Origin of the sequence: Streptomyces resistomycificus (assembly GCF_001514265.1) — a bacterium.
In the GTDB taxonomy this organism is placed as follows: Bacteria; Actinomycetota; Actinomycetes; order Streptomycetales; family Streptomycetaceae; genus Streptomyces; species Streptomyces resistomycificus.
Map to the genome: position 1 here is coordinate 244782 of NZ_KQ948990.1, position 51073 is coordinate 295854.

At 69.7% G+C, this 51073-nt stretch carries 76 protein-coding genes and 1 tRNA gene (2 of these 77 only partly in view); 10 read left to right on the forward strand and 67 right to left on the reverse strand.

The window, feature by feature from the left end:
• From AQJ84_RS11140 to AQJ84_RS11240, 24 genes are all read right to left on the reverse strand, one after another.
• A protein-coding gene (locus AQJ84_RS11140; protein WP_128092255.1) for a phage portal protein crosses the window boundary here: on the reverse strand, positions 1 to 1327 show its 5' portion. 86 nt of this gene lie to the left of the window's left edge; 1327 of the gene's 1413 nt are visible here — the first part of the coding sequence; the start codon lies at positions 1325 to 1327; its stop codon lies off the left edge, out of view.
• Positions 1328 to 1343: 16 nt separating this feature from the next.
• Positions 1344 to 2915 (reverse strand): hypothetical protein, encoded by a 1572-nt coding sequence (locus AQJ84_RS11145; RefSeq protein WP_053192023.1) that lies wholly within the window; start codon positions 2913 to 2915, stop codon positions 1344 to 1346.
• Positions 2896 to 3372 (reverse strand): phage terminase small subunit, encoded by a 477-nt coding sequence (locus tag AQJ84_RS11150; RefSeq protein WP_374935415.1) that lies wholly within the window; start codon positions 3370 to 3372, stop codon positions 2896 to 2898. Before AQJ84_RS11150 ends, AQJ84_RS11145 begins: the two co-directional genes overlap by 20 nt.
• Before the next feature lie 836 nt (positions 3373 to 4208).
• Positions 4209 to 4535: a hypothetical protein gene (locus AQJ84_RS11155; RefSeq protein WP_030040199.1), complete on the reverse strand. Its 327-nt coding sequence runs from the start codon at positions 4533 to 4535 to the stop codon at positions 4209 to 4211.
• 9 nt (positions 4536 to 4544) lie between these two features.
• The gene (locus AQJ84_RS42985; RefSeq protein WP_157874977.1) at positions 4545 to 4709 is read right to left on the reverse strand and encodes a hypothetical protein; all 165 of its coding nucleotides are present in this window, start codon (positions 4707 to 4709) and stop codon (positions 4545 to 4547) included.
• 25 nt (positions 4710 to 4734) lie between these two features.
• Positions 4735 to 5934, reverse strand: a complete 1200-nt coding sequence (locus tag AQJ84_RS11160; protein ID WP_053192025.1) for a hypothetical protein — start codon at positions 5932 to 5934, stop codon at positions 4735 to 4737.
• Positions 5931 to 7046, reverse strand: coding sequence for a hypothetical protein (locus tag AQJ84_RS11165; RefSeq protein ID WP_030040197.1), 1116 nt, complete (start codon positions 7044 to 7046; stop codon positions 5931 to 5933). The genes AQJ84_RS11160 and AQJ84_RS11165 overlap by 4 nt, the downstream gene beginning before the upstream one ends.
• A gap of 10 nt (positions 7047 to 7056) precedes the next feature.
• A complete protein-coding gene (locus AQJ84_RS11170) occupies positions 7057 to 7443 on the reverse strand; it encodes a phage tail fiber protein (protein WP_053192026.1) in 387 nt (128 codons plus the stop codon).
• Positions 7444 to 7453: 10 nt separating this feature from the next.
• Complete coding sequence (locus tag AQJ84_RS44720) at positions 7454 to 9313, reverse strand: polysaccharide deacetylase family protein (protein ID WP_051869842.1); 1860 nt, start codon at positions 9311 to 9313, stop codon at positions 7454 to 7456.
• A gap of 94 nt (positions 9314 to 9407) precedes the next feature.
• Positions 9408 to 9653 (reverse strand): hypothetical protein, encoded by a 246-nt coding sequence (locus tag AQJ84_RS11180; protein WP_030040194.1) that lies wholly within the window; start codon positions 9651 to 9653, stop codon positions 9408 to 9410.
• A gap of 133 nt (positions 9654 to 9786) precedes the next feature.
• Positions 9787 to 10425 (reverse strand): hypothetical protein, encoded by a 639-nt coding sequence (locus AQJ84_RS11185; protein WP_030040193.1) that lies wholly within the window; start codon positions 10423 to 10425, stop codon positions 9787 to 9789.
• A gap of 154 nt (positions 10426 to 10579) precedes the next feature.
• Positions 10580 to 11041, reverse strand: a complete 462-nt coding sequence (locus tag AQJ84_RS11190; RefSeq protein WP_051869840.1) for a hypothetical protein — start codon at positions 11039 to 11041, stop codon at positions 10580 to 10582.
• Between the two features lie 222 nt (positions 11042 to 11263).
• Positions 11264 to 13339 carry an FtsK/SpoIIIE domain-containing protein gene (locus tag AQJ84_RS11195; RefSeq protein WP_030040191.1) on the reverse strand — a complete coding sequence of 692 codons (2076 nt, stop codon included), beginning with the start codon at positions 13337 to 13339 and terminating at the stop codon, positions 11264 to 11266.
• Positions 13339 to 14022: a hypothetical protein gene (locus tag AQJ84_RS11200; protein WP_030040190.1), complete on the reverse strand. Its 684-nt coding sequence runs from the start codon at positions 14020 to 14022 to the stop codon at positions 13339 to 13341. The genes AQJ84_RS11195 and AQJ84_RS11200 overlap by 1 nt, the downstream gene beginning before the upstream one ends.
• Positions 14019 to 14303, reverse strand: coding sequence for a hypothetical protein (locus tag AQJ84_RS11205; RefSeq protein WP_030040189.1), 285 nt, complete (start codon positions 14301 to 14303; stop codon positions 14019 to 14021). The genes AQJ84_RS11200 and AQJ84_RS11205 overlap by 4 nt, the downstream gene beginning before the upstream one ends.
• The gene (locus AQJ84_RS11210; protein ID WP_053192027.1) at positions 14303 to 15667 is read right to left on the reverse strand and encodes a hypothetical protein; all 1365 of its coding nucleotides are present in this window, start codon (positions 15665 to 15667) and stop codon (positions 14303 to 14305) included. Before AQJ84_RS11210 ends, AQJ84_RS11205 begins: the two co-directional genes overlap by 1 nt.
• A gap of 91 nt (positions 15668 to 15758) precedes the next feature.
• Complete coding sequence (locus tag AQJ84_RS11215) at positions 15759 to 16139, reverse strand: RapZ C-terminal domain-containing protein (protein WP_053192029.1); 381 nt, start codon at positions 16137 to 16139, stop codon at positions 15759 to 15761.
• On the reverse strand, positions 16139 to 16336 hold the full coding sequence (locus AQJ84_RS11220) for a hypothetical protein (RefSeq protein ID WP_030040185.1): 198 nt from the start codon (positions 16334 to 16336) through the stop codon (positions 16139 to 16141). The genes AQJ84_RS11215 and AQJ84_RS11220 overlap by 1 nt, the downstream gene beginning before the upstream one ends.
• A gap of 171 nt (positions 16337 to 16507) precedes the next feature.
• Complete coding sequence (locus AQJ84_RS42990; protein WP_157874978.1) at positions 16508 to 16684, reverse strand: hypothetical protein; 177 nt, start codon at positions 16682 to 16684, stop codon at positions 16508 to 16510.
• Positions 16681 to 17019 carry a hypothetical protein gene (locus AQJ84_RS11225; protein ID WP_030040184.1) on the reverse strand — a complete coding sequence of 113 codons (339 nt, stop codon included), beginning with the start codon at positions 17017 to 17019 and terminating at the stop codon, positions 16681 to 16683. The genes AQJ84_RS42990 and AQJ84_RS11225 overlap by 4 nt, the downstream gene beginning before the upstream one ends.
• Complete coding sequence (locus tag AQJ84_RS42995) at positions 17019 to 17192, reverse strand: hypothetical protein (RefSeq protein ID WP_157874979.1); 174 nt, start codon at positions 17190 to 17192, stop codon at positions 17019 to 17021. Before AQJ84_RS42995 ends, AQJ84_RS11225 begins: the two co-directional genes overlap by 1 nt.
• A complete protein-coding gene (locus tag AQJ84_RS11230; protein WP_053192031.1) occupies positions 17189 to 17878 on the reverse strand; it encodes an HNH endonuclease signature motif containing protein in 690 nt (229 codons plus the stop codon). Before AQJ84_RS11230 ends, AQJ84_RS42995 begins: the two co-directional genes overlap by 4 nt.
• On the reverse strand, positions 17879 to 18100 hold the full coding sequence (locus tag AQJ84_RS11235; protein ID WP_030040182.1) for a helix-turn-helix domain-containing protein: 222 nt from the start codon (positions 18098 to 18100) through the stop codon (positions 17879 to 17881). It lies immediately after the preceding gene.
• Positions 18101 to 18245: 145 nt separating this feature from the next.
• Complete coding sequence (locus AQJ84_RS11240) at positions 18246 to 19001, reverse strand: GntR family transcriptional regulator (protein WP_030040181.1); 756 nt, start codon at positions 18999 to 19001, stop codon at positions 18246 to 18248.
• 276 nt (positions 19002 to 19277) lie between these two features.
• Between AQJ84_RS11240 and AQJ84_RS11245 the strand changes: the two genes are divergently transcribed.
• Positions 19278 to 19553, forward strand: a complete 276-nt coding sequence (locus AQJ84_RS11245; RefSeq protein ID WP_051869839.1) for a hypothetical protein — start codon at positions 19278 to 19280, stop codon at positions 19551 to 19553.
• Between the two features lie 65 nt (positions 19554 to 19618).
• Here the strand turns inward: AQJ84_RS11245 and AQJ84_RS43435 are convergent, their stop codons facing one another.
• The 14 genes from AQJ84_RS43435 to AQJ84_RS11310 form a co-directional block, all read right to left on the reverse strand.
• Positions 19619 to 19789 (reverse strand): hypothetical protein, encoded by a 171-nt coding sequence (locus AQJ84_RS43435; RefSeq protein ID WP_164873062.1) that lies wholly within the window; start codon positions 19787 to 19789, stop codon positions 19619 to 19621.
• Between the two features lie 289 nt (positions 19790 to 20078).
• Complete coding sequence (locus tag AQJ84_RS11255; RefSeq protein WP_030040178.1) at positions 20079 to 20321, reverse strand: hypothetical protein; 243 nt, start codon at positions 20319 to 20321, stop codon at positions 20079 to 20081.
• Position 20322: 1 nt separating this feature from the next.
• A complete protein-coding gene (locus tag AQJ84_RS11260) occupies positions 20323 to 21600 on the reverse strand; it encodes a hypothetical protein (protein ID WP_030040177.1) in 1278 nt (425 codons plus the stop codon).
• Positions 21601 to 21676: 76 nt separating this feature from the next.
• Positions 21677 to 21964: a hypothetical protein gene (locus AQJ84_RS43000; protein WP_157874980.1), complete on the reverse strand. Its 288-nt coding sequence runs from the start codon at positions 21962 to 21964 to the stop codon at positions 21677 to 21679.
• A 59-nt stretch (positions 21965 to 22023) separates the two neighbouring features.
• A complete protein-coding gene (locus AQJ84_RS11265; RefSeq protein ID WP_030040176.1) occupies positions 22024 to 22806 on the reverse strand; it encodes a DNA-methyltransferase in 783 nt (260 codons plus the stop codon).
• A gap of 30 nt (positions 22807 to 22836) precedes the next feature.
• Positions 22837 to 23169: a hypothetical protein gene (locus AQJ84_RS43005; protein WP_053192033.1), complete on the reverse strand. Its 333-nt coding sequence runs from the start codon at positions 23167 to 23169 to the stop codon at positions 22837 to 22839.
• Positions 23166 to 23621 (reverse strand): hypothetical protein, encoded by a 456-nt coding sequence (locus AQJ84_RS11275; RefSeq protein WP_053192034.1) that lies wholly within the window; start codon positions 23619 to 23621, stop codon positions 23166 to 23168. Before AQJ84_RS11275 ends, AQJ84_RS43005 begins: the two co-directional genes overlap by 4 nt.
• Positions 23622 to 23706: 85 nt before the next feature.
• Positions 23707 to 23919: a hypothetical protein gene (locus AQJ84_RS11280; protein WP_030040173.1), complete on the reverse strand. Its 213-nt coding sequence runs from the start codon at positions 23917 to 23919 to the stop codon at positions 23707 to 23709.
• Complete coding sequence (locus tag AQJ84_RS11285) at positions 23916 to 24212, reverse strand: hypothetical protein (RefSeq protein WP_051869838.1); 297 nt, start codon at positions 24210 to 24212, stop codon at positions 23916 to 23918. Before AQJ84_RS11285 ends, AQJ84_RS11280 begins: the two co-directional genes overlap by 4 nt.
• Positions 24209 to 24514, reverse strand: a complete 306-nt coding sequence (locus AQJ84_RS11290) for a zinc finger domain-containing protein (protein ID WP_030040172.1) — start codon at positions 24512 to 24514, stop codon at positions 24209 to 24211. The genes AQJ84_RS11285 and AQJ84_RS11290 overlap by 4 nt, the downstream gene beginning before the upstream one ends.
• On the reverse strand, positions 24511 to 24834 hold the full coding sequence (locus AQJ84_RS11295) for a hypothetical protein (RefSeq protein ID WP_037802779.1): 324 nt from the start codon (positions 24832 to 24834) through the stop codon (positions 24511 to 24513). The genes AQJ84_RS11290 and AQJ84_RS11295 overlap by 4 nt, the downstream gene beginning before the upstream one ends.
• Positions 24831 to 25589: a zinc finger domain-containing protein gene (locus AQJ84_RS11300; RefSeq protein ID WP_051869837.1), complete on the reverse strand. Its 759-nt coding sequence runs from the start codon at positions 25587 to 25589 to the stop codon at positions 24831 to 24833. Before AQJ84_RS11300 ends, AQJ84_RS11295 begins: the two co-directional genes overlap by 4 nt.
• Positions 25586 to 26437 (reverse strand): hypothetical protein, encoded by an 852-nt coding sequence (locus tag AQJ84_RS11305; protein WP_030040170.1) that lies wholly within the window; start codon positions 26435 to 26437, stop codon positions 25586 to 25588. Before AQJ84_RS11305 ends, AQJ84_RS11300 begins: the two co-directional genes overlap by 4 nt.
• Positions 26437 to 27705, reverse strand: a complete 1269-nt coding sequence (locus tag AQJ84_RS11310; protein ID WP_030040169.1) for an HNH endonuclease — start codon at positions 27703 to 27705, stop codon at positions 26437 to 26439. The genes AQJ84_RS11305 and AQJ84_RS11310 overlap by 1 nt, the downstream gene beginning before the upstream one ends.
• 168 nt (positions 27706 to 27873) lie before the next feature.
• Between AQJ84_RS11310 and AQJ84_RS11315 the strand changes: the two genes are divergently transcribed.
• Entirely contained in the window at positions 27874 to 28116 is a 243-nt protein-coding gene (locus tag AQJ84_RS11315) for a hypothetical protein (RefSeq protein WP_030040168.1), read from the forward strand.
• 55 nt (positions 28117 to 28171) lie between these two features.
• Here the strand turns inward: AQJ84_RS11315 and AQJ84_RS11320 are convergent, their stop codons facing one another.
• The 21 genes from AQJ84_RS11320 to AQJ84_RS40780 form a co-directional block, all read right to left on the reverse strand.
• Positions 28172 to 28516, reverse strand: a complete 345-nt coding sequence (locus tag AQJ84_RS11320; protein WP_030040167.1) for a helix-turn-helix domain-containing protein — start codon at positions 28514 to 28516, stop codon at positions 28172 to 28174.
• Entirely contained in the window at positions 28513 to 28767 is a 255-nt protein-coding gene (locus AQJ84_RS11325) for a WhiB family transcriptional regulator (RefSeq protein ID WP_037802778.1), read from the reverse strand. Before AQJ84_RS11325 ends, AQJ84_RS11320 begins: the two co-directional genes overlap by 4 nt.
• Positions 28764 to 29180, reverse strand: coding sequence for a hypothetical protein (locus AQJ84_RS11330; RefSeq protein WP_030040165.1), 417 nt, complete (start codon positions 29178 to 29180; stop codon positions 28764 to 28766). Before AQJ84_RS11330 ends, AQJ84_RS11325 begins: the two co-directional genes overlap by 4 nt.
• Positions 29177 to 29368: a hypothetical protein gene (locus AQJ84_RS11335; RefSeq protein WP_030040164.1), complete on the reverse strand. Its 192-nt coding sequence runs from the start codon at positions 29366 to 29368 to the stop codon at positions 29177 to 29179. The genes AQJ84_RS11330 and AQJ84_RS11335 overlap by 4 nt, the downstream gene beginning before the upstream one ends.
• Positions 29365 to 29712: a hypothetical protein gene (locus AQJ84_RS11340; protein ID WP_053192036.1), complete on the reverse strand. Its 348-nt coding sequence runs from the start codon at positions 29710 to 29712 to the stop codon at positions 29365 to 29367. Before AQJ84_RS11340 ends, AQJ84_RS11335 begins: the two co-directional genes overlap by 4 nt.
• The gene (locus AQJ84_RS11345; RefSeq protein ID WP_051869835.1) at positions 29709 to 30560 is read right to left on the reverse strand and encodes a phage antirepressor KilAC domain-containing protein; all 852 of its coding nucleotides are present in this window, start codon (positions 30558 to 30560) and stop codon (positions 29709 to 29711) included. Before AQJ84_RS11345 ends, AQJ84_RS11340 begins: the two co-directional genes overlap by 4 nt.
• Before the next feature lie 74 nt (positions 30561 to 30634).
• Entirely contained in the window at positions 30635 to 31417 is a 783-nt protein-coding gene (locus tag AQJ84_RS11350) for an ATP-binding protein (RefSeq protein ID WP_051869834.1), read from the reverse strand.
• Positions 31414 to 32247, reverse strand: coding sequence for a PD-(D/E)XK nuclease-like domain-containing protein (locus tag AQJ84_RS11355; RefSeq protein WP_030040160.1), 834 nt, complete (start codon positions 32245 to 32247; stop codon positions 31414 to 31416). Before AQJ84_RS11355 ends, AQJ84_RS11350 begins: the two co-directional genes overlap by 4 nt.
• Entirely contained in the window at positions 32244 to 32579 is a 336-nt protein-coding gene (locus tag AQJ84_RS11360) for a hypothetical protein (RefSeq protein WP_051869832.1), read from the reverse strand. Before AQJ84_RS11360 ends, AQJ84_RS11355 begins: the two co-directional genes overlap by 4 nt.
• 131 nt (positions 32580 to 32710) lie before the next feature.
• Entirely contained in the window at positions 32711 to 33253 is a 543-nt protein-coding gene (locus tag AQJ84_RS11365) for a hypothetical protein (RefSeq protein WP_030040158.1), read from the reverse strand.
• 70 nt (positions 33254 to 33323) lie between these two features.
• The gene (locus AQJ84_RS11370; protein ID WP_030040157.1) at positions 33324 to 33509 is read right to left on the reverse strand and encodes a hypothetical protein; all 186 of its coding nucleotides are present in this window, start codon (positions 33507 to 33509) and stop codon (positions 33324 to 33326) included.
• Complete coding sequence (locus AQJ84_RS43010) at positions 33502 to 33639, reverse strand: hypothetical protein (RefSeq protein ID WP_157874981.1); 138 nt, start codon at positions 33637 to 33639, stop codon at positions 33502 to 33504. Before AQJ84_RS43010 ends, AQJ84_RS11370 begins: the two co-directional genes overlap by 8 nt.
• Positions 33640 to 33660: 21 nt before the next feature.
• Positions 33661 to 34113 carry a hypothetical protein gene (locus AQJ84_RS11375; RefSeq protein ID WP_030040156.1) on the reverse strand — a complete coding sequence of 151 codons (453 nt, stop codon included), beginning with the start codon at positions 34111 to 34113 and terminating at the stop codon, positions 33661 to 33663.
• On the reverse strand, positions 34110 to 34298 hold the full coding sequence (locus AQJ84_RS11380; protein ID WP_053192038.1) for a hypothetical protein: 189 nt from the start codon (positions 34296 to 34298) through the stop codon (positions 34110 to 34112). Before AQJ84_RS11380 ends, AQJ84_RS11375 begins: the two co-directional genes overlap by 4 nt.
• On the reverse strand, positions 34295 to 34492 hold the full coding sequence (locus AQJ84_RS11385) for a hypothetical protein (protein WP_053192040.1): 198 nt from the start codon (positions 34490 to 34492) through the stop codon (positions 34295 to 34297). The genes AQJ84_RS11380 and AQJ84_RS11385 overlap by 4 nt, the downstream gene beginning before the upstream one ends.
• Positions 34489 to 34692, reverse strand: a complete 204-nt coding sequence (locus AQJ84_RS11390; RefSeq protein ID WP_030040154.1) for a hypothetical protein — start codon at positions 34690 to 34692, stop codon at positions 34489 to 34491. The genes AQJ84_RS11385 and AQJ84_RS11390 overlap by 4 nt, the downstream gene beginning before the upstream one ends.
• A 1-nt stretch (position 34693) precedes the next feature.
• Complete coding sequence (locus AQJ84_RS11395) at positions 34694 to 35311, reverse strand: hypothetical protein (protein WP_051869831.1); 618 nt, start codon at positions 35309 to 35311, stop codon at positions 34694 to 34696.
• Positions 35308 to 35541, reverse strand: a complete 234-nt coding sequence (locus tag AQJ84_RS11400; protein ID WP_030040152.1) for a hypothetical protein — start codon at positions 35539 to 35541, stop codon at positions 35308 to 35310. Before AQJ84_RS11400 ends, AQJ84_RS11395 begins: the two co-directional genes overlap by 4 nt.
• Positions 35538 to 35843, reverse strand: a complete 306-nt coding sequence (locus AQJ84_RS11405; RefSeq protein WP_030040151.1) for a hypothetical protein — start codon at positions 35841 to 35843, stop codon at positions 35538 to 35540. Before AQJ84_RS11405 ends, AQJ84_RS11400 begins: the two co-directional genes overlap by 4 nt.
• Positions 35844 to 35946: 103 nt before the next feature.
• Positions 35947 to 36246, reverse strand: a complete 300-nt coding sequence (locus tag AQJ84_RS11410; RefSeq protein ID WP_030040150.1) for a hypothetical protein — start codon at positions 36244 to 36246, stop codon at positions 35947 to 35949.
• Positions 36243 to 36449, reverse strand: a complete 207-nt coding sequence (locus AQJ84_RS40780; RefSeq protein WP_225877219.1) for a helix-turn-helix domain-containing protein — start codon at positions 36447 to 36449, stop codon at positions 36243 to 36245. Before AQJ84_RS40780 ends, AQJ84_RS11410 begins: the two co-directional genes overlap by 4 nt.
• Positions 36450 to 36664: 215 nt before the next feature.
• Between AQJ84_RS40780 and AQJ84_RS11415 the strand changes: the two genes are divergently transcribed.
• The 3 genes from AQJ84_RS11415 (at position 36665) to AQJ84_RS11425 (ending at position 39075) form a co-directional block, all read left to right on the forward strand.
• Entirely contained in the window at positions 36665 to 37183 is a 519-nt protein-coding gene (locus tag AQJ84_RS11415) for a helix-turn-helix domain-containing protein (RefSeq protein WP_051869829.1), read from the forward strand.
• Positions 37184 to 37292: 109 nt separating this feature from the next.
• Entirely contained in the window at positions 37293 to 37694 is a 402-nt protein-coding gene (locus tag AQJ84_RS11420; protein ID WP_128092250.1) for a hypothetical protein, read from the forward strand.
• Between the two features lie 19 nt (positions 37695 to 37713).
• Complete coding sequence (locus AQJ84_RS11425; RefSeq protein WP_051869826.1) at positions 37714 to 39075, forward strand: hypothetical protein; 1362 nt, start codon at positions 37714 to 37716, stop codon at positions 39073 to 39075.
• Positions 39076 to 39146: 71 nt separating this feature from the next.
• Here AQJ84_RS11425 and AQJ84_RS11430 read toward each other — a convergent pair.
• A tRNA-Val gene (locus AQJ84_RS11430) sits at positions 39147 to 39218 on the reverse strand.
• Positions 39219 to 39412: 194 nt separating this feature from the next.
• On the opposite strand from AQJ84_RS11430, the gene AQJ84_RS11435 reads away from it, so the two are divergent.
• The 4 genes from AQJ84_RS11435 (at position 39413) to AQJ84_RS11450 (ending at position 42625) form a co-directional block, all read left to right on the forward strand.
• Positions 39413 to 40183 (forward strand): DUF4097 family beta strand repeat-containing protein, encoded by a 771-nt coding sequence (locus AQJ84_RS11435; RefSeq protein WP_030040146.1) that lies wholly within the window; start codon positions 39413 to 39415, stop codon positions 40181 to 40183.
• Between the two features lie 74 nt (positions 40184 to 40257).
• Positions 40258 to 41646, forward strand: coding sequence for a coiled-coil domain-containing protein (locus AQJ84_RS11440; RefSeq protein ID WP_053192041.1), 1389 nt, complete (start codon positions 40258 to 40260; stop codon positions 41644 to 41646).
• 43 nt (positions 41647 to 41689) lie between these two features.
• Positions 41690 to 41914, forward strand: coding sequence for an FmdB family zinc ribbon protein (locus AQJ84_RS11445; protein ID WP_053192081.1), 225 nt, complete (start codon positions 41690 to 41692; stop codon positions 41912 to 41914).
• A 63-nt stretch (positions 41915 to 41977) separates the two neighbouring features.
• A complete protein-coding gene (locus AQJ84_RS11450; protein ID WP_053192043.1) occupies positions 41978 to 42625 on the forward strand; it encodes a DedA family protein in 648 nt (215 codons plus the stop codon).
• 3 nt (positions 42626 to 42628) lie between these two features.
• Here AQJ84_RS11450 and AQJ84_RS11455 read toward each other — a convergent pair whose 3' ends face one another.
• Genes AQJ84_RS11455 through AQJ84_RS11465 form a run of 3 tightly spaced genes read right to left on the reverse strand, consistent with a single transcriptional unit; the run spans position 42629 to position 47060 of the window.
• A complete protein-coding gene (locus AQJ84_RS11455) occupies positions 42629 to 43438 on the reverse strand; it encodes an HAD family hydrolase (RefSeq protein WP_030040141.1) in 810 nt (269 codons plus the stop codon).
• The gene (locus tag AQJ84_RS11460; RefSeq protein WP_030040140.1) at positions 43438 to 45870 is read right to left on the reverse strand and encodes a phosphoribosyltransferase; all 2433 of its coding nucleotides are present in this window, start codon (positions 45868 to 45870) and stop codon (positions 43438 to 43440) included. The genes AQJ84_RS11455 and AQJ84_RS11460 overlap by 1 nt, the downstream gene beginning before the upstream one ends.
• 23 nt (positions 45871 to 45893) lie before the next feature.
• Complete coding sequence (locus tag AQJ84_RS11465) at positions 45894 to 47060, reverse strand: HpcH/HpaI aldolase/citrate lyase family protein (protein WP_030040139.1); 1167 nt, start codon at positions 47058 to 47060, stop codon at positions 45894 to 45896.
• A 186-nt stretch (positions 47061 to 47246) separates the two neighbouring features.
• On the opposite strand from AQJ84_RS11465, the gene AQJ84_RS11470 reads away from it, so the two are divergent.
• The gene (locus AQJ84_RS11470) at positions 47247 to 48080 is read left to right on the forward strand and encodes a TerD family protein (protein WP_053192045.1); all 834 of its coding nucleotides are present in this window, start codon (positions 47247 to 47249) and stop codon (positions 48078 to 48080) included.
• Position 48081: 1 nt separating this feature from the next.
• Here AQJ84_RS11470 and AQJ84_RS11475 read toward each other — a convergent pair whose 3' ends face one another.
• The 4 genes from AQJ84_RS11475 to AQJ84_RS11490 form a co-directional block, all read right to left on the reverse strand.
• Complete coding sequence (locus tag AQJ84_RS11475; RefSeq protein ID WP_053192047.1) at positions 48082 to 48819, reverse strand: TerD family protein; 738 nt, start codon at positions 48817 to 48819, stop codon at positions 48082 to 48084.
• A 95-nt stretch (positions 48820 to 48914) separates the two neighbouring features.
• Positions 48915 to 50060 carry a DUF475 domain-containing protein gene (locus tag AQJ84_RS11480; RefSeq protein WP_030040136.1) on the reverse strand — a complete coding sequence of 382 codons (1146 nt, stop codon included), beginning with the start codon at positions 50058 to 50060 and terminating at the stop codon, positions 48915 to 48917.
• A 49-nt stretch (positions 50061 to 50109) separates the two neighbouring features.
• Positions 50110 to 50685, reverse strand: coding sequence for a TerD family protein (locus AQJ84_RS11485; protein WP_030040135.1), 576 nt, complete (start codon positions 50683 to 50685; stop codon positions 50110 to 50112).
• A 102-nt stretch (positions 50686 to 50787) separates the two neighbouring features.
• A protein-coding gene (locus AQJ84_RS11490; protein ID WP_030040134.1) for a TerD family protein crosses the window boundary here: on the reverse strand, positions 50788 to 51073 show its 3' portion. The gene runs 290 nt beyond the window's last position; the window shows 286 of its 576 coding nt (coding positions 291-576); the start codon falls outside the window, past its right edge; it ends in the stop codon at positions 50788 to 50790.

Sequence of the window (51073 nt, forward strand, 5' to 3'; positions counted from 1 at the left end):
TCCGCTCCGCCGCCTGGTCACGCAGCTGCGACCACTGGGCGATCTCCGTCTGGGACGCACCCCAGCGCTCCCACAAAGCCTCGTGCGGCACGCCCAGAGTCGACATTTTCACCAGGGCGTCGACGAGTTCGCCCTCAGTGCGGAACTCCGGGTTGTGCCAGATCGTCTCAATCCTCGCCAGATCCCTGCCGTCGCCTGCAGCCTTCAGGGTGAGGCGGACAACCTCCTCCATACCCTCGCCCAGTGGCCGCTGGCGCTGGCGGACCTTGCTGACCAGGCCGGACTCGGTCGCCTTGAGAGTCTCGCCGTTCACGTTGCTGAGCTGCCCCAGCAGATACTGCGCGGGCGTCCTCGTGCGAGCCGCCATGTGCTGGACATCAGCATCCACCGCCTTCAGGTACGGCGTCAGGTCCGTCGCCGAGAACTCCCCGAACTTCACGTTCGGATCCTCAGCCACCCACAGGCGGTCGACCGCCGCCTTGAACGGCTCGATCGGCTGCCCGTTCTCGTCCTCCGGCAGTTCGTAGCCGGTGGCCCACCGCTGACGGAACGCGCTGAACTCCTGCGCCATCAGCCGGTCGATGAGCGTCTTGTTGATGCGGTCCTGAGTGTCGAGGACGTCCTCGATCTCGCTGTGGGCCTCGCCGAGCAGGTCCGGCCTGTTCGGCACTTCGACGAGCGGTACCGCGCCCAGCGGGTTCTTCGCCGGCCAGGGCTCGCCCTGGACCTCGCGCGCCACCCACTTGGGCTGGCCGATCACGCCATGCTTCGGCTTCGGGGCCCGGAATTTGTGGATCGCATCCGGCAGATAGACGGTGGCCATCAGCTCACCCGTCCAGTCGTCCTCCCAGCACTTGAGGCCCGCCGCGCGTTCGCGGCGGCTGCCGGGGCGGTACGCGACGATCGCCTGCGTAGCGTCCTCCGCCGTCACCATCGGGGTCGTGGCGTCGTCCGGGTTGGGTGCCACAAGCATGAACGCCCGGCCGACCTTCACCGCTTCAGTGATCACAAGATCAGAGTCGGCGTCCAGGTTGTTCGCCTGCCAGATCCTCCACGCCTCCGGATCTCCGGCCTCCGCATCCCCCAGCCGGAACCCGTCGATCTGCATGCGCTCCGCCGTCGCATCGACGACCAGGCCCACATAGTTCGACCGGGCCTGCCGCAGGAGCCGCTGGAATGCGACGCGGGCCTTGTCCTGGATCATCGGCAGCGGATGGTCGCCGCAGCAGTACTGGCGCATCAGCTCCACGTACTTGCGGCGCTCCTGCAGTTCGTCCCACAGTCGCTCCAGCCACCACAACGCAGACTCGACGGGATGCTGCGCCACCAGGCACCCCCTCACGTCAGAAACCGACTACACGTCGCTTCCGTTTCCTGGTCAGTCCCGCCGCGACCGCGTCCATCGCCGCCTCATGGGCGAGGACGCTGCACACCGCGAGGTCGATCTTCTGGTGGACGGATGCCTTACGCAGCACGTACCGGCCCGCCGGGCGGGCTGCTTTCCGGGCGTTCGCCACATGCTGGGCTGCGAGATCGCAGCCGTCGTGCCGCCACGTCGAATCCTTCTTCGTGACGTCCGTGACGAGCCGCTGGCACGCCTCATGCATCTGCTTGATCCGGTTCGTGTACCAGTCGACAACCCGCTTGTCTCCGTACCGGCTCGCCCAGGTGTCGACCTCGGAGTCCCAGTACGGCGGGTCGCAGTACATGCGCACCACGTCGAAGCGGTCCATCAGCTCATCAACCGCGGCGTCGACCTCCAGGCGCGGCGCCTGGCCGCCCCACTCCGCCGGATTCCACACCGTCGGCAGCCCATCCGGCCCATACACCGGGGTGAACTGGAACCCGTCCAGGGTCTCCGCCCGGATGCCCGTCCAGTCGTCCACGTCGGAGCCGTCGAAGCCGAGCACAATCCGTGTCCCGTCCGGGACTTCCTCCAGCCCCAGCCGGGCCATCCAGCGGTCCCGGTCGATGAACGCGGCCGTGCCGGCCACGATCCGGTTCATGTAGAACCGCTCCGCCTGCGCCGGATCCTTCTCCGCGATCTCCACCAGCTCGCCGTCGATGCGGTCCAGATCAACCCACCCGCCGGCGAGGACGGAGGAATCGCCGTAGGCGTGCCGCAGCGCCTTGTGCCGCTCCCGCTTGTTCGCCAGCGACGCCGGCGCCGGGACCCGGTGGTCGCGGTACACGTCCTTCACCGCGGCCTCGGCGGTGCGCTGCGCCACGCTCTGCTCGGATGGATCCCACGCGTTCGTCGTCTCCACCGCGCGGCCACCGGTCCCGGACAGGTTCCGGCGCTGGGTCTCGGCGAGCTTCCAACCGCCGTTCGCCTCCAGCCAGGAATGCGTCTCGTCCTGCACCGCGAACGTGATCCGCTGGCCGAGACGGGCCCGGCCCGAGCTGGTGACCGGCTCGATACGGCCGCCGCCCGGCACATTGATGCGGGTCTCACCCGTATCCGGGATGAGGTCCGCGAGCGGCCCCTCGTCGATCATCGGGACCAGGGCGCGGTACACGTTGTCCGTCTGATCCTCGGAGGTGGCTGCGATCTGGATCCATGGTGTCTCCCACGCACGACCCACCGGCTCCCCAGAGGCATCCCAGCCGGCGAACCGCACCGGGCCAGCCGCCTCCGCGCACACCATCGCACACGTCAGCGGACCCTTGCCCCACTTCTGCGGACGCACCAGCTGCGAGCGACGGAAGTGCCAGGCAGACCGCCATGTCCCCTCCGTTGCGTCCTCGCGCAGCCGGTAATGCCACGCCAGGAACCGCCACATCTCATCCGTCAGCAGGTACGGCTCGCCGATGTCATCCCCGTCAGGGACCACACAATGCCCCTCGATCCACTCGCCGACCAGCCAGCCCAGCGTCGGGAACTCGCCCGGATGGTCAGGACCCCGCCACGGCATCCGAGTCGACCACCTTCAGCCGCTGACGGGCCGACTTCCGCGCCTGCACCGTCCGTTCCTGACGCTGCTCGCCCACCTCATCCGCCGCGACCTCCCAGCGCAGCCTCAGCATTGCCTGCGGCGACAACCCCAGCCGGTCCTCCAGCAGCCGGGCCTCGGCGCCGGCCTTCAGATCCCCGGTCTCCGCCTGCACCTCGAACCGCACGTACCGCGCGACCGTCCGCGTCCAGCGCATTCGCTCCCATGCCACCGCCTGCGGCGTCTCCCACAGGTCCGCCCACAGACCCGCCTCCCGCTCCTGCAGGATCACCGACAGGCCCTCATCGTCGGATGGAAGCGGAGGAAGCGGCCACTCTGGGGCGGGTCCGCGGCGGCCTTCGGCCGGCAGTTGCGTCATCGCGACTGTGGCATTGCGGCGCCGCCGCTCACCGGCGGCCTTCGGAGGAGGTCCAGGCATGTCGATCACCCTTCGAGTGCCATCGCGGCACGTCAGCGCCGGGCCATCGCGGCCCGGTGCGGTGTCTCAAGATCCGATCCTGAAGATCGTTAAGGCTGGGGAACCCGTACACGACCCGAGCGCCCTCCCCCGCGGTCTTCCGTCAGGCCGGCTGGGGGTCACTCCCCTGGCCGGTCGGCCGGATGATCACTGCGTAGCCGCTCCACCGGGCTGATTGATCGCGGTTTCGCGGCTGTGGCAGGGCTTGCACAGACCGCGGCCTCGCGCCGGGTCGTTCGCGTCCAGCCCTTGCGCGATGAGCTCACGGCGGCTTAGTGGCCAGTGGTCTGCCTCAGTGGCGGGCGCTTGTCGGCACCGCACGCACAGAGGATCGCGGGCGAGTACGCCTGCACGGAAGCGGTTGTTGTGCTCGGTGCTGTAGCCGCGCCGTGCTGCGCTGCCGCGCTTGCGCTCGGCCTTGCGCTGGTGTTCGGGGCAGCGTCCACCATCTGTGTACTCGGGGCATCCGGACTCAGTGCAGATGCGCAGTGCGCGCCCTCGTGCCACGGTCCACCCCCTGTTCGGTCACAGCCTGGTCACGTCAGCTCTTGGGTGACGGATCGGTGGTGTGATCATTGCTCCGCACGCAGGGGCGCGCATGAGTAGGGGGATGACGTGGTGAGTGGTTGCCGTGATTGTCAGACGTGCACGATGTCGTGGATCGCTCGGATGGGGCGTCACACGTTGTACGTCTGTACCTTCTCGTTCTTGGTGAAGCCCGTGTTCCTGAAGTGCTGCCCTCAGTGCAAGCACACGATGGGCCGCCACCAGCGTCGTAGGGACGGTTCGTTCCAGGACTAGACGCGGACGACGTTGACGGTGAGTTCGGCGTTGTCGACATTGAAGCCGAGGGTGTCGCCGTAGTCGTTGGGGCTGAACGGCCCGAACACCTGCGTCTCGCCCGCAGGGATGGACTCGCTGCGGACGGGTGCGGTGAGGCCGTCGACGGTACGCGCGGTCTGGAAGGTGATCGTGCGCGAGGACGCCCCGGTGTTCTTGACGATGAGGACGACGCGGCCGTCGTTGGTGATGGCGTTGCCGTTGGTGACGTCGCCTGCGGTCGCTGCGGGGAGGACGGTTCCGGCGCGGGATGCCTGCGTGGCGGCGATGGCGGTACGGGGCATGACGGTCTCCTACGTCGGGACGATGGTGATCTGCGGCTGGGTGATCTGGAGCTTGCGCCCGTACTTGGCGAGCACCTGCTCGATCTCGGCGAGGCACGCCTCGGTCTGCCGCTGCTCGTCTTCGGCGACCAGGCGGCGGGCCTCGACTACGGGATCGGTCTTCTCGTCGGCCATGGGCGCGGGCCTTTCGGGGTGCGGGTTAGGTGGTGCTGTCGGTGATGAGCCCGATCGTGGCGAGCTGCGTGAGGAGCGACGTGAGCGCGGCGTTGCCGCCCTTCGCGCCGGTCACGGTCCGCCGGGTGGTGTCGAAGACGACTCCGGCCGCGGAGCGGACCTTGAACACGCCGCCCTGGCTGTAGGCGATGACCCCGTCGGTGGGATTCGTCGTCGGCGCGGTGGTGGCGTTCTTCATCGAGATGACGACGCCGCCGGACCCGCCGAAGTCGCTACTGGTGGAACCGAGCTGCAGGGCGCCGGTGAGGAAGGCGACAGCCCGCGTCACGATCGCCCCGGACGTGCCGACTTCCAGGGTGGCCGTCCCGCCGCTGGTCTTCACCTGGAACAGGGGCTGGGCGGTCGACGCCGCACCCTGCACGATCAGCCCGACCGTGGCGGTGTCTCGCTGCCGGACCTCAAGGGCCGCGGCGGGCACGTTGCCGACGGGGATGCGGATGCCGGTCAGCCCGGACGCGTTGACGACGAAGTCGTCCGTCGTGGCGGGGTCGCTGTTCCGCAGGACCAGGAGCCGGCCGGTCGTCGGGCCCTCGGTCGAGGTGAGGAAGATTCCCTGTGCGGCGGTGCCGCCCATCCCGTTGCGCTGCAGGTCGATGCTGATGGCTGCCGCGGAGGCGTCTGCGGTGGCACCGGCACCGGGATTGAGGTGGGCGATCTTCAGGGTGCCGCGGGCGGACTCTTTGCCGCTGAGCCACATCGCGGAGTCGCCGGGTTTGTCAGAGATGACGTTCAGGGCGACGCTGCCGGGCGAGGTGCCGGTGGCCCGCTGGTAGACAGTCAGCGCATGCTCGGTGTCGCTGTTCGTGCGGAAGTTGCCGGAGCGGACGGCACCGTCCGTGTTGAAGCTGGCCCCGGTAACCGCACCGGTCGTCGTGACCGGGCCGGCGAGTGTGCCGCCGGCGAGCGGAAGGAACTGGCCGGACGCCCAGGCCCGGTCCCCGTGCGGGTCGGCAGCGACCGTGTGCGCCGCGACCTTGGCGGTGGCGTCGGCTTCAGCCGCAGCCTGTGCGGCGACAACGTCCGCCGAGAGTGCGAGGCCGGTGACAGCCCCGGTCTGCCCCATGACGCTGGACACGAGCCCGGCGCTGACGGTGACGACGCGGGACTGCGTGCCGTTGACGGTGACCGCATCGACAGGGCGTTCACCGGTGACGCGGATCCTCACGACCGGGTCACCTCCGGGGAGACGATCGCCCGCCCGTTCAACAGCCGGACGACGGTCGAGCCGTTGACGACTTCGAGGTCCCAGCGCCCGTTGCGGGTGAGGGTCTCGGTCACGCTGGCCGGGATGGCGATGCTGATCTCCGCACCGTCCACGGTCAGGTAGTCGGTGAGATCGAGGAGGAGTTCGCCGTTCGCGGAGGCTTCGGACCGGATCTGCGAGCGGGCCTCCCAGCCGTCCCAAGTGAATTCTGGGTCGTCGTCGACGGTGAAGCGCTGCAGGAACGTCGCACCTTGCTCGATGTACAGGTCCCAGTCTCCCGCTGCCAACTCGGCCACCTCCGGGATCTCGCTGGATGCCACGTCAGCGGTGAGGGTCGATTCCGCGGTGAGTGCGGCTGCCGCGCGTGCGGACAGGACCGGAACGGATGCGAGGGTGCCTTCAGCGGTCAGGTCTGCTGCTGCAATGACGGCAACGAGCGCTGTTGCGCCGAGCGCGGCCTGCGCGGAAATGGTGGCGGATGCGGTCCAAACGGCCCCGTTGGACAGAGTGTTGAATAGGTCGAACTCGGCAAAGTCCCCGGTGCCGGCGTCGCGGTGCGCGCTCATGTCGAGGGCGCACACGTCGATGTCCGCGTCGATCCAGGCGGGCGTGGCGAGCGTGCGGCGGTTGGTCCACGCCGTCCCGTCAGGGCTCGTATCCCACAGGAGGTTGGTGCCGTCCTCGGTGAGTCGCACGAACAGATGCGCGACGGGATCGTAGGTGATGGCGACGGCGTCGTCGTCCCAGTAGCCAACCTCAGACACGAACCGGATCAGACCGGTGACGGCGTTGATGCTGAAGCCGACGCGGGTTCCCTCAACGGTGCCCTGCACCATGGCCGCGCAATAGGCCTCGGCCGTGGCGCCGGAGGCGGCGGGCACGGTGGGAACCTGCACGAAGAACGAGGCGCCGGCCAACGTCCAGGCGTAGCCGGTCTGGCATCCGGCGTATGCGGTGGTGCAGGGGACGCGGGCCCGGCCGCCGACAACCGCGGTACCGCCGTAGCTGTTGCCCCACTCGGGGCCGAGCGTGCCGGTGTTGAAGTTGTCGACGAGGGTCGAGAGGCTGGGCACCCTGGCCTCCCTATGCGAGCGACAGCGTCAGGGATCCTGCGGTGAGCTGGAGTTCGTCCCCGGCCGCCACCGTGCGGGATGCGGAGAGGGACCCGTACCAGAGGCGCACCGGCGTGCCGGCCGAGTCCCAGACTTCGACGCCGACAACGGTGGCGGCCGGCATTCCCGTCCAGACGAGGTCGGCCGAGTTGGAGGTGGCGCCGGAGACGGCCGCCGCGACTGAGAGGTTCTGGCGGGCGTAGGAGCCGCCGGTCACCTCGGTACCCGCCGCCGTGTCGCTGCCATTCGCCGTGACGAGGGCGACCTTCAGCGGGGTGGTGGGCCTGGTCGGCGTACCGACGCCGTTGATCCAGTCGAGGGACAGATTCTCGGCGGTGTTGGTCAAGTTGTCGGCCATGGCGCCTCCGTCAGTCGTAGCGGTAGATGTCGGAGACCGGCAGGACTTTGATGCCGCGGGCCGCGATCCCATCCATGATCGAGTTGAAGTCGGTGATGCTGCACTGGTTCGTGGTCGTCGCCGCGCCGCTGGTGATCTCGTGGAAGGTCAAGATGGTCCACGCCCCGGTTGACGCGGTCCGATCGAGCGCTCCCCCGGCGGCGAGCATCGTCGTCGGGTTCGCCGGGGAAGCGCCACCGGCCATAGAGCCGATGCCGGAGATGGACCGCATCCTGAACGGCTGCCCGGGCGGGTGAGTTTCGCTGGCGTTGTCGGCCGAGGAGATGCCGCGGCCAGTGGAGAAGTAGCGGGCCGTCAACTGATCGATCAGATCGCCGTCCGTGGTGGGCCCGAACCAGCCGCCCGGGTAGGCGAAATGCTCCGAGGCGAAGCCGCGGGTGACCATCCACGCCCGCAGCTGCCGCAGCTCATCCAGCACGGCCTGCGTCGACAGCGTCGTGTACTTCGCGTTGTGCGCGGCCACCGTGTAGGCGTGCCCGGCGATACCCCACCCGGCGTCCTGCATGGCCTGCAGGCCGGCGGTGGTGAGGTAGACGCCGCTGGTGTCGACGACGTCGGCGATCGTGTAGATCGTGCCGCGGTAGCCGAGCGCGTCCATCTTGGGCCGGGCCAGGGACCAGACCGAGCTGTAGCAGTCGTCGAAGGTGATCGACACCGCCCCGGTCGGGAAGGTGGCCACGGTACCGTCGATGATCTCGACGGACTGCAGGTTCACGGTGGCCGGCGCGCTGCCGCCCTTGTCGACGACCTGGAACGCCATGTCCGTCAGGCCGCTCGTCGTCGACGGAATGCCCGTCGAACCGACCGTGAAGGTCCCGGTGGGTGAACGCACGCCGGACCACTGGAGGGTGACGGTCACCCACTCCCCCGACTGCACCTGGTTCTGCGCCGTGGTGGCGTGCGTGAACACCCGCCAGCTGTAGGAGTTCGCCAGCGTGCTGGTGCCGACGAGGAAGTTGATCTGGTTGATCCTCGTGACGTCCGCGACGCGGAAGACCAGCCGGATGGCCTTACCGGTGAGATCGAACGCGCTCGCCCCGTACCTGCGGATGTTGGCGACCGCCCCGGTGCCCGTCGTCGTCATCGCGAAGCTCTGCGAGCCACGGATGAACGTCGTGGTGTCGTTAACGTTGCTCGATCCGACACCCGACCCGGACGCCGTCCAGCCATGGCCGGAGGCGAAGATCTGCCGCCATCCGGCCTCGCGGTACCGCGGAGCCCGGATCGAGCGGGGGAGCAGCGTGGGCGTGCGCGCGTCCGTCGTGGTCGGGTCGTCGCTGCGCAACGCGGTCGTCGGGCCTGCGCCGGCAGCGCCGAGCGGAGGCTGAGGACCAGCAGGCCCCGTTTCCCCTTGGGGCCCTTCAGGGCCCTGTGGGCCGACAGTTCCGGTGGGGCCTGTGGCGCCCTGCTCGCCCGGCGGGCCTGTAGGGCCCGCCGGGCCAGTGACGACGACATACTCGCCCTCTGAGGCTGCCGTGGGCGCCACGTCAGCAATGTCGACGGCGGGCGCGCTAGCGGGCAGAGCCAGAGGGAAGGAACGCCCGGGCGCGTCGTACCAGCGTTCGGTGACCGTGTAGGTCCAGCCGGTCGGCGTGACGTCCGGGTCGTCGGTGGCGAGGAGGGTGACGGTGAAGGAACCGTCGTTGTCGAGGACGGCTTCCGTGTCGCCCAGGATCAGGGTGTCGTGGGCGGCGGAGGTGAGGACCGCAGGGTCGGGCCGGAAGATAAGCCGGCCGATGAACGGGCTGCCGTCGGGCCGCTTGTAGCTGCCGGTGACGGTGACGGTGGAAAGTCCGGGAGGCAGGGCCATGGTCACCTCCCGGACGTTCTTGGCTGTCCCGCCGCCTGCGACGGGGGCGTTGCGGGCGGCGGGACGTCGGGGCGTGGGACCGGCCCGCCCCGAGCTATGCGGCGCGTGGTGCGCGCTGCGGCATGGGCCTGTAGCTCTTTGCCTGCTCTTCGATCTCGGGCAGGGCGTACATGGTCTTGTACTCGTGCCCTTGGCCGGAGTATTCGCCAGGCCGGCCCGTGAATTTGCGGATCTTCCCGCGTCGGGCCCATTGCCGTATGACGGTGCCGGGGACGCCGGTTGCGGCTGTGGCTTCGTGCTCGTAGACGAGGTCGTCGGGGTACAGCTCGGTGACGTGCATCGTCTACCCCCAAGCATGCAGAAAGCCCCCGGCCGGAAGCTGGGGGCTGAAGTAGTTGCGGACACACGAATGTTCCGTCTGAGGGCACTGTGACATACAGACGATCACGTTGGCAAGCGTTGACGGGCGTTGGCTAGGCCGCGGCCCGTTGCGCGAGGGGAAGGTCGAGTACCTCAGCGCGCGCGTACTGGGTGGCGCAGCCGGTGCATCGGGCGCCGGGTGTGGACACGGTGATGTGGAGGACGGTTCCGCAGGGGCAGGTGACGGCGACGGGCCGTTCAGGTCGCTCTCCGGTGATCTGCCGTTCGCACTGCCGGACCAGGCTGCCGACCTCGTGCACGAACTCCCAGAACGCGGGGTGGGTGCTCGCCGCCCCTTCAAGGTTGATCCGCAGGGCGTGGACGACTTCGTCGAGTTGCTGCTGCAGGCCGCCGTTCCAGCGCGGGTGTCGCCAGCCGAAGTGGTCGTGCCAGTCGACTTGCCAGGTCTGGAGGATGGTGACGACGCCGCCGCGGGCCATCAAACTGAGCGGCTCTAGCCGGAGCGGGAGGGGCGCGGTGCGGGACACGGATACGACCTGGCCGTCTCCGCCGCGGCCGGGGGTGAGGCGGGTGGCGAGCTGGGCGTAGAGCCCGTCGGGGCCGGGGAGTCGCCGCAGGGCCGTGTCGGCGCGTTCCTGGCAGGGGCGGCAGGCGGTGCGTCCGAGTTCGTCGCGGTGGAGTTGCCGGCCGCAGGGGCAGGTGGGCCACTGGTAGGTGGGCTGGTCGTGCACGGCGGCTCCTCGGTGCGTGGCGGGGCTGCTGGTGACTCTGGGTTAAGTGTGCCGGAGAGGGTTGACAACGCCGGGCCAATAGCCCGTGGGCGCGGTCATGGCGAAGGCCCCGGTCGATGACCGGGGCCAGGGGGGGGCGGGTTGGTGCGGCGTCTCACTCGTTGGTGTTCTTGACCCAGACGCCGCTGTTCTTGGTCTGGACGTTGCGCTGGTCCTGGTGGACGGGGCCGGTGTAGTGCTGGTGGATCTCCGGCTCGGGCTTGGCCCCCTTGGCGAGGCGGGCGAGGGCGAGGATCGGCAGGGCGAAGGCGGCGGGTGCGGCGCAGATCATGCCGATGACGGTGGGGTTGGCGAAGTCGGAGGCGATCATGAGGATGCCGCCGCCGGCGGACACCATCAGCGTCATGCCTCCGAAGGCGATCATGCGGACGCTGTCGTCGGTGGCTTTCTCGCTCATTGCCGGGCGTTCCGGCTTCCGGGCGGGCGGTGTGGTGCTGTCGCGGCGCATCTCGTGGATGGCGTTGTCGACGGCGGCCTGGATGACGGCTTCGGTGAGCGGGTTGGCAGCCTGCCCGGCCGCGGGCGCGGAGGGCTTCGGCTCGGGCAGGTTCGGCATGGAGGGGCTCCTTGCGGGATGGGTTCTGGGGTTCTGCGGAGACTGGCGGTCACGGACAGCTACGGTGCACGGATTGTGACATTGGGCGGGGTCGAGGTTTGTCAGGCCTGACTGTCAGGCCCTCACGGAGGGTGGAGTCACTGACTCTTCTATAAGCCCCCCAACAGGCATGACTCCTGACTGTCAGACGGTTTCTGACAGTCAGGTGACGCTGTGTGACCGTCAGGCGGGAATCAGAGGCGACTGGAGAATCGTGTACTCACCGTAACCATCACGTCGGAGGACGCCCTCCGTGACCAGCCTCTTCAGCTCGCCCTGGAGCCACGGCTTGCCCCGCCCCGCGGACACGGCCGCCGGGCCCAGATCGGCGGGCTGGAACGTCAACTGGCGGGCCTGCAGCCACTGGTCGATCTGCTCGTGGATGACCTGCCGCGCCTCTGCTGTGCCGAGCCGATCGCGGCGCTCGAACTGCATGCCGGCGTCGGCCGGAACCTCGGGCAGGGACCCGTCGAGATCGATCCCGGAGTAGTCCGCGTCAGGCTCCGGATCGTTGGGGATGAGGCCCATGACCTCGCTGTAGGCGTCCTCGATCTCCACAGTGATGGCTTCTTCCTGTGCGGACGGCAGGGTGGTCAAGTCGGCTCCGGCTTCTTCCAGTACGTGCGCCGCCGTAGCCAGCTGACCGGTGGGGGCGGGGTTGAGGCGGTTCGTTCCGCGGTGGGCTCGCTGGGCGTAGGCGGCGCCGAGGGCGGTCGCGGTCGCCTCGTCGAGCGGGTCGCGGTGCTCGGCCCCGGCGGCGACGAGCGCGGCCAGGTAGGCGCGGTCGGTGAGACCGGAGCGCCACTCCATCGCCCAGCGGCTCTGGTCGATGCCCATGCCGGTGGCGAAGGCGTAGCCGGGCCGGTCGGATCCCCAGTCGGGTACGGCGCCGGCCTCGATGACCCGGTCGGGCAGCCCGAACCCGGCGTCTCCTGCCTCGTCGACGCCGAAACAGGCCGAGGCCTGCAGGTTGGCGCGGACGTCGGTGGACACGTTGGTCCAGGTCGCTCGCTGCAGGGAGACGACGAGCCAGATCCCCACGGAGCGGGCGGCGCGGGCGATCCGGTCGAGCTCGCTGAAGTCCGCCAGGTCGGCTGCTTCCTCGAGCCACAGCACCATCGCGTTGAGGCTGGACTTCGGCGTCCACTGGTCGAGGCCCTCGTCGGCGAGGACGTCGCCGCGGACCTTGATGGCGCCGGGCAGCGCCTTAAGGAGGTGCTTGACCTCGCGGCCGTCGGTGAGGAACCAGTCGACGCCGTCGGCGATGTGCCCCATGGACTGGCGGCCCTTGGAGCAGTCGGCGAGGAAGATGGTCATCTTGCGGCGGGTGGCCAGGTGGGCGATGAGGCCGCGGGCGAATTCGGACTTGCCGGCGCCGGTGACTCCCATGACGAGGAGGTGCTGGAGGATGTCGGCGTCGAACGGGTTGATGATGAAGGTCTCGCCGTCGGCGTACAGGCCGAGCGGAATCGGCTCGTTGGGCAGCTGGCCGAGGCGGACGGGCGGGATGAACTGGACGCCGTCCTTGAGGAGGTCGGCGACGCGAATGTTGAGGGTTCCCCGGCCGGCGTTTTCCTGGTTGCGGGCGATGGTGGCGCCGGAGGTCGGCACTTGCATGGCGGCGGCCAGCTTGGGCAGGGCGGCCTGGACGTCGTCCATGGTCTGGCCGGCGGCCAGCTCGATGGGCGCCTGGACCATGCCCTTGCCGTTGCCCTTGGCCGACTTGACCGTGAGCTTTTCCAGGCCGATCGCCTCGGCGATCTTCCCGAGGCTGTTCTTCTCCTCGACTGGTTCGGTCTCGTCGTGGGCGTTGCGCATCAGCTGCCGGATGTTCCAGGAGGCGGCGAACACGCCGCCCCCGAGGAGCCACAGGTCGATCATCGGGGAGCCGAACGGTCCGGCGGCGGTGGCGCAGGTCAGCCAGCCCATCCCGGCGGCGACGGACGCGGTGGCCTGAGTGCGCCGGTAGCGGCGGAACTTGTTGCTGCCGCCCGCCGCATGCCAGGTCACGGCGCTGAGGACGACTCCCGCGACGCCGAGGCCGGCGGACGCCAGCCCGGCGGACAGGGCACTGTCGCCCCACATCTGGTTGGTGGCGAACCCGGCCATGGGGGGCAGCGTGTAGGCGCCGATCCACGGCGACGTGTACGGCATTGCCTTGCCCGCGAGGTGGGAGATGAAGCCTCCCCGCCCGACGGGCACAAGGTCGGTGGAGGTGTTGACCGGCTGGCGGGGGCTGCGGGTGGCGGTGCGCGCCATCACTCGTCTCCGATCGTGAACTGCGGGCGGGCCTGCTTGGCGCCCCGCTGCTTGTTACGGGCGTCCTGCTCGGGCTTGATGAAGTGCCGGTCGAAGGCGTGCGCCATCTTCAGCGCGCCGACACCGAGAGCTTTGGCCGCTTCGGCGGACACCTTCAGGTGGGCGGAGACCAGGCGGGCTTTGACGCGGCTGCTGGCGCCGAAGGTGTACCAGTGGCCCTTGTAGGTGGACAGGACGCCGTTGATCTCTTCGGCGCGCATGCTGATGATGAAGTGGAGTTCGCGGCCGAGCCGGTTGATGGCCTTGGCGAGGTCGATGATGTCCTTCTCGTTGCGGAACTCGATCCGTTCGATCGCGGAGATCATGCCGTCGCCGCGGTGGTGGCTGCCGGATCCGCTGGCGGGGGTGTCGTCGTTGTTGCGACCTCCGCCGTTGTTTCCGCCTCCGCGGCCGCCCCCGTTGACGTGGACGTTGATCGGGGGCGTGAACGCGCTGCCCAGGCCTCCGGCGAATCCGCCTGCGGCGGCACCAGCTGCGCCGGCAACACGGGCGGCGCGGGACGAGGTGGCCGGCGGGTCCTGCCGCGGGCGGGGCGGGGCCTGGCGCGGCGGGGCGACCGGCCGGGGCGGGGCCTGCGTCATGCCGGAGTCGTTGTCGTCCGCCCAGTTGTACACGCTGCTCATGCGTCGGTCTCCTCGTGGATGGTGGTCGCTCCGAACCAGAGCGGCTGACGGATTTGGATCAGGTCGGCTTCCGGGTCGTTACCGAGCTGGGTTTCGGCTCGTTCGATGAGGTGGTGGGCTGCGGTGAACCGGGCTGCTGCGGCGGCGGCGTACAGGTCGGTGAGGGACCAGGACGCCTGCCGGGTAGCGAGCGTGATGAAGATGCGGGCCGCGTGGGCGAGGGTGTCGGCGAGTCGGGCCGCGTGGTCGAGGACGGTGAATCGTCGGGATCCGTGGGCCATCACTGGTCCTTCTGGCGGGCGTTCTTGGCAGCGATGGATGCCTGGCGGCGAGCGCCCGGCGACTGCTTCGGGGTATCGCCCTTGGTGCGCCGTCCGGGGCGCGCGGGCGGGTTGTAGACGCGGGTCTTCTTGGTGCCGAGCATTTGCGAAGCGACCTGCGGTGTTGATCCGTTTACGGAGCGCTTTTCGCGGGCTGCTGCGACCCGCGCTTCGGCGGCGTTGCGCATGCGGATGACGTCCGCGGACTGGCCAGGAGGTGCGCCCTCGACGTCGAGCTTGGCCTGCTCCCAGATCGCCTCGGTGACGGTCGTCTCGCCGAGGTCCGTGGCGAGCTTCTCGGCGTGCTCCCACACCTTCGGGAAGAGCTTTGCGCGACGCTCAGCCAACTCCTTGGCTGCTTGCGCGGCGGCCTTGTCGGCGGTCTCCTTCTCGGCGGCGCGACGCTTCTCCTCGGCAGCCCGCTCGGCGGCGATCCGCTTCGTTTCCTTCTCGGCCGCCTTCCGCTCCCGGCGGGTGAGGACTCCGTCGCGCTTGCGGATCCGTCCGTGCTCGTGGAGGTCCCACACGCCGGGGCCGGCGATCGACGCGAACGCGGTACCGATCGCGGTGGCCGGGTCGAATGCGTGCATGCCGTGCCACAGGTTGATGCTGGCGGCGATGAACGCGAGCAGCCAGGCGATCAGCCGGTAGTGCCAGTGCGGCCGGTGGGCGGCCACTGCGGCAGCGGCGCCCTTCAGGACGACCCAGGCGCCGCCCTCAAGCATGAGCGGCGCGGCCATCAGCCACAGCGCCTTGGGGTTGTAGAACGCGGCGACCTGAACGGGCAAAGCCACGATCGCGCAGACGATGTAGAAGCTGCGTGCGTATCCGCGCCACCGGTTCTCCGCTTCGGCGACTTCGCTGGCCTCGGCCTCAGCGGCGATCCGCTGCTCTGCTTCCTGCCGGGCGGCGTTCTGGCGGGCACGGTCGGCTTCGTCGCGGCGTCGATGATGCTCGGCGATCCGCGCATCCGACGCGGCCTGCTCCTCGGTGGCCTTGCGCTCGGCACGGTCGTTGGCGAGACGCTGCTTGCGCGCCTCCTCCTCCGCCCTGACGCGGATCGCGTCGGCTTCGGCCTCGGCGAGTTTTAGCGCTGCTTCCTTCTCCGCTTCGGCCGCGATGCGCTGCTGCTCGGAGTCGGCCCACGCCTGGGCGCGGATCGCCTCGGCCTTGGCCTGGGCGACGATGTCGCTGTCAACGGTGGCCGCGGGCTCGGTGGGGGTGTTGGCCTGGGTGGGGGTGGCCTCTATGGGCTGCCAGTCCCCCAGCACCTGCAGGGCCGGCGGCCTGGCGTGGCCGTTCACCTTCGGCGGGCTGGCAGTCATGGCGGTCAAGTCCCTTCGGTGGTCAGCTACGACGGTTCAAGATGGGGACCGTGGCGGCGGGGGGGGGGGATCCGCCGCCACCGATCGGGGTTCAGCGCTGTACGACGGGCTTGTCGATGTCCCGGTGCTGGACGATCACGGCGTGCCCCGCGGCGATCAGGCGGGTGGCGAGGGCGCGGGCCACGGTGGGGGCGCGGTGCCGGCCGCCTGCACAACCTGCGGCGACGGTGATGTCCCCGGCGGACGGGCCGGCAGCGAACGCGGTGACCGCTTCCGCGGCGGCCGCGACCAGCTGCCGGATTCCCGGCGTGCCCATCACCGCGTCCCGCACTTCCCGGTCCTTCGCGGTCATGTAGCGGAGCTCCGGGGATACGTGCGGGTCCCGGAAGTGGTGGCGAAGATCCACCGTCAGGTCCGCTGCGGGCGGGGCGTCGTGCAGGTAGCCGAAGGAGACGACCGTGACCGTAGCCATCAGGCGACGTCCCCGAGGCTGGCGCCGAGCAGCTCGTCCGTGAGCGACGCGCCCGGGTTGGCCTTGTCGTAGCGGGCCGCCTCGGCGAGCAGGGCCAACTCGGCGAACCTGTCCCTGGCGGCCAGGTAGCGGCGGATCAGACCCTCGCGGTAGGCCGCATCGGACGACGGGGCAGACGTGATCAGGGTCAGAGACATGGCAGTGCCTTTCGAGTGGTCAACAGAAGGAAGGGAGGTGGTGCGGGAAGTGGGGGCCGCGGCTGGCGGGACGGGGGCGGACACCGCCAACCGCGGCGGTCTAGGGGCGTTCAGCCCTGGGGGTGGGGGCGGGGCGGCCGGATCGGAAGCTCGGGCTTCGTCCGCTCGTGCTCAGCCACGACGCGCACCCTCCCCGTGCAGGTGCGAGCACTTGTCCACCCAGTTCAGGTGGATCTGGCAGGTCGACCGCTGACCGTCCGGCGTCTGCCGGGCCGTCTCCTGGTACAGGCGCAGGACCAGGTCGTCGGAAGCGTCCGCGGGGATTCGGGCCAGCGTCGGGGCGGTCACGCTTCACCGCCGTCGAACGTCGGGTAGATCGTGGCCCGGATGGCGCCCACCGGCTCCGACTGCTTCCACGTGAAGGGGGCGTACAGGTGGATGGCGCCCGCCGAATCGGTGCGCTCCGACCACTGCGAGCCCAGCCGGCCCGCCCACGCCACGAAGGCACGGCGCGTCTCGTCGGGCGTCGCGGTCAGGGAATCGGCGGTGCCGGTGATCGCACCCGACACGGCGATCGTCCACGCCATCGCGGGCAGATCATCGAAAGCCAGCAGGTCACCGAGCACCAGGTGCGCGGAACGCTGCCACCGACGGAGATACACCTCCGTCGACTCCCCGGCCATCACGCACCACCCTTGGCGGCGAGCTTCCGCTCCAGGCTGCGCATCGCATCGCCAGCAGCCGGCGGAAGCGGGGCGGTGCGGACGTAAGACGCGGCCTCGTGGGCGGCGCGGTCGGCAGCCGACAGCGGCGCCTGGTGATCGGCGCGCACGGGCGCAGCAGTAACGGTAGTCATCGGCGTGCCTTCTTCCTGGCTTCGGAACGGCTGCTGGCTGCGGCCCGACAGGCACGGCAGTGCTTGTAGCCCTTCGGGTCGGTGTACGTGTTCTGCGAGTCGAGCGCGTGCCCCTTGGCGCACGCATCGGCTCCTCGGCTCCGACGCGGCACAAGCGGAGCAGCCACGCCGATCGGCGGTTCGTTGAGAGGCGTGCCGGCGGCAGCCGCCTGCCTCTCTCGCGCGGAGGTGATGGAGCAGACCCGGCAGCGCCGACCTCCGTCCGGGTCAACGCTGAGGTTGTTGCCGGATAGGGAGTGGCCCCGCTTGCAATGGGTCTTGCTCGCATTGAGGGCCGCCGGGGCTATCGGCGAGCGCATGATGTTCTCTCGGCAAGTGACCGGCTCCAGGTGATCCGGGTTGCAGCACTCGCGCACCCGGCAGAGGTGATCGATGTGCAGGCCCTGGGCGATCTCACCGACGAGAAGCATGTACATCACGCGGTGTGCGTACATGCCCATCTGCCCCAGGTAGAACCGGCCGTAGCCAGCCTTGTAGCGCGGCCCGTTCCAAATCCAGCAGCCGGCCTCGTTCTCGGAGGCACGAGACCAGAGCCTGTCCAGTTCCGCCTGGGTGAACTTGCGGCTCAGGCCAGACGGCAACGTGACCGGCTTCAGGCTGTCGAGAGCGGGCTGTGTGGACTTCACCTAGGCCACCTCACTCGGGACCTGCGCGGTGCGCAGGAACTCGGCCAGCGTGGATTCGGCGACTCGGAAGCGGGGGCGCCCGGCTCCCTTGGCGATGTTGATGGCGGACAACCGTCCGGAGGTGATGAGGCCGCGCACGTGCTGGGGCGTACTGCCGATGCGCTTCGCCACCTGCCCGGTGGTCAGGTAGTCGCCCGTGGGGGCGACAGATGCAGACGTCACTAGGTGCTCCCCTGCGGTCGACTGGGGTGGACACCTAGATAGAAGCAGATTGCTCCAGAGCAATCAATAGCTCTAGAGCAGATGGACCACTTCTAAGACAACAAAAAAGCCCCCACCCGTTGAGTGGAGGCCAAGAAGCGGCAGGTCAGGCCGGGAAGTCGTACACCAGGAGGAACCGCGAAGCGTCCAGAATCATTCGATTGATCTCGACGACGCGACCATCCGCTCGCATCGCTGAGCGGTGCTGCTCCACAACGGGCGCACCGGCCGCCAGGTGCAGGTCGTCAACCTCCGCCGGGGTCGCCAATCGACAACGCAACTGCTCACGGAACTGCACCGGCCCGTGTCCCGCTTCACGGAGTCGCGCATAGGTGCCGCCCGGGCCGGAGTCGATCTGCGTAATGCGCGTGCCGCGCGCGAGGTCGTCCGGGATGTACGAGGTCGCACGCATGACGACTTCCCCTTCCACTACGTAGCGGCGATTCCGCCGCCACACCGACTCGCCCTCTTCCAGGTCGAGGGCGCGGGCTACATCCGCCGGAGCGTCGACCAGCTCAATTTGCACATCCCGCGCCTCAAGCTGCCGGTCGTCAATGTCGACGTCCCACATCGATCGCCCTTCGCCCCACTGAGAGGTCGAGAGACGCTTGAGGGCGTTGCGAACGATGGGCCGCCATTCGGCGACATACCAGCCAGAGCCAACCCGCGACTCGATCAGGCCCTCATCGCGCAGCACGCCGAGAGCTTGGCGGACGGTCATCTGCGAAACGTCGTAATTGGCGCGCAGATCCCGCTCAGAGGGCAGCTTGCGCTTCTCGCCGAACTCGTCGGCGCTGATCCGCCTACGCAGGTCGTCGGCGATCTCCCGGTACTTGTGCGGCTCGCCGGGCTTGCGTGGCACAGGCTCTCCTTAGGGACGGATTCATCTAGAGCAACGCTACCTGCTCTACATCAGCGCTGGTCAATGCGCACCTTTGGCAGATCCAGGCGAGAGACTGGCGTCAATTGCTCTAGAGCGCTACGTTGGCGTAGTCGCGTTGTGACAGTGCGCACACCACGGCAACGCTTTGCACGCCCACGCACGAAAACGGCCGGACGGTCGCCACCGTCCGGCCGAAGAAGCGGCGGGTCGCCACCCGCCTAAGCAACTCAATCCTGCTGAGATTGGAGTCTGCCCATGACTGTAACGCTCTCCCCCCTCCTGGACCACCTGCTCGACGCCCCGCTCCCCCAGCTGCTGGCCGAGTTGGACGTCGAGCTGGTCGACAGCAGCATCACGGACCGCACGTTCTTCGGCGCGTTCGTGGAGCATCGGAGCGGCAGGCGCATTCTGTCGATGCCGCCCGGCCGGTCCGTCTTCGAGCGGGATACGGCGGCGCGGATGCTCCTCGCGGAGGGGCTCGAGCTGGATGCTCCGCCGCTGCCGGCGCCGTTCGAGGTGACGCGCGGCTGACCGCACGCCTGAAGGCCCCCGCTCCGGTTGGAGCGGGGGCCTTCGTCATGGCCGAGCCTGGTCGGTCACTTGGTCCTCCATGCGGCGCGCGCGGCTGCGCGTCGGGTGGCGCGGTTCGGTGTGGGGTCGGGGGCGGTGTCGTCGACGACCTGCTCGGCGCGGACGAGTTGCTGCTCCCAGGTGACGCCCGGGGCCGGCGCACGCTCGCCGCGGGGTTTGGATGAGGGGCCGGTCATGCGGCCTCCTTTCGGGCCCACGCGGGGCGGTGAGGCGCTGTGCGCCGTTCTGCGGGTGCTGGCGGCTCCGGGACCGCGTCGGGCTGTTCGGTCGTGAGAGGGGCACTCAGGGCCGTTCTCGGGCCTGTTGCGGCCAGAGCCGCCGTCACGCCCCGCCACAGCACCCGCCCCGCCCACCACACGGCCGCCACCACCGAGTGCAGAACCACCGCGGCGACGAAGGCGAGCGCGGCAATCCACGCGGCGAGCGCCCACCCGACCGTGACCACCGTGTCGACCGCCTCCCCGATCACGACGTGGGCCCCTCGTCGAGTAGTCCGGCGATCTCCCGCATCCCCGCCAGCCGCCGTTCCGTCAGCGCCAGTGCGGCGGCGTCCTGCGCGAGGCGGTGGGCGCTCCCGTGTCGTCCGGCAGCGATCTCGTCGGCGTAGATCCGGGCGGCGACGGCGAGTCGCTCGGCCTCGCGTTCCAGTTCCTCGACCGTGAGTTGGAGTTGGCGGGTGACGAAACGGCGGGTGAGTTCGGCGGCCATGTCAGGCCTCCTCGTCGGTGTCGGCTGCCGCAGGCTGCACCGGGACGGCGGGCGCATCGAGGACGTCACACAGGCCGCACACGACAGCGGGCGGCAGAAGGACGCCCTGCGCTACCGGGCAGACCTCGCGGTGCAGATCCCGGACGCGCTTCAGCTTGCCGGTGAGCGCGGACGCCCCAGTCCCGTACTCGTCGACCATGCGGCCGAGGCGGCGCACCTCCTGCTGTGCCTGGCCGAGGGCTGCTTCGTGCCCGCACTCGATCGGGTCGGGGCAGCCGGGCGTCTCGGTGTCGGGCTGCTGCTGCTCCTCGTCGGCCCGCAGCACGGCTGCTGCTGCGGCTCGTGTCCCCGCGTCCCACGCGTCAGCCAGCCCGCTGTGGTGCTGGTAGCGGTCGGGGATGGGCAGCCGGACGGCGCGCGCGGCAGCCTCACGCAGGACAGCGGGCAGGTCGACGGTGGGCGTGGGGGCGGGCTGCGCCTCGTCGGCCATACGGCGCAGCAGGGTGGCGACAGCGTCGCGGTCGCGGGTGTCCCACCAGAAGCCGCCGTCCTCGTCGAGCTGCGGCCGGTAAGGGATCGGCCCGGGGTGCGCAGCAACGGCCTCGGCGGCCCACATCAGGACGGCGGCCTGGTCTGTGGTCGGCGGCAGAACGGGCATGATCGCGTCGGCGAGGTCGCCACGGCGCATGTCGGGCCGGTAGTCGGCCTGTTCAAGCGCTACGGCGATGCGGTCGCGGAGTGTGGCCCGGTCGGCGCGCTCGGCGAGCAGCTGCCGTCCGCAGCGTGCGCCCTTCAGCCACTCCCGGACATCAGCCGTGGTGATCTGGCGGGCTTCACGGTCGGCGATGTCGCAGCACTCTCCAACGAACGCGAGCGCGTCCTGAGCGCGGTACAGGTCGGTGCTCAGTTCGTCGGCCAGGTCGCGGGCTTCCTCGGCGGTCAGTTCCTGCGCGGCCCGGTCGGCGGCGGGCGGCAGCACGGCCAGCACCGCGTCGGCGTGCTCGCCGTACTCGTCCGGTTCGATGCCGTCGTCGTCGAACTCGAAGCCGCTGGCCTCACAGATGGCGCGGCGGATGCGGTCGCGGAGTGTGGCCCGGTCGGCGGGCGGCGGCGGCACCGGCGCGGTGGCGAGCAGTTCGGCAGCGGCCCGGCACACCCGCTCGTGCTGCACCGGGAACGTCGGCTGCCCCGGCCCGGGGATGGCGACCGCGTCCCAGAGGGCGTCGGCCTGCTGGACGGTGAGGCCGTGCGTCGGGTCAGGCTGCGTCGGGTTGGTCATGGTGGTCCCTTCGGAGAGAATCGGAGACGCCGGCCGGGCGCGATACGAGCGCGCCCGGCTGGTCCTGTACGGGTGGTCACGCGGCAGCCGATGCCGTCGGCGAAGAGGCAGGGTGGTCGCACTGCGGGGACCGGCCGGAGCGGCATATCGCGGCCACCTGCTCCATGGCCTGGAGGTTCTTGCGGCCCCAGTCCCGGGCGCGTTCCTCGTGGCTGGTCCGGGAGTCCATGAGGTGACATCCACCGGGCCACTCCGTCGGGTTCCAGGGGTTGTAGTCGTTGCGGCGCCATTCGACGAAGTGGGCGCGATGGGTGGGGCACAGATCGCCGGGTATCGGTGTGGCGGCTGCCTCGGACGCAGTCATGTCGTGTCCTCTCGGTCGGGGCGGGTGCCGTGGTTGGTCTTTCGTTCCGGGCTGGCAGGTCACGCTGCGGCGATCTGTGCGGCAATTCGCTCGGCAGCCTGCACACGTTGCGCAGCCAGCTCTGCGGCGGCCCGGTCGATCTCGACGAGAAAGCAGCGGCGACTAGCCAGCACAGCGGCCACGCCCGTCGTCCCGGATCCGGCGCACGGGTCGACCACAAGGTCGCCGCGCAGGGTGCTGGACTCGATCAGGTCGGCGAGCAGCGGTACCGGCTTCTCATTCGGGTGCCGCGTGTTGCCGTTGGGACGCTGATAGCGCAGGACCGATCCCTTGCGAAGGCGGGCCGCCAGACCTCCGCGTCCGGAAGACCGGTCGGAAGGCCGCTTGCGGTGCACCCCGAAGGCGATGGGTTCGTGGCTCGCCGACCACGCCGTGGTGAGGTCTCCTTGAGGCAGCAGGATCTTGTCCCAGACGAGATCGGCTACCGCTCCCAGCCTGAGCGGCTCGGCCGCATCCTCAGAGCGGTAGCCGAACACGTACACGTGGCGGGAGTTGGCGAGGCCGCGATCGTGGCTGCCGCCCGGAGCGGCCCACTCGCCGAGGATCGCCAGCCAGTCCTGTGTGCCGTCGTCGCCAGCAATGGCGGGGCGGCTGGCCCAGTTGCTGCGGTAGTCGATGCCGTAGGGCGGGTCGGTGCACAGCAGTCCGTACCCGTCTGGGACGGCGGCGAGGATCTGCGGATCACGGCAGTCGCCCCAGATGATCGTGGCGCGCTCCGACTGGTGGAGGATCTGGCCGCCGGCGGGCGGGGTGAGGTCGAGGGCAAGCGTTTCGGCGGTCATGGGTGTGTCTCCTTCGGGTGTGGGGGCGGGTCAGGTCACGGGGCGCAGAACACGGACGGCCGTGAGGGCGAAGTCCGGCAGCGGCGTCCCGTAGCGGGCGTTGTGCGAGGCGACCGTGTCCAGCCAGTCCGCGAAGGCGATGGCCAGCTCCGGCGTGAACAGCCCGGCCAGCTGCGAGCAGACGCCGCCCATGCCGTTCTCGAATCCGTCCCGCCAGGCGGTGGCCCGGTCGTAGCAGGACCAGAAGTCGTCGTGGTCGAGGTCGGCGAGAGCGGCCTCGGCGATGGTGCGGATGTGGGCGGCGGTCTGGTGGACGGTGAGCGCGGGGCTCGGCGGCGGCAGCAGCGGCGTGGTGGTGGTCATCGGCCGGCCCCAGCAGACACAGCAGCAGCGGCGGCGGCGGTGTCCTCGCGCTGCCACTGCTCCTCGTGCTCGCGAAGGCGGCACTGGACGTCGAAGGCGCCTTCGTAGTCGCGGTCCTCGCGGGCTTGCGTGACCAACTCGGCGAACGACTGGCGGATCTCGTTGCGCTTGGCCTCCACGGCCGGGCGCTCCAGCTCGGCAACGCGGGCGCGGAGGCGGCGGACTTCGGCGAGCAGCGTCCGCACGTCCTCGCGGGCGTGGGCGATGAACTCGCCGTTGCGGGTCTCGCTCGTCGGGTTCCAGTAGCTGGCCAGCTGGTGGCCGTCGGGGCCGAGGACGTCGGAGTAGTTCTCTGACAGCGTCCAAGGGCCGGGGGTGGCGGCTTTCGCGCGGGTGTCGATGTCGTCGAGCTGCTGGGCGGTGAGCGGGGTGGGCTGGGTGTGCTGGTTCATGTGGGGTGTCCTGTCGTGTGTGGTGGCGGTAACCGGGTCGCGCGGTGGGCCGGCCGGTCAGGGCGGGCGCGGGACTACGGGCGGATCAGGCGGCCTCGCCTTCGATGACGCGCAGCTTCGGCTTGCCCGTACCGCGGCCTTCGAGCCGGTCCAGCTCGGCTTCGAGGGTGGCGAGGTGCGCGGCCTGCTCCTCAGGCGTCCACCGTGAGACCGGCTCGGAACGGCGGCGGGCGGGCTGGGCGTGGCCGAACGTGCCAGTCGGCAGGGCCTCGGCCATGAGGCGCTCGTAGGGCGTCATGCCGCTTCCCCAATCTCGGCACGGAGCCAGGTCTCGTGGGCAGCGGCGTCGTAGGGTCCGGCGGCGAGCCACTCAGCGGTCGCCTTGGCGGCGGCCTCCTTGCGCCAGCCGCGCTTGTTGGAACGCAGGGACAGCTCGCCGTCCTGCCAGCTGTCGCCGCAGTGACAACAGGTGACCGTGGGCCCGTACCAGGCTTCGTCCTGGACGAGCATGCGGCGCCGGGTCTTGCAGGTGACGCAGCGGAGGATGCGGCGAATCGGGTACCGCCGGGCGCGGCAGACGATGACGTTCATGCGGCGGTGGCCTCGGCTTCCTGGTAGCGGCGGGCGTGGACGGTGGTGCGGGCGCGGCCGTCTTCGTGGCAGGGCACCTCGGGCGTGACCTGGCATTCGGGGCAGCAGGCCGTGGCCTCGGCCCAGGCGGACACCCGCTGCGGGTGGGGCTGCGGAAGCTGCCGGCCGGAGGCTCGCAGGACGCAGGGCCGGTGTGCGTGGGCGCCGCAGTGCGGGCACGGGACGGCGCGGGCCGGGTGCTGGGCGGCTCGGACGAAGTGGCGGAGGCTGTCGGGCATCGGGGCGCCGGAGTGCAGGGTCATCGGGTCTCCTTGGGCGGGCAGTTGCCGCAGTCACAGGGCTGATCAGGGAAGTGCTCGGTGTTGCGGTAGTGGCGGACAGCCGCATCCCAGGCGGCTTTCGGCAGGGACCACTCCGGTGGCGGGCCGGGCGGGGAGCTGCCGGTCGGCCAGGCGCCGGGCCGGTGGCCGGGCGGCTTCGGGGCTGCAGGTTTCGGCGGCTGGGCGCGGCGGGCTTTGCCGGCGGCGATCTGCTGCCGCATGAACGCCTTCAGGTCCGCTCCCCCGCCCTCCGCACGCATCGCCTTGATGTCTTCGACCTCCGGCTCCCAGTCAGCGGTCACGACACGGCCTCCTCGTCGACGATCACGGCGTCGGGGATGTCGTCGGCTTCGCGGGCGAGGTGCGCGGCGGACATCTGCCGGATCCGCTGCTCCTCGGCGGCCCGCTCCGCCTCGGCGGCCTCAGGGATGCCGTTGGCGGCGCGGAGGCGGGCGCTGTGCGGCTTCAGACGCGGCTTCCCCAACGGCTGACGGTCCGTGCCGCCGGGCGCCTTGCACGGCTTGCCTATCGCCGCCCGGCACTTCTCCACCGGGCACACGACGCCCAGCGGGCCAGAACGGCGCACCGAGTCGATCAGCTCGGCCTCGACGGTGTCCTCATCGTCGACGGTCCGGTTGCCTTCCCAGCCGCGGGCTTCCAGCTCGCCCATCAGCTCGCGGGACGGGGCGCCCTCCAGTGCCAGCCGGCCGGTGGGGGCGGGGATGCGCCCGGAGGCGATCGCCTGAGTCTGGCCGCGGAGGCGGGCCAGGTACTCCGGCACGGTCTCGTCAGCGATGGGCTCGTACTGGAAGTTCTCCAGACGGGCACTGCGGATCTTCGTGCGGAGGGTCCGGATGTGGTGCGGCAGGATCCACAGCCGCTCGTTCGGATTCTGCGGCGGAGTCCGGTAGTAGAGCGCCACCGCGGCCTTCGCGTCCGCGTCCAGCGGCACGTCCTCGAGGGCGGCGGCCCAAGCCACAGCAGCAGCAGCAGACGGGTTGCGGTTGTCGAAGGCGGCGGCATGGCCGAGGAGTTCGGCCGCCTCGGTCGGATTCATGCGGAGTCTCCTTGCTCAGCGAGTTGGGCGGCGATGTCGGCCCAGCCAGCGACCTTCGCGTCGGTGCCGGTGAGGGTCTGGCCAGAGGGCAGGGCGATGACGTTGGAGGCGCTGTGCGCCTGCCGCATCTCAGAGAAGGCGAACTGGAGGGTGCCGGGGCTGACGGGCTTCGACAGGGAGCCGAGGCGCTCGAGGGCTTGCCAGAGCTCTCCCGAGTCGGTGCCGTTGGCGAGGGCGTCGGCGATGACCTTGCGTACCTGGCGCTGGCTGTAGGCGTTGCCAGCGCGATAGCGATCGAGGAAGGCGTCGGTCATCCGGTCTTCGATGGCCCTCTCGCCCGTCTGCGAGACGGCGGGGCTGTCGGACGACTGCCGGGGGGTAGGGGGGTTTCCCTTCCCTTCCCTGTTCCCTTCCCTTCCTTTCCTTTCCTGTGATGAGTCCTCACTGAGGTGTGCGTGAGTATTCAGTGAGTCGCTGTCGTGCCTGGTCACAGGGTCAGGAGGGGTCGGATCGCCCTCTTCGGGGGCCGGAAGCTTGCTTGGTGTCGGACGGTTGATCCTTTGGTGCTCAATCCAGCCCGTGACGGCGATGTACCGCTTTCGATTGAGCGTGTAGCGAGTAATCAGTGAGGACTCAGTGAGTGCCTTCAGGTCGATCTCGATGTCGGCCGCGGTGCGGTCGTCGAGCGGCCAGATCGCCGCCTTGATCAGGCGAGCGTCGTCCACGCATCGGCCGGCGTCGTCAGCGTGCGTCCACAGGCCAATGAAGGTGAGCCGCTGCTCGGGCGTGAGGTCGGCGATCGTGAGCGAGGTGAAGAACTCGGGCTTGATCGTGCGGATGCGGGCCATCAGTTCTCGCCGCCCACAGGGCGCGCCGCGATCTCAAACACAGAGAGGTGCCGGGTGAGGCAGGTACTCAGGTCTGGGTCTTGATACGCGCCAGCGCCTGTTGCTGCCGGGTAGAGGTCGGCGATCCAGATGTCGCCGTCGCCCACTCGCCACAAGTTCTCGAGGAATGTGGATCGCTCGGAGTGGGTTGGCCAGCGCCCGGATGAAGCTTCGAAGGCCCCGGCCCACGTCTCGATAACCCTCGCGACGTATTCCGTTACGCCGACCTTGCCCATCTCCTCTTCACTGAGCCCGAAGTGGAGGAGCCCCGTTCGCCGGGATCCCGCGTAGGCGGCGGCTCGGGCGACACGGCCGATGTAGATGTCGGCGTCGAGAAGGGTGTTGATCTGGGCCTGAATGCCTTGGGTGAGCTTGTCGTCGGGATACTCCCCTGCCGCACTGAGCCAGGCAGAGGTCCACTGCTGAAGAGCGTCCTCTCGGTCCGCCGCCTTGAGCGCCTCGGTCGCGTCGGCCTCGCCGAACCAGGCTGCATGTTGAGCGGCGTAAAGGACGCGGTGAGCATCCTCCCGTTTCCGCAACTGCTGGACGCTGGCCCGGAACTTGTCCAGAGCTTCGTTATCGATCTCGCCGAACTGTTCGTTTGTCCAGACGTCTACCGCTGCCTCGATCAGGGAATCTGCCGTCGGTTCTGCTGCGGGAGCGCCCCCGACGATCCTTCGCGCCTCCGCCTGCAGGGCAGTCACCTTGTTCCAGGCGATGCCGCAGACGTAGCGGAAAGTCCTGTCGGGCTTGACCTTCTGGTTGGCCATGGCGGCGTCGACGATGTCGGCCCACATCCAGGTGGGGATGCCGGCGACGCGGAAGCGTTCGATGCTCTGCTTCCAGCCGTCGTCCAGCGGGACCTTCTCGGTCTCGTCCTTGCCGACGTGCCACCGGTTCCATTCGGCGAGGAATGCGTCGCGGTACTCGTCCTTCGGCTTCTCCAGTTCCTGAAGGTTGACCGCGGCCTGCTTCATGGCGGCGGCCCAGCGGAGGGCGTCGTCGCTGACGCCGGCGACGACTGCGGAGTCGACGGTGGCGCTGCTCTTGCCGCTATTGCAGGGCTCGCAGCTGGTGGCGAGGTTCGTCGGTTCGTCGGTGCCGCCGAGCGCGACGGGGGTGACGTGATCGACGCGCAGCGGTACGTCCGGGGCGGACGCGCCGCAGTAGCGGCAGGTGTGGTTGTCCCTGCGGAGGATCTCGTAACGGAGGCGCTTGGAGACAGGCATGAATTGGTGTCCTTTGATCGTTCTGTACAGCGGTGTCTGCGAGCGCGAAGAGCCGCACGGGGACTGAGAATTAACGCTCCCGTGTACGTACACGACCCTACCGGTCGTGTACGTACACGGCAACGTTCTATCTGGCGCGCGTGTACATACACGCGCTACGCTCACGGCATGGCCCCGAAGGAGACCCACACGACCGCGCGCCCCGTCCGCATCCCGAAAGAGGACTGGGACGCTTTCGGCGCGCTCGTGGGTGATCGGGAGCGGTCGCGGTTGATCCGCGAGTTCATCGCCTGGTACCTGCGCCGGCCGAAGGCGACGCTGCCCAAGCGGCCGGACGCCGCGATCCATCGCTCCGACGGCAAGGTTGTGGCCGTCGAGGTGAAAAGCACGCACCGACCGCCTGGGCACTGACCTCATCGCTCCTCCTCCCCGGCCCCGCTTGTGCGGGGCCGTTGTCGTGTCCGGGCTAGGCGGCTTGTCGGCTGCGGGCGTAGTAGACGGTTTGTCGGGTGCAGCCGACGCGTTCGGCGGTGACCCGCGCGGGGAGCCCCCACTGGTCGCATTGGGCGATCGCGGCACGCCGTTCGATCCAGGTGAGGTCTGCGGGCGGTTCTCCGGCGGCGGCCCGTTCGACGGCGATCTCGTCGGGTGCGGGCGGCGCCCATGTCCAGTCGTTGCCGGCGGCCCGTCGTTTACTGCGGGCGCGGTGGACGGTGCGCTGGGAGCAGCCGAGTTGTTCAGCGACGGCCCGGGCTGAGAGCCCCTGCTCGTCGAGTTCGGCGATGGCGGCGTGGAGTTCGGCGGCGTTCATGCGGCTTCTCCCATCTGGCGTCGCGTCACTCGGCGTTGTTGCTGGCTGGCGCCGCCCCAGATCCCGGTCATGGCGCCGTCGACGGCTTCGAGCCGGTTGGCGTGGGCGGTGCAGTCGGGTCGGACGGGGCATTCACCGCAGATGCGTTTCGGCTGGCGGCTGCCGTGGCCGGGTCCGGTTTCGGTCCACGCTTCGGGGTCGGCTTGGGCGCAGAGAGCGGCGTCCATCCAGGCGTAGCGGTCGGCGGTCACGCGGCCATCCCCAATCCCGCAACGGCCTTGCGCCACTGCCTGTCGGCGGTGAGGTGGACGGTGCACAGGCCGCGCCCAGAACGCGCCTTGCGGCAGCCGTCGACGGTGCACAGCTGGTCGGGGCCGAGCATCCCGGCGTCGGCTTCCCACTCCTTGACGAGCCGCTCGTACACGCTGAGGTGGACGGAGACGACGGCGCGTTCCATGCCGTGGCGCCGGAGCCAGAGGGCGGCTTCGCGGAGTTCATCGCGGGTGAGCTCGGGCCTCGGCGTCTCGCCGGTGATGGCCCGCTCGACGGCGTAGTAGTCGACCTGCTCGGTGCTGAACTGGTCTTCGGTGGCCGGCGGGATGTAGACGGGGCGACGGCCGCAGGCGCGGCTGGCGGTGAGCTTGAGGTGGCGCCTCTCGATCATGAGATGTCCTCCTTCCGGCTGGCAGTGGGCAGTGCGTTGATGCGGCGGCAGGTCCACAGGGCGTCGATGTCGATGCCGCGTTGGTTGTCGGGTGCGGCGGGGATGTGGCGGCGTTCGCGCCAGAGGCTGCGGACGGCGAGCACGGCGCCGGGGGCGAGGACGGCCGGCACGAGCCAGGCGAGGTTCACGCGGCGGCCCTCCTAGCGGCGGCGGTGCCTTTCCAGGTGCGCACCCCGCTGTGGTGGACGGTGGGGCGGGCGGAGCAGGCCCAGCCCGCTTTCTTCACGTAGCCCTCGTCCTGCAGGAGGGTCATGAGCCGGCCCCAGTGAGCTTGCGGGTTCGGGGGCTGCGGCAGCTGGTGGGCGTCGGCGATCTCGAAGGTGGTGAAGGTGCGGCCCGACGCGGCGGCGGCTATGAACTTGGGCCAGACTTCGGCGAGCCACGACTCGTAGTCCTCGGCCTGCCGCTGCGTCTTCGTCTGCCGCGGCTCGGGGACGCTGCCGTCGAGGGCGGGCTGCACGATCGCGGTCATGACGCCGCCTCGTCCTGCTCCGCGCTGCCTGTGGGCAGTTCGATGACCTGGCCCTGGTCACCGTGGCCTAGCGTGGGGCGGTCCTCGCGCAGCTCTGCGTGCAACCAACGCAGCCCTTTCGGGGTGACCACGGTGTACGGGTGCGCGCCGGCCGCGCTGACCTCTGTGCGCACCGCGAAGTACCCGCGGTCGATGAGGTTCTGGTAGGGCAGAGTGGAGTTCTGCATGATGATCCCCATCCCGCGGAGCAGGTTGAGGAACCGCGTGCGGCCGACGCCCGTAACTGGGGCGAGGACCTTGGCCACTGCCCCCATGTCGAGGTAGCCGTCGGCGGCGATCAAGTCGTCGTACCCCTCAGCCTTTGGTGCGAGTTCGGCCACCTCACGGGAGAGTTCCGCGTTGGTGGTGGCGAGGTGCTGCTCGCGTTCCAGGGCGGCGATGTACCGATGTGCGAGCTCCAGCTCCGTCATCGGTCGTTCGGCCCGGACTTCCGCCTCCCGGGTGCGCATCGCGAAGTAGGCCTGCGCTGATGCGACCTCCGGCTTGTTCGGGTCGCCGTTCATCGCAAGCAGATAGGCGGCGACTCGGGTGAGGCGGTAATCAACCGAGGCGGGGCCGCTCTGACCTGCAACTTTACGCGTCTCCGTAAAGTTCTCCGCCACGTCGAGGCCCTGATTGCGCGCTGCCGTCTTGGCCCGCCCGAGGGCGGGAGCCAGAGACTGCCACTTGCGGTAGCCCATGAGGGCCTGAAGATCGCGAGCGGACCACCGGCCGTCTGCTCCCATAGCAGCGTCGAAGGGCGACCCCGTTGGCTCTTCAGGGTCGGGGGTGGCGACGAGGGTCTTCACAGGTTCCTCCCGGGGTGTGGTGTGCTGGTGGTGGGGCCGCCCCGATTCCCGCGGGGCGGCCTCAGGTGTGCGGGCTACTGCTCGGTGGGCTCGGGCGCGGGTTCGGCCTGCGGTTCGGCGGCCAGCCAGGCGAGGAGCGGGCCGGCGATGTCGCGCGCTCCCTGCGGGCGCTGGATGACCTTGCGATTGAGGGCCGGGCAGCGGGACTTGAGGACTTCGAGGGTGTTGTCTATGTCCATCGCCACGGCAACGTCGAACTCGTACTCGATGCCCTTGCGCTGCTCGGGCCGGGTGCCGACCTGCTTCGGCTTGCCGTTCTCCAGCACCCATTCCGTGTAGGAGCGCATCGAGGCGACGACGTGGCCGGGGTAGGCGAGGATCGCGGCGACCATGTCGTTCTGCATGGGGGTGCCGTCTTTCCAGCCGGCGAACTTGTTGCCGCCGTACCTGCTGCTGGCCTTCTCGACCTGGTCGAGGGTTCCGTCGGTGCCCTTCCAGAAGTGGGAGAGGCTGTCGACGAACACGGTCGGGTATCCGGCGTGCGCCGCGGCGTCGAGGGCACGGGCAAGGTCTCGCGGGTCGTAGCGGTCCATGGCGAGGGTGTCGAACTGGATGCCGCCGATCCCGGCGTACAGGCTGGCTGCACCCTTCTCGGTGTCGATGACGGCGAACCGCTTGCCCTCGGACAGGCCGTGGCAGATGCCGAGGCCGGTCCAGGTCTTGCCGGAGCCGGACAGTCCCTGGATGGACAGGCGGGCCTTACGGCCGGCCTTGCTGGCGGGGCTGAACGCGAAGTGCTCAGAGGTGGCCTGCTGGGCAGGGCGAGCAGCGCGGACAGGCGGCGGAAGCTGGGTCACGAGTTCTCCTGGGCGTACTTGCGCTCCACCCACGAGGGGAGCGAGAGGTAGGTGGTGCCTTCGCTGTAGGCGGGCCAGTGGCCGGTCTGTCGACACATGGCGTAGGTCCACAAGGCGCGGTCGTTGAGTTCGCCGCCGATCACGCGGGCGGGGAAGTCGAGTTCGACGACGGTCACCAGGTAGGGCGGTTGCTTTTCCTGGAAGACGAACTTGAAGGAGCCGCTGGGCGGGATGAGTCCGAGGTGGATGGCGCCGCGGCGGTAGAAGTCGTCTTGCTGGTGGTAGCCGTAGTCCTGCACGGCTTTCTGCAGGTAGTCGGGGTGGACGGACCGTGCGGACTTGTAGTCGACGATCTCGTCGGGGCGGAGCCAGTCGATGCGGCTGCGCCGCCAGATGTCGTCCTCTTCCCAGAAGATCGACTGTTCGGCGAGGCCGCTCCCTGGGGTGAGGAGATCGGATGCTTCGGGGTGGTTGGCGAGGGCTTCGGCCATGTCGTCGATCCGCTGTCGCGCCTCGGCTTTGAGGGGGACACCGCCGGCTGCCCGTATGGCGGCGAGCCGGGCCTTCGTCTCGTTGGTGTCCCAGCGCTTCTCGTCGACGACGACGAGCTCGGGGCCGTTGCCGAGGATCACGGTGTGCGCGGCGGTGCCGAACTCGAACTCGGGCTTGTAGGGCTCGGGGTTGTCGAGGAAGTACTTGAAGCGGGCGGGGCAGTCGGCGAGGCGGCGGGCGCCGGTCGAGGAGAGGCTGCCTCCGGGGATCGGGTCGGAGTGGTAGAGCTCGGCGTCGATGTCGTACAGGCCGGGCTGCACCTCGACCGTGGCGGTCATGCGACGCCGTCCAGGGGCATCGGGCGGGCGCACGCCTCACACAGGCCGGCGGGAACGAACGGGCCGTCGGTGCCCTGGCAGCGGGTGCAGCGGATCGCGGCGGCGGCCTGGAGTTTGGCGAGGCCGTCCTCGTCGTACCGGGCCAGGTGCAGCGCCTCGGACAGTTCCGGGTAGGCGTCGCGAAGGATGGCCCGGTTGCGGACGTCTGCGGATTCGATGGCGGCCATGAGGTGCTGGGTGAAGGTGCCGGGCTGCGCGCCGCCGCACCGGTCGTAGCGCCACAGCACGTGACGTGCGGTCTCCGTCGTGATGGTGATGCTGCTGGTGCTCATGTGATCTCCAAGAGGGTGTGGGGTGCCGGGCGCCGCCCCGCCGAGGGGGAGGGGTGGGGCGGCGCCTCGGCTGCCGCGGAGCTTTGGGGGAAGAGCTCGACGCGGCCGTATGGGAGGTGTCGGCCGGGCCGCTAGTCGGCGTCGGCGAGCTCGACGACCCGGTTGTGGGCCTCGTTGAAGTCGTCGGTGTCGAGGCCCATCCACGGCACGCGGTGCGTCATGGCGACCATGACGTCGAGGGCGTTGTAGCCGTCCGCCTTGAACTCGGCGGCGGTGGCCTCGATGTCGGCGTCCGTGTAGGTACCGTTGTGGGTGACGTCGCCTGGCATGTAGCTGCTGCCGGGCTCGTCGCACCAGGCGTAGCTGAGCTTTGCGTACAGGTCCCGTGCGGTCTTGCTGCTGATGGTGACCTGGAGGTAGTCCTCGTCGCGTGTCCAGTCGATGCCGGACTCCACCAGGATGGCGACGCCCTTGAAGGCGTCCTCGCGGCGCATCGCTTCCGCGATGGCGCGACCGTCGTGGTGGCCGATTCGCCAGCGGGCTGGGCAGTTGATCGACTGGTCGTTCGGCATGCGGAAGACGACGAGGCCGGGTGCGGCCTGGATGGCGTCGGGGACGGTGTAGCGCTGCTCGCCGTGGACGACCATGCGGTACTCGGTGGTCTCACCGATCATGAGGATCTCCTGTGGGATGCTGGTGTCGGATCCCCGGGCGTCGGTAGCGCTCGGGGGTTTTGCTGTCCGGTTAGGCGGCGGCCGGGCTGGTGGGCTTGCGGCGCCTCGCGATGCGCACCGACTGGTTGCCGCGGGTCTGGCAGGGACAGTTCGGGTGGTGCTGGCGGCTGATGGCGAGCTGTCCCGGCTGGCCGCTCACGGTCGTGATCACGTGGTGGCCGTTGCGGATGCCGTCGATGCTGGTGGGCTTACGCATCGGCGTCGTCCTCGGTGAGGCTGGCCTCGAACTCGGCGTCCACGGCGTCCTGAAGGTCGCTGAAGAACCGGGAAGCGAAGCGGTGGAAGGCCTCCCCGTCGGGGGTCAGCTCGGTGGTGTTCTCGGACATGGGTTCTCCTTGCGGTGGCGGTCAGGTGTGCCCGGGGTCGGTGACGGGTCCGAGGAGTCCGGCGTCGCGGGCGTCCCAGAGGGCGCGGACTTCGCGGACGTCGATCGGGCCGGTCGCCTGGTCGGCGGGATCCGACGTGTCACGAACCCAGGCAGGGACGGTGACCCGGGCGGCGTTCGCCTCAGCGGCAAGCTGCGCGCCGAACTTCTGCCGCAGCCAAACGACTTCCTCAGCGAGCGCGTCGCGCTGGCTGGTGACGTCATCGATGTCGGCGAGCTGCTGCACGACGAGTTCTTCGGCCGCGGCCTGCTTGGCGCGGCTCTCCCTCAAGTCCTGCTGCAGGAGGGCAACCTCATCGCCGGCGGCGTGCAGGTTGCCGAGGAGGATCACGACTTCCTGCCGCAGCTTGGCGACCTTGTCGACGGCGCGTCGGCTGCCGGTGCCCTTGAGCTTGGGGATCAGGTGCAGGCTCATGGCTTCTCCAGTCCGGTGCGGTCGATGTATCCGGCGGCTTCCGTGGCCTGGAAGTCGGCGGCGGTGCGGAGTTCGAAGTTGCGTTCCTGTGCGTCGGCCAGCTCGGCTTCCAGGTCGGCGATCCGCGTCTTGAGCCAGCAGATCGCGGCGGCCGGGTCGGGGTCGACGGCCGGCGGGGCGGTCACCGGGTCGCCTCGGTGACGTTGCCGTTCCGGTCGACGTAGATCCGGAACGGGCCGCGTGTCCCGTGGCTGAGGCGGTCGCAGAGTTCCTCCCACGTCTCCCCCGGCCCGCTGTCAGCCGGTTGGATACCGACGAGGGCGGCGAGACCGTGGACGCGGACCACGGGCGGCAGCGCGGCAAGATCGGCGACCGTCATGTCGTCACCCCTTGTGGGTGGCGGCGCAGCCACTCGCGGCGCAGCCTGTAGCGGGCGTGGACCTTGTCGACGGCGTCCAGGTACTCGGCCGTCGTCCACGGGCGGACACCCCTCGCGCGGGCCTCCCACGCCGCCTCCACGGCCAGCACGGAATCCATCTCCAGGTCAGCCAGCGGGCGGGGTTCGGTGACGGTCGCCATGTCACGCCACCTCCGCCGTCTTGAGGGAGGCCGCGTAGAGGTCGATGCCGTGGCGGATCGCGTGACAGCAGTGCAGGAAGCCGGGCGTGTAGTCGCAGAACTTCCACTCCCAGGTCTCGCCGAACGTCCAGCCCTGGTACCGGAAGTCGTCGAGTTCCTTCCGGGCCCCAGCCTCGTGGCTGATGTCGCCCCACTCGAAGATGTCGCGGGTGACCTCGGCGCCGATGCCGCGCGGCGCGTCTCCGTTGCGGATGGCCTCGACGACGTGCTGCTTGACCTGCTGCTCGAAGAGGTCCGGGTTGAAGCCCTCGATCTCGTCGCGCCCAGCCCGGACCTTCTCCGACCAGTAGCCGGGGTTGATCTGGCCACTGAAGGCGGTCTTCCGGAACAGGTCGAACATGTCGGGGGTGGCGTCGATGTCGAAGTGGAACGTCCAGCCCGCCTTGACGACGAGGTTGTACGGCCATGTGATCAGCTCGAACGGGTAGCGGCTGAACGGCGAGTCCGCCGTTCCCTCGAACCGCAGGTGCCGGTACAGGCCGTCGTCGTGCAGGACGGTCATCTGGTGGCTCGCCGTGTCGCGGGCGAACCGCTCGGCGATCTCCGGGTAGTCGCTCACGGCGTCTCCTGCGGGCGGTAGTAGGTGGGCTGTGCGGCGAGGGCGGCAGCCCAGTCGGGGTAGTCCTGGTCGCAGCCGCACGCCTCGGCGGGGCAGGCGCAGGCCAGGTCTGCGAACGCTGTGTCAAGCGGGTCGAGTTGGTGGGACTGCTCGACCAGATCGGCGATCCGCTGCTTCAGCGTCGACAGCGGCACGTCCAGGTCGGCGATCGGGCGGGACGGGGCGGTCACGACGCGGCCCCCGGAGCCTGTTCGCCGCAGGTCACGTTGCGGATCGTGCGGATGTCCGCCTCGAACGCCGACAGCTGCAGCGTCCACTGGCCGTCGATCTCGGCGTGGAACTTGATCCGTGCGTTCTCGCTGTCGGAACCGAACACGCCATTACCGAGGGCGGCAACGCGGACACGCATGCTGTCGTGCGAGACCTGGTGGGCGATGACCTTCTCGACATGCCCGGACTGCCAGGTGATCTCGTACACCTGGTGCGGGACGTTTGCGTAGAAGGACTCGCGCTTCTGGGATGATTGAGGCACGTGAAGCCCCTTTCGTTTCTACGGTTCGTGAGGGGTGGATCGCACGGCTTGGCCGCGGGGCCCCGGCTGCCGGTGTGCGAACCGGCGGTTGGGGTCTTGGCCGCTAAGCGGCGACGCGGGCCGGCTCGGCCTTGCTGAACGGCTTGACCGTGTAGCGCTCGATGAGGGCCACGATCTGCGCGCCGGTCAGGTAGTTGTCGCGGCCGTTGAAGACGTAGTCGATCTCCTTGCGGCGGCACATCTCGGCGATCTTGCGGCCGGAGAACGGGGCCCAGATGGCGGCCTCGTAGGGCGTGTAGGCGAAGAGCTGGCCTTCGGCGGTCTGCGGCGCCGGGAGCTTCTCGCGGATCTTGGGGGCGGGGCGCTTGCGGGGCGCGGACGTCGTGGCCTGGGGGGCGGTCACGGGGTCTCCTTGTGGGTGATGTCATCAGGGGTGACACCCAGCGCGTCCGCGACCTTTTCGATGTTTTCCGCACTCAGCCCGGCGAGTCCTCGTTCGACTCGGGAGAGGTGCGACCGATGGATCCCCGTCTTTGCGGAGAGCGTGCGCAGGCCCATTTGAAGAGCCCTCCTTCTGTAGCGGATAGCGCTGGAGTGCGGTCTCACGCCTTAGAAGCTAGCTACTCGATACGCTTCAGGCAAGCGCTAGTGCTACATCGGTGCGCTTTTTTATAGCTGCTCGGGACCGGCGCGCCCCCTACCTACCGGTAAGCACAGTGCGCCCCATGCAACCCAAACGCTCTGTTTGTGAGCCCAAGCGCAGGTCAAACGGCTCAATCCCCGCTAGGTGGTTGCATGGAAGTAGTGCATGATGGAGAGCCATGGAGCGAGATTGGGAACGGCTCGGCAGGGCATACGCGAAGGCCCGGACCGCGGCAGGCCTCACCCAGGAACAGGTCGCGGAGCGGCTGCACGTCAGCCGCACCCCCATCCAGGCCATCGAGCGCGGACGGCAGCCCAACGGCAAGGCCTTCACGAAGGTCACCCAGACGATGCGGTCCTACGCGCGCCTGGTCGGCTGGACCGAGGCGTCCCCCGATCTGATCCTCGACGGGCAGGAACCAGAACCGGCCACGCGACCCGTTTCACCGGCCGCCGAGTCCAGGTCCGGTCTTCCGCCGGCGATCGACCGCGAACTGCGTTCCGGGCAAACCCTCGACCACACCGTGGTGCACCTCAGCGGCGAAGGCGATGACGACGATGTCAGGCTCGTAGTCGTCCTCAAGGGCGCGGAGGGCATGAGCGAGGAGGAGATCGACCGGCGCTACGAGCAGTGGCGCAGGGCGCGGCGCCAGGTGCAGGCACTGGCCGGCGAACCAGACACCCCACAGGAGCCGTAAGGCATTTTCGGCCCCAGACGGTCGACTGTGACTCAAAAGTATGCTTCGATCGACAGACCGTCACCGAGGGGGGGCACTGCTCGGATCGGGGTAACAGCCCATGTGGGTCATGCACGTTGAGCGTGTTCAGGGTGACTACAGAGAACCCGAGATCATCGATCTCGAAGACGGCACAGGCTGCCTGTTCAGGCTGCACGAGATAGACATCAGCGAGGACGGCGTGAAGCCCCTCGCGAAGCTCCTCACCGAGCAGGCGCAGCGCTGGGCGCCCAGGCCGCCCGGCTCCCCCCTCGGCCCGGTTATTCCCGTGCGCTGGGAGCGCATCCCCAACCCGCCGGACCCGCTCGCCATAGGGGTCGACGACGGCCCCAACGGCATCACCTACACGCTGGACGCCAAGATGCTCAGCCAGCATGCCGCGGACTATCTCAGCCGACTCGACACGGAACGATCTCCGTACTGGCAGCGTGTACCCAAGGGCTACCACGACGGCAAGAACGACGCCGAGTAGCGAAGCGCAAGGGGGCACCGTGGCCTACGCCGAGAAGGTCTACAAGGTCCGCAACGGCAAGCAGACCAAGCAGTACACGTGGAAGGCCAAGTACAAGAAGCCCGACGGCAGGTACGGGTCCGAGTCCGGCTTCCCGACGAAGGCTCTGGCCGAGCAGTGGGGCGGGCAGCAGGAAGCGGCGATCCGCGCCGGAACCTGGATCGACCCGGACAAGCTCAACACGCCGTTCGGTGAGTGGGTCGAGATCTGGAAGACGGCCAACAAGAAGCGCCCCCGCACCCAGAGCGGTCGCGCTTACCTGCTGGCCAAGCTCCTGCTGCCCGAGTGGGAGCACACGCCGCTAATGCAGGTGAACAACGTCTTCACGGTGAAGTCGTGGGCAACCCGCATGGCCAAGCCGCACGGCAAGCACGACCCGGACACCGTCGCCCAGGCCCGCAGCCTGCTCTCGTCGATTCTCTCCGGCGCTGAGGACGCCGGCTACATCCCGGCGAACAAGCTCTACGGCAGGCGCATCCTCGTAGGCGGCGATCACCACGAGGAGGAAGAGGAGGTCTGGGCACAGCCCGACGAGGTGTACCGCATGAACCAGCGCATGAGCGGCGTGCACGGGCTGATGATGACTGCTGACTGCTACCTGGGATTCCGGTGGGGGGAGTTGGCCGGCCTGCACCGGGACAACTGCCTCCTCAAGCGCGAGGACAAGATCGACGGGCGGCCGTTCGTGCGGCACGTGATCCGCGTCGATCCGAAGGTGGGCTCTCTGCACGAGGATCCGGTGGAGCTCGACGAGGAGAGCCTGGCTGCATGGGAGGCCGCCGAGGACGCGCGGCTACGGAAGTGCATCGAGAAGGGCTGGAAGGCGAACCGCAGGAAGGCGCCGGCGAACAAGCTGCACGTCTATCTGGGGCCGCCGAAGAACAAGTACTCCGCCCGCGAGGTCGACGTTCCGGAGTTCCTGGTGCGGCGGCTGTCCGAGCACATCGAGGCGTGGCCGCACGCGTACCCGTTCTCGACGCCGAAGGGAACGTTCTGGCTGCGCGGGAACTTCACCTCGAGGCATCTGCGGCCGGCTGCCGACGGGCGGGAGGCGATCCCCCGGAAGCGGGGCTACGCCGGCCGGGACGCGTGGGAGTCGGTGCTGCCCGGTTTCACGATGCGGGGGGCCCGGCATACGCACGACACGTGGATGAAGGACGACGGTGTGGACCGGGCCCTGCGGTTCTTGACGATGGGCTGGGTGCCGAAGGATATTGAGGGCACCTATGAGCATGTGACGCCGGAGATGCGCAGGCATCGGCTGCAGTGTCTTGAGGCTCGGTGGGAGCGCGGGAAGCGCGTGGCGGCTGAGCGGGTAGGGAGAGAGCCCGGGGGGAGTTGATCTCCCAAGATTCTCCTAAATGATCTACCAGAGGCCCCTTACGGATCATGTAAGGGGCCTCTGACCTGCGGTGGGCGCGGACGGTTTCGAACCGCCGACATCCTGCTTGTAAGGCAGGCGCTCTACCCCTGAGCTACGCACCCGAGACGAGTCGACAGCCTACATTGCCCGGGGCACTGCCCCGCAAACCCGTATCGCTGCGAGGGCGGGACGGGGACGGGACGGGGGTTAACCCCACCCGCGATCCGGGAGCGGCCCGGATCCCCCGGCGGGCCCGGGCTCCGTACGGTCGAAGACACGTCAGCAGTCCTTCCAGGGGGAGATCCACATGGCCCGCATGGCCCGTACCGTTCCCGTCCGTGCCGTCGCCGTCGCCGGTGCCGTGGCGGCGCTCCTCGCCGGGGCCACCGCCTGTGGCACCTCCGCCGCCGACGACAAGGATCCCGACAGCCGGTCCTTCGCGCTGCAGGGCCGCACGCTCACCGTCGACTCCGACGACTCCGCGCTGGAGATCGTCGCCACCGACGCGCACCGGGCGGGCCGGATCGAGGTGACCCGTTGGTTCCAGGGCACGGTGGCCATCGGCAAGGACCCCGAGGTGACCTGGTCCATGCGGGACGACACACTGAAGCTGCGGCTGAAGTGCACGGGCGTGGTCGCCGACTGCGCGGCCAAGCACCGCATCGAGGTACCGCGCGGGGTGGCGGTGAACGTGCGGGACGGCGACGGCAGCGTGCGGGCACGGGGCTTCGAGGACGCGCTGGACATCCGTACCGGCGACGGGTCCGTCCACGTCACCGACTCCAGCGGCCCGCTGGAGCTGCGCACCGGCGACGGCTCGGTGCGCGCGGAGGTCTCCTCGCGCGAGGTGCGCACCCACACCGGCGACGGCTCCGTCCACCTCGAACTGGGCGCCGTACCCGACCTGGTGGAGTCCCGCAGCGGCGACGGCTCCGTGACGATCGCGCTGCCCGACGCCACCTACCGGGTGACGACGAGGACCGGCGACGGCGCGGAGGAGGTTTCGGTGCCCCGGAGCGCGTCCAGCTCCCACGTGGTGTCCGCGCGGACGGGCGACGGCAAAGTAACGGTCCGCACGGTGAACTGACCGGCCCGTGTGTTCGTCCTTAACCGGTGGGAGAATGACACGGGGCAGGACGGACCACAGCACGGGAGAGGGATGTGACGGCGACACCTTCGCAGCCGTACTCGCCGTTGGTGCCACGCGCACACCATCCTGTGCGTCACGCGCTGCGGGACACCCTCACCCTGGTCGCACTGCCTCTCGTCGTCGCGCTCGCGCTGCCCGCGTCCTTCGCGGGCGGCAGCAGCGGGACCCGGCGCTGGTTCGGCGGGCGGGCGGAGAGCCAGCGGGCCGAGGCGCAGGCCGCGAAGGACGCTGCCGCGGCCGCGTTCTACGAGCTCGACACGGCCCAGCGCGATCTGCGGATCTCGATCGAGACCATCACGGCCGTCGACGACTCCCCCGCGGCCCGGCGCGCGGTCGCCGACTTCCAGGCGGTCAGCGCCCGCATCGACGAGGCCAGCCACCAGTACATCAACGCCGTCGACGCGCACGACCTCGACCGTGACGACCTGGAGGCCTCGGCCGCCTCGCAGGCGCGCACCGCGCTCACCGAGGCCAAGGACGAGCTGGGCCGGGTCAAGCAGGACCTGGACCGGTTCACGGCCGGGCTCGGGCCGCTGCTCGGCAAGGCCGAGACCCAGCTGGCCCGTCTCGCCCCCTCGGTGGAGCGGGCCCGGCAGGGCCTGCTGGCCGCGTCGAACGCGCTGGACGCCGTCCGCGGTTCGGGGCTGACGGCGGACGACCTGGCCTCGCGGCTCGCCGCCCTCGGACCCGAGCTGACCAAGCTGAACCAGGGCGCCGGGGCGCACGGCGTCCCCCAGACCCTGGAGCGCGCCGAGCGCGTGGCGCGGGAGGCCGAGTCGGTCCGGGTGGAGGCCGAGCGGCTGCCGGAGCGGGCCGCCGAGATCGACCACCGGCTGGTCTCGCTGCGCACCCGCGCCCAGGCCCTCACCACCCGCGCCGGGCAGGTCGAGCCGGTGCTCAGCGAGCTGCGGCGCCGGTTCACGGCCGCCTGCTGGCAGGACCTCCAGCATGTGCCGGACCAGGCCGGGGAGAACGTGGCGCAGGCCGAGCTGAAGCTGCGCGAGGCCCGCGCCGCCCGTGACGAGCAGCGCTGGCCGGACGCCACCGCCCTGCTGTCGACGGTCCGGGCCCTGCTGAACACCACCGACGAGTCCGTCTCCGCCGCCGGGGACCGGCTGCGGCGGCTGAACGCCGTGCAGAAGGACCCGCAGCAGGAGATCGAACGCACCCGCTTCGCCATCCGCGACGCCCAGCGTCTCGCCATGGCCGGCCGGCACACCCCCGACCCGCACCACGCGCGCCCTCTGGACGACGCCGTGGCCCGCCTGGAACGCGCGATCGGCACCCTGGAGGGCCGCCATCCCGACTACTGGCACTTCCTCACGGAGACGGAGGCGGTACGGCAGGCGGTGACGCGGGTCGTGAACCAGATCCGGGACGAGCGCGGGGCCGGTCACTGATTCGCCCCTACGACGCCGGCCGGACGCCGGTTAACCTGTGCTCATGCCTCGCTACGAGTACCGCTGCCGGACCTGCGGCGACACCTTCGAACTGAGCCGCCCGATGGCGGAGTCCTCCGCTCCCGCCGACTGCCCCGCGGGCCACGACGACACCGTGAAGCTCCTGTCGACGGTGGCCGTCGGCGGCTCCGCCTCCTCGCCCGCCCCGGCCCCCGGATCCGGCGGTGGCGGCGGTGGCGGCTGCTGCGGCGGGGGCTGCTGCGGCTGACGGCCCCCCGGCCCGGCGCCTTCCTCAGGAAACCTTCAGGTGCGGTTTTCTACCGTGGGCGGCATGACAGCCGCACCGCAGTGGATCAACGGGCTCATGGACACGCTGGGCGCGCCCGGCGCCGGTCTCGCCATCGCCCTGGAGAACCTGTTCCCTCCGCTGCCGAGCGAGGTGATCCTGCCGCTCGCCGGCTTCGCGGCGAGCACCGGGCAGATGAGCCTGTGGGCCGCCCTGCTGTGGACCACCGCCGGTTCCGTGGTCGGCGCGCTCGCCCTGTACGGGGTCGGCGCGCTGCTCGGCCGTGACCGCACGGTCGCGATCGCGGCCCGGCTGCCGCTGGTGAAGGTCTCGGACATCGAGAAGACGGAGGCCTGGTTCCTCCGGCACGGCACCAAGGCGGTGTTCTTCGGCCGGATGATCCCCATCTTCCGCAGCCTGATCTCCGTGCCGGCCGGGGTCGAGCGCATGCCGCTGCCCGTCTTCCTCGGCCTGACCACTCTGGGCAGCGCCCTGTGGAACACGGCGTTCGTGCTCGCGGGCTATCTGCTGGGCGACAACTGGACGCAGGTCACGGACATCGTGTCCGCGTACTCCAAGGTCGTCCTGGTGGGGGCCGTCCTGGCGGTCGCGGCGTTCGTCGGCGTACGGCTGCTGCGGCGGCCGGGGTCGGGCCGCCGCAGGCGCGCGCGTGACGTGAGCGCGAACTCGTAGGGGTCAGGCCCCTCGGACACCGTGCAGGAACTCCCGAAGGATCCGCTCCCCCGCCAGCACGCCCCGCTCCGGCAGCGCGGTGATCGCCGGTGCGTTCCAGCCGGCCTCGGCCAGTTCGCCGTGGCCGGGGCGCCAGCCCCGGTCCGCGGCCAGCAGGAGGTCGGCGTCCAGGAGCGAGTCGCCGGCGGCGAGGGTGAGTTCGGCGCCGGTGCGGCGGGCGATCTCCCGCATGGCCGAGCTCTTGGTGAGCGGCTTCGGCACGGCGTAGATCTTGCGGCCCTGGAGGGAGACCGTCCAGCCGCGGTTCTCGGCCCAGACCGCGAGCTCCTTCACCCAGTCCTCGGGCAGCAGTTCGCGTTCGACGACGAGGTAGGCGAAGAGGTCCTCGGCCATGCGGTGCTTGCGCACCCACAGCGGGTCGGCCGTGTCGAGCAGGTGCTCACGGACCTCGTCGAGCGGCGCGCACTCCTCGGCCAGCCGGGCGGCCACGCGCACGTGCCAGTCGGGGTCGGAGACGCCGTCCACGAGGAGGTGGCCGCCGTTCGCGCAGATCGCGTACTTCGGCGCGGGTCCCGGCAGGTTGATGCGCTGGTACTGCTTGCGGGTCCGGGTCGTGGTCGGGACGAAGAGGGCCTCGTCACCGAGCTCGGTGAGCAGGCCGGCCGCCGTCTCCGTCATGTACGACAGCGGTCTGCTCTCGTGCACCTCGACACACAGCAGCCGGGGCGCCCGCGCGTCCGGCATGGTCAGCGCGAGGGCGGCCGCGGAGTAGATCAGCGTACGGTCGAGATCGCTCGCCACCAGGACCGGCATCAGAGCGTCACCGCCCTGCCGTCGGCGCCCGTGGCGCCCCGCGTGTACTTGGGGTGGATCAACCCCACGCAGGTGTACGGGAGTTCCGCGACCTCTTCCACGGGGACACCTCTCTGTTCGGCGAGCAGGCGGACATGGTCCAGGTCGGCGCCCGCGCCGGCCCGTGCCAGGATCTTCCAGGGCACCCGGCGCAGCAGGACGCGGGTGGTCTCCCCGACGCCGGGCTTGACCAGGTTGACATCGTTGATGCCGTAGTCCTCGCTGATCCGCTCGACCGCCGCCCAGCCCTCCCAGGTCGGGGCGCGGTCGCCGGACAGCAGTTCCTTGGCCTGGGCGTCGACGGCGTCGACGACCTCGGGGAAGCGGGCGGCGACCGCGTCCAGGAAGGCCACCGACACGTCGGTGGCGGCGAGTTCGCGGTAGAACTTCGCGCCGTGGAAGTCGTTCGGGCCGACCAGGTCCGCGCGCAGGACGGTGCGCGAGATCAGGCCCGAGACGGTCGAGTTGAGGCAGGCGGAGGGGATCAGGAAGTCCTCGCGGGTGCCGTACGTCCGCACGCAGGAGCCCGGGTCGGCGAGCACCGCGATCTCCGGGTCGAAGCCCACCGCACCGCCACCGGCCTCGAACTCCTTGACGGCGTCGGCCAGTTCGCGGGTGATGGCGCCCTTGCCGGTCCAGCCGTCGACGAACACCACGTCACGCGGGTCGTGGTGGGCCGCCAGCCAGCGCAGCGCGTTGGCGTCGATGCCCCGGCCGCGCACGATGGAGACGGCGTAGTGGGGCAGGTCGAGGCCGTGCCGGAACCCGGCCCAGCGGCGCATCAGCACACCGATCGGCGTACCGGCCCGGGCCAGCGACACGAGCACCGGCCGGGGGGAGCGTTCGGCGAGCACCAGCTCGGTGACCGCGCCGACCGCCCGTGCCAGCCGGGCCGCCGACGCCTCCAGCGCGGTGTGGAACAGCTGTTGGTACTGCTCGCTGGGCTGGTACTCCACCGGCAGCGACTCGGCGTAGTGCGCGCCGCCGCTCTGGATGGCCTCCTCGCGCTCCTCGGTCGGCGCCTCCAGCGTCACGTCCGAGAGGTCCTGCAGCAGCCAGCCGACCTCCTCGGGCGCGTACGAGGAGAAGGCGGGGCCACGGAGGGGCTCGGGCAGCATGGCGGGCCTTTCGGGGACGTACGAGGGGACGACCGCGAGGACGACGTGCGGGGTGTGGGCGGAGAGCTGCGCCAGCAGGCCGTCGGGGGCGTGCAGTTCGGGGGTGTCGGCGACCGAGTCGACCACGGTCACCACGGTGTCGAAGCCGCCGCCCGCCACGTTGTGGGCGTAGCGCTCGCCGGGGCCGTCGGCCGGGGCGTCATGGGCGGGGAAGACGATGCGGCTGCGGATCGCGTAGCCGGGGTCGTCGACCGCGAGGACGGGTGAGCGGGTGGTGGTGGAGGAGAACACCGCGGCGTCCGCGATCCGCTCCAGCTCGCGGGCCAGCCGCAGTGGCGCGTACATAAACTCCTCGAAGCCGAGCACCAGCACCCGCCGGGCACCCGCGGGCAGCGCCTCGGCGAGCCGGGCGGCCATGGCGGGCAGCGCGCCCTCCAGGCGTATTCGGTGCTGCGGCGTGAACCCGTGCCGCCCGCCGTCGGGCAGGCCGCGGGGCCAGCCCAGGTCGACCCGGGTCACACGGCCGTACGACGAGGGCTCGGCCGGCGGGGCCGCGCGCTCGTGCCGGGCGACCAGCTCCTGCCCCTTCTCCAGCACACCCTCCGGGAGCCGTACGGTCCCGGAGGCGGCCGCCACCAGGTCCACGCGGGCACCGATCTCACGCGCGAAGTCCGCGAGCCGGCCGACGTCCTCGGGCGAGCGCATGTCGACCAGGGCGACCACCACGTACCGCCTCCGCGGATAGCGTGCGTGCAGGTCGCGGATGGTGTTGAGGACCGTGTTCCCGGTCGAGAACTCGTCGTCCACCAGGACCAGCGGCCCGTCCCCGGCCAGCAGCGCCGGGTCCTCGGGCAGCAGCAGGTGGGAGGTGGCGTGCGAGTGGGACTCCTCGAAGCCGCCCGCCGCGGCCACACCCTCGACCGGGCGGCGGGTGGAGTGCAGGTAGGGCGCGACGCCCAGACCGTCGGCGACGGAGTGGCCGAGCCCGGTGGCCGTCTCCGCATAGCCGAGGACGACCGACCGGCCGGCCTCCTCGGCGCCCAGCAGGTCACGGACGCGGCGACCGAGAGTGAAGCCCTGGCCGTAGATGACGGACGGTGACTGCGGGACGTGCTTGCCGAGCACGTTCGACACCAGCAGGTGCGCCCGCTTGGGGTTGCGGCGCAGCGCCAGCCCCAGCAGGTCCGTCAGGTCGTCGTCGCCCACCAGTTCGACACCGAGTCGCTCGGCGACCCAGGTGCCGGACCAGACGCCGTTGTTGACTGCGTTGTTCATGCGTCCCTTGCTGTTCGGCGGAATCACTCGGGGATACCGGCCGCGAGGAGCTCCACGAAGCCGATGTCCTCGTTCGCCACACCGAACACCTCGGCGCGCAGCATGGTCCGCTCCGCCCAGGCGCGATGCGGCTTCACTTCATTCATTTTGTTCGTGTACGCCGATCTGAGCACTCCGCCGCCGCCGCGCTCGGGCCGCAGGATGTCCTGGGCGTCACTGAACTCCTCCCGGGTGACCACGGAGAGTGCGTGCACGGGCAGCACGTGGGAGGGGTGGATGCAGGTCTTGCCGAGCAGGCCGTTGGCCTGGTCGAGGGCGATCTCGCGCAGCAGACCGTCCATGGCGTGCTCGATGAGCGCCTCGCGCAGTTCCTCGGCCTTGCCCTCCAGGAAGGGGCTGCGGCGCAGCTGCGGTTTGAACATGCGCTCCTGGACGCGGAAGTACTCCCACACCGGCCCGGTCACCGTGAACCCGGTGCCGTCCGCCCGGCCCAGCATGTTCACCACGTCGGCGATCACGGAGGCGACGATCTGGACGTCCCAGGCGGTCATGTCAGGGGCCCGGCGCAGGCCGTACGAGGAGCAGAAGTCGGTCACGCCGAGACGGAGCGCCAGCACCCGCTCCCGGTACTTGTCGACCGCGCGGGCGATGCCCTCCAGCGTCTCCACCCGCGACTCGCGGTACATCAGCTCGGGCGACTCCAGCACCGGCATGGCGAACAGGCGCCGCCCGCTCGCCGCCTCGGCGCCCGCCAGGGCCTCCAGGAAGGGGACGCCGCGCTCCTCGGTGAACTTCGGCAGCACGAACCCGGACAGCAGCCGGGCGGCCGGACCGAGCCGTCGTACGAGGTCGGGGATCTGGCGGGGGGCCCGCACCCGGACGAACAGCAGCGGCAGGTCCGCCCCGTCCCGTCCGGCGAGGTCGGTGAACTGCCGTACGAGGTTCTCCTCGGCCTCCGCGACGTCCTCGTCGCCGATCGAGTCCTCCAGGCACAGCACCATCGAGACCACGCCGCGCCCGGTCTGCTTGACGATGTCCTCGGCGAGCCGGGGGCGGGTGGCGGGACTGTAGAGCGTGGCCCCCAGGGCCGCGGCCAGCAGCCGGGCCGACGAGTCGGCGGTGAACTCGCAGGGCTCCTGGTAGAACAGGCGCCGCCGCACCTCAGGGGCGATGTGCCCGAAATGACGCATAGAACTCCCCCGTGGATGCTGATGCCTCCTGCGGCTGTCCACAGGTGGCCGGTAATAGTACGTAGGGACCCATGTCACAGGTTCCCTCAGGGCATGAACTTCAGGTAACGCGGATGAGCACAGCCAAACACACGGATCTGCCACCCCGCGTTGTCGTGACCAGGACCGAGAGGGCAGGATGACCGCATGACGCACGCGATGCTGAAGGGGTCGAACGTCCCGCTCGAAGCCACCACGGTACGCGCGGTACTGCGGTGGGCGCCCGGGCAGGGGGCCCCGGTCGTCGACGCCTCGGCGCTGCTGCTGGGCCCCGGCGGCCGCGTCCGTTCCGACGAGGACTTCGTCTTCTACAACCAGCCCCGCCACCCGTCCGGGAAGGTGTGGCTGCTCGGCAAGAAGCGCGTCGCCGAGGGACCCACGGACACGATCCAGACAGAACTCGCCGGTGTCGAGCCCGATGTCAGCCGAATTCTCCTGGTCGCTTCGGCGGACGACGTCACCTTCGACCGCGTACAGGGTCTGAGCATTCTGCTGTACGACGCGACGATCGCCGACGGCGAGCCGCTGGCCACCTTCGACATCAAGCCGGAGACCGGCGAGGAGACCGCCCTGATCTGCGGCGAGCTGTACCGCCGCGGCGAGGGCTGGAAGTTCCGCGCCCTGGGTGAGGGCTACTCCAACGGCCTCCAGGGCCTGGCCACCGACTTCGGTATCGCGGTGGACGACTCGGAGCAGTCCGAGGCCGCTCAGGAGCCGTCGGCGACGTCGGTGCCCGAGGTCTCCCAGCCCCTCCCGCCGGAACAGCCGACGGTGGTCCCCGCCCAGCCGGCCTACGGCTACCCCCAGCAGCCCGCGCCGACGGTCCAGCCCGCCTACGGCTACCCCGAGCCCCGGACCCAGGTGGCGGCCCCGGCAACGGCGAACGCCCCGAGCGGCTACGGCTATCCGCAGCCGGTGACGGCGGGGCCCACGCAGGAGTTCCGGCTGCCTCCGCAGGGCCCCCAGTTCATCGGGCGCTGACTCATCGCTCGGCCTTCGCCTTGAAGCCGCGCCCCCACTGCAGCCCCCACCCGTACAGGCGGTCGAGCTCCGCCTGGAAGCCGTAGACGAACTTCACCTCGCGGCGCACGACCATCTCCCCCTTCACGTTCTCGATCATCACCACCGCGCACGACCGGGCCTGCGGATGCCGCTCGTCGAGGCCTATCTCGATGCGCGGGCCGTTGCTGGGGTACAGCGTCACGATCGCGTGCGTCCGGTCGAACGCCGGCGTCTGGTCGTAGATGTACACGAACACCAGCAGCCGCTTGATCGCGTCCCGGTGGTCGAGGTTGACGTACATCGTCTCCCCGGACGCCGACCCGAACCGGTCGTCCCCGCTGAGCTTCACGTAGGGCGCCCCGTTGACGTCCCCGAGGTAGCCGCCGAGCGGCTGTACGACGCCCTTGGTGCCGTCCTGGAGCTCGTACAGGCAGCCCAGGTCGAGGTCGACGTTGACCATGCTCTGGCTGTGCCCGAGGACCTCCGGCGGCTTGAGCGCCTTGAAGGGGTGCCGCAGCAGGCTCTCGCGCTGGGAGCCCCCGAAGTCGGACGTCCGCATCCGCCAGGCCAGGTTGATGCGCAGATGCCCGGTGGCCGCGCCCTGCTTGGTGAGGGAGACCCGGTCGTGCCGTTTGGTCAGCTCGATGGAGTTGGTCGCCGCGTTGCCCGAGTCGAAGTCGGACTCGCGCCCACGCCGGAGCCCGTCGAAGAAACCCATTCCCGCCCCCACCTTCACGTCAAAGACCGGCGGGGCGGCGCCGAGGAGTCGCCTCGACGCCGCCCCGCACAGAGCGTTCCTCACCCCGGGGGGTGTCACACCCCGGACGAGACCTCAGTCTTGTCCGAGCCCGCTGCTTTTCCCTCTGCCGCTGCCAGGGCCTTGTTGCGGCGCACGGAGGACCAGAAGGACCAGCCGATCAGGATCACTCCGACCATGCCGGTGATGAACTCGTTGATCTGGTACTGGATGGTGACCAGAAGGATCACGGCGAGCGCACCGATCGCGTAGTGCGCGCCGTGCTCCAGGTAGACGTAGTCGTCGAGGGTGCCCTGGCGGACCAGGTAGACCGTCAGCGACCGGACGTACATCGCGCCGATACCGAGACCCAGCGCCATCAGGACGATGTCGTTGGTGATGGCGAACGCGCCGATCACGCCGTCGAAGGAGAACGACGCGTCCAGGACCTCCAGGTAGAGGAACATGAAGAACGCGGCCTTGCCGGCGATGACGACCGCCGACTTGGGCTTGCCCTCCCGCGCGGCCTTCTCCTCGGCCTCGTGCTCGCGCTCCTCCTCCTCTTCGAGCCTGTCCTCGAAGTAGCCGGAGAGACCGCCCACGATCATGTAGGTGATCAGGCCCCCGATGCCGGAGAGCAGGACGGTCTCGGCCTTGTCGACATGAGTGCCGCCGTGCTGGTGGGCGTTGGCCGCGAAGGTCATCGCGGAGATCAGCAGCACGATCAGGGCGATGCAGACCGACAGCATGTCGACCTTGCCGAGCTTGGCCAGGGGCCGCTCGAGCCAGCCGAGCCACTTGATGTCCCGGTCCTCGAAGATGAAGTCGAGGAAGATCATGAGCAGGAACATGCCACCGAAGGCGGCGATCGACGGGTGAGCGTCCGTCACCAGCTGCTCGTAACGGTCCTTGTCCGTCAGAGCGAGGTCGACGGCCTCGATCGGACCCATCGAGGCGCTGATCGCCACGATGACGACGGGGAACACCAGTCGCATGCCGAACACGGCGATGAGGATGCCGATGGTGAGGAAGATTTTCTGCCAGAAGGCACTCATCTTCTTCAGGATGCCGGCGTTGACCACCGCGTTGTCGAAGGACAGCGAGATCTCGAGGACGGAGAGGATCGCCACGACACCGAAGGCGGTCCACCCCCCGTAGAAGACCGCCGCGACGAGGCCGAGCGCGGTGACCGCGAACGACCAGCCGAAGGTTTTCAGAACCACTGGCTTCCCAATCCTGTATGTACGAGTCTCTACCGCGCCGTACTCGGCTTTACGAAACGTTGACTCCGAAGTCTAGAGCGATGCCCCGAAGCCCCGACGCGTACCCCTGTCCCACGGCCCTGAACTTCCATTCGCCCTGGTAGCGATAGACCTCGCCGAAGATCATCGCGGTCTCCGTGGAGGCGTCCTCACTGAGGTCGTAGCGCGCGAGTTCCTGGCCGTCGGCCTGGTTGACCACGCGGATGAAGGCATTGCTGACCTGGCCGAACGTCTGGCCTCGCTCGTCGGCCTGGTGGATCGAGACCGGAAAGACGATCTTGTCGCACTGCGGCGGCACCTTGGAGAGGTCGATCAGCAGCGACTCGTCGTCGCCGTCGCCCTCGCCCGTGAGGTTGTCGCCGGTGTGCTCGACCGAGCCGTCCGGGCTCTTGAGCTGGTTGTAGAAGACGAACCACTCGTCCCCCAGCACTCGCCCGTTGCTGCACATCAGGGCACTGGCGTCGAGGTCGAAGGGCGCGCCGGTGGTGGAGCGCGCGTCCCAGCCGAGCCCGACCGACACCTGGGTGAGGTCTGGTGCGGCCTTGGACAGGGAGACGTTGCCTCCCTTGGCGAGTGTGACGCCCATGATGCTGGTCCCTCCCCGAGACGGTGCTTCCTTGCTTGTCCTGCGCGTCCGGCGCCGCACGCAAACCGTGCGACGCCGGACAGAGACCTTCGGTGTGTCGGCTCAGACGTTGACGCCGAAGTCCTGCGCGATACCGCGCAGGCCCGAGGCGTAGCCCTGGCCGATGGCGCGGAACTTCCACTCCGCGCCGTGGCGGTAGAGCTCACCGAAGACCATGGCGGTCTCGGTGGAAGCGTCCTCGGAGAGGTCGTACCGGGCGATCTCGGTGCCGCCGGCCTGGTTGACGACGCGGATGAACGCGTTGCGCACCTGGCCGAAGGACTGCTGGCGGTTCTCGGCGTCGTAGATCGACACCGGGAAGGTGATCTTCTCGATCTCGGCCGGGACG

Excerpts from the sequence above, each read along its gene's own strand:
- AQJ84_RS11355 (WP_030040160.1), bottom strand. The coding sequence starts at position 32,247 with ATGACCGCCACGGTCGAGGTGCAGCCCGGCCTGTACGACATCGACGCC.
- AQJ84_RS11385 (WP_053192040.1), bottom strand. The coding sequence starts at position 34,492 with ATGACGGTCGCCGATCTTGCCGCGCTGCCGCCCGTGGTCCGCGTCCAC.
- AQJ84_RS11205 (WP_030040189.1), bottom strand. The coding sequence starts at position 14,303 with ATGGCCCACGGATCCCGACGATTCACCGTCCTCGACCACGCGGCCCGA.
- AQJ84_RS11360 (WP_051869832.1), bottom strand. The coding sequence starts at position 32,579 with ATGAGCACCAGCAGCATCACCATCACGACGGAGACCGCACGTCACGTG.
- AQJ84_RS11435 (WP_030040146.1), top strand. The coding sequence starts at position 39,413 with ATGGCCCGTACCGTTCCCGTCCGTGCCGTCGCCGTCGCCGGTGCCGTG.
- AQJ84_RS11340 (WP_053192036.1), bottom strand. The coding sequence starts at position 29,712 with ATGACCGCGATCGTGCAGCCCGCCCTCGACGGCAGCGTCCCCGAGCCG.
- AQJ84_RS11375 (WP_030040156.1), bottom strand. The coding sequence starts at position 34,113 with ATGAGCCTGCACCTGATCCCCAAGCTCAAGGGCACCGGCAGCCGACGC.
- AQJ84_RS11470 (WP_053192045.1), top strand. The coding sequence starts at position 47,247 with ATGACGCACGCGATGCTGAAGGGGTCGAACGTCCCGCTCGAAGCCACC.
- AQJ84_RS11445 (WP_053192081.1), top strand. The coding sequence starts at position 41,690 with ATGCCTCGCTACGAGTACCGCTGCCGGACCTGCGGCGACACCTTCGAA.
- AQJ84_RS11455 (WP_030040141.1), bottom strand. The coding sequence starts at position 43,438 with ATGCCGGTCCTGGTGGCGAGCGATCTCGACCGTACGCTGATCTACTCC.
- AQJ84_RS11485 (WP_030040135.1), bottom strand. The coding sequence starts at position 50,685 with ATGGGCGTCACACTCGCCAAGGGAGGCAACGTCTCCCTGTCCAAGGCC.
- AQJ84_RS11155 (WP_030040199.1), bottom strand. The coding sequence starts at position 4,535 with ATGCCCCGTACCGCCATCGCCGCCACGCAGGCATCCCGCGCCGGAACC.
- AQJ84_RS11285 (WP_051869838.1), bottom strand. The coding sequence starts at position 24,212 with ATGAACGTCATCGTCTGCCGCGCCCGGCGGTACCCGATTCGCCGCATC.
- AQJ84_RS11370 (WP_030040157.1), bottom strand. The coding sequence starts at position 33,509 with ATGCGTAAGCCCACCAGCATCGACGGCATCCGCAACGGCCACCACGTG.
- AQJ84_RS11450 (WP_053192043.1), top strand. The coding sequence starts at position 41,978 with ATGACAGCCGCACCGCAGTGGATCAACGGGCTCATGGACACGCTGGGC.
- AQJ84_RS11195 (WP_030040191.1), bottom strand. The coding sequence starts at position 13,339 with ATGGCGCGCACCGCCACCCGCAGCCCCCGCCAGCCGGTCAACACCTCC.
- AQJ84_RS11365 (WP_030040158.1), bottom strand. The coding sequence starts at position 33,253 with ATGATCGGTGAGACCACCGAGTACCGCATGGTCGTCCACGGCGAGCAG.
- AQJ84_RS11170 (WP_053192026.1), bottom strand. The coding sequence starts at position 7,443 with ATGGCCGACAACTTGACCAACACCGCCGAGAATCTGTCCCTCGACTGG.
- AQJ84_RS11210 (WP_053192027.1), bottom strand. The coding sequence starts at position 15,667 with ATGACTGCCAGCCCGCCGAAGGTGAACGGCCACGCCAGGCCGCCGGCC.
- AQJ84_RS11145 (WP_053192023.1), bottom strand. The coding sequence starts at position 2,915 with ATGCCGTGGCGGGGTCCTGACCATCCGGGCGAGTTCCCGACGCTGGGC.
- AQJ84_RS11245 (WP_051869839.1), top strand. The coding sequence starts at position 19,278 with ATGACTGTAACGCTCTCCCCCCTCCTGGACCACCTGCTCGACGCCCCG.
- AQJ84_RS11465 (WP_030040139.1), bottom strand. The coding sequence starts at position 47,060 with ATGCGTCATTTCGGGCACATCGCCCCTGAGGTGCGGCGGCGCCTGTTC.
- AQJ84_RS42985 (WP_157874977.1), bottom strand. The coding sequence starts at position 4,709 with ATGGCCGACGAGAAGACCGATCCCGTAGTCGAGGCCCGCCGCCTGGTC.
- AQJ84_RS11460 (WP_030040140.1), bottom strand. The coding sequence starts at position 45,870 with ATGAACAACGCAGTCAACAACGGCGTCTGGTCCGGCACCTGGGTCGCC.
- AQJ84_RS11320 (WP_030040167.1), bottom strand. The coding sequence starts at position 28,516 with ATGAACGCCGCCGAACTCCACGCCGCCATCGCCGAACTCGACGAGCAG.
- AQJ84_RS11290 (WP_030040172.1), bottom strand. The coding sequence starts at position 24,514 with ATGACCCTGCACTCCGGCGCCCCGATGCCCGACAGCCTCCGCCACTTC.
- AQJ84_RS11200 (WP_030040190.1), bottom strand. The coding sequence starts at position 14,022 with ATGAGCAGCGTGTACAACTGGGCGGACGACAACGACTCCGGCATGACG.
- AQJ84_RS11225 (WP_030040184.1), bottom strand. The coding sequence starts at position 17,019 with ATGGCCGGGGAGTCGACGGAGGTGTATCTCCGTCGGTGGCAGCGTTCC.
- AQJ84_RS11420 (WP_128092250.1), top strand. The coding sequence starts at position 37,293 with ATGCACGTTGAGCGTGTTCAGGGTGACTACAGAGAACCCGAGATCATC.
- AQJ84_RS11265 (WP_030040176.1), bottom strand. The coding sequence starts at position 22,806 with ATGACCGCCGAAACGCTTGCCCTCGACCTCACCCCGCCCGCCGGCGGC.
- AQJ84_RS11300 (WP_051869837.1), bottom strand. The coding sequence starts at position 25,589 with ATGAATCCGACCGAGGCGGCCGAACTCCTCGGCCATGCCGCCGCCTTC.
- AQJ84_RS11255 (WP_030040178.1), bottom strand. The coding sequence starts at position 20,321 with ATGGCCGCCGAACTCACCCGCCGTTTCGTCACCCGCCAACTCCAACTC.
- AQJ84_RS43005 (WP_053192033.1), bottom strand. The coding sequence starts at position 23,169 with ATGACCACCACCACGCCGCTGCTGCCGCCGCCGAGCCCCGCGCTCACC.
- AQJ84_RS42995 (WP_157874979.1), bottom strand. The coding sequence starts at position 17,192 with ATGACTACCGTTACTGCTGCGCCCGTGCGCGCCGATCACCAGGCGCCG.
- AQJ84_RS11180 (WP_030040194.1), bottom strand. The coding sequence starts at position 9,653 with ATGCACGTCACCGAGCTGTACCCCGACGACCTCGTCTACGAGCACGAA.
- AQJ84_RS11280 (WP_030040173.1), bottom strand. The coding sequence starts at position 23,919 with ATGACGCCCTACGAGCGCCTCATGGCCGAGGCCCTGCCGACTGGCACG.
- AQJ84_RS11415 (WP_051869829.1), top strand. The coding sequence starts at position 36,665 with ATGGAGCGAGATTGGGAACGGCTCGGCAGGGCATACGCGAAGGCCCGG.
- AQJ84_RS44720 (WP_051869842.1), bottom strand. The coding sequence starts at position 9,313 with ATGGCCCTGCCTCCCGGACTTTCCACCGTCACCGTCACCGGCAGCTAC.
- AQJ84_RS43010 (WP_157874981.1), bottom strand. The coding sequence starts at position 33,639 with ATGTCCGAGAACACCACCGAGCTGACCCCCGACGGGGAGGCCTTCCAC.
- AQJ84_RS43000 (WP_157874980.1), bottom strand. The coding sequence starts at position 21,964 with ATGACTGCGTCCGAGGCAGCCGCCACACCGATACCCGGCGATCTGTGC.
- AQJ84_RS11190 (WP_051869840.1), bottom strand. The coding sequence starts at position 11,041 with ATGCCGAACCTGCCCGAGCCGAAGCCCTCCGCGCCCGCGGCCGGGCAG.
- AQJ84_RS11275 (WP_053192034.1), bottom strand. The coding sequence starts at position 23,621 with ATGAACCAGCACACCCAGCCCACCCCGCTCACCGCCCAGCAGCTCGAC.
- AQJ84_RS11310 (WP_030040169.1), bottom strand. The coding sequence starts at position 27,705 with ATGCCTGTCTCCAAGCGCCTCCGTTACGAGATCCTCCGCAGGGACAAC.
- AQJ84_RS11305 (WP_030040170.1), bottom strand. The coding sequence starts at position 26,437 with ATGGCCCGCATCCGCACGATCAAGCCCGAGTTCTTCACCTCGCTCACG.
- AQJ84_RS11330 (WP_030040165.1), bottom strand. The coding sequence starts at position 29,180 with ATGATCGAGAGGCGCCACCTCAAGCTCACCGCCAGCCGCGCCTGCGGC.
- AQJ84_RS43435 (WP_164873062.1), bottom strand. The coding sequence starts at position 19,789 with ATGACCGGCCCCTCATCCAAACCCCGCGGCGAGCGTGCGCCGGCCCCG.
- AQJ84_RS11390 (WP_030040154.1), bottom strand. The coding sequence starts at position 34,692 with ATGGCGACCGTCACCGAACCCCGCCCGCTGGCTGACCTGGAGATGGAT.
- AQJ84_RS11260 (WP_030040177.1), bottom strand. The coding sequence starts at position 21,600 with ATGACCAACCCGACGCAGCCTGACCCGACGCACGGCCTCACCGTCCAG.
- AQJ84_RS11215 (WP_053192029.1), bottom strand. The coding sequence starts at position 16,139 with ATGGCTACGGTCACGGTCGTCTCCTTCGGCTACCTGCACGACGCCCCG.
- AQJ84_RS11475 (WP_053192047.1), bottom strand. The coding sequence starts at position 48,819 with ATGGGTTTCTTCGACGGGCTCCGGCGTGGGCGCGAGTCCGACTTCGAC.
- AQJ84_RS11315 (WP_030040168.1), top strand. The coding sequence starts at position 27,874 with ATGGCCCCGAAGGAGACCCACACGACCGCGCGCCCCGTCCGCATCCCG.
- AQJ84_RS11150 (WP_374935415.1), bottom strand. The coding sequence starts at position 3,372 with ATGCCTGGACCTCCTCCGAAGGCCGCCGGTGAGCGGCGGCGCCGCAAT.
- AQJ84_RS11220 (WP_030040185.1), bottom strand. The coding sequence starts at position 16,336 with ATGTCTCTGACCCTGATCACGTCTGCCCCGTCGTCCGATGCGGCCTAC.